Raw genomic sequence first — 53190 nt, 5'->3', positions numbered from 1 at the left:
ACTTTGCGTCATCAATCTTAATTGAACCGCCGTATACCGAACGGTACGTACGGTGGTGTGAGAGGTCGGGAGTTAATCACTCCCTCCTACTCGATTTGAAAATGATTAATTGACATGGTTAATGATACATTCCTTCCATATTTAGCGGGATAATTTATTGGAGAGAGCGGAAACTGGGGAAGTCTTATTTACTTATTTATCCCAATTTGTTGAACGAGCTGTTCAACAGTGGTATGACTTTACCTAAAAGAATATTTGATGCAAAGACATCTATGATAAAAATAGGTTACTCGGATGATTAAAATGATTGTGTATCCATCAAACTGTAATGTAAAGAAGGAATCTTTCAGAGAGAAATGGGACAAGTGTTATTAAAGCGTAACATTGTGCGTTAGAAGCCGAATTCATTTTTTTACATTCCAAAGTTAGGAGTTATATAAAATGACAATAACTAATTTGAAAAAGTTAGAGGAAATCAGACAGGCACTCAATTCAAAGTTTTTCGAACGAGAGAAAGAAGTTGAGGGGATTCTTGTCGCTCTGCTCTCTAGACAGCATATGCTTATGATTGGACCTGCCGGGACTGCGAAATCCGCATTGTCGTTTGAGTTAGCAAAAATCGTTAAAGGAACAGAATACTTCCAGTGGTTGCTGACGAGATTCAGTACACCGGAAGAATTGTTTGGTCCTTTGTCGTTAAAAGACCTTGAGCAAGGCGTTTACAAGAGGAATACAACAACTAAAATGCCAGAAGCCAATTTAGTTTTTCTTGACGAAATATTCAAAGCAAACTCGGCAATCTTGAATAGTTTGCTGACGCTTATCAACGAACGCCTCTTCTATAATAATGGAACGCCAGTAAAGGTTCCTTTAATGTCAGTTATTGGAGCTTCAAATGAATATCCTGAAGAGGGAGAGGGGCTGGAAGCTCTTTTCGACAGGTTTCTACTTCGATTCGAGCTAGATTACATTGCCAATGAAACGAATTTTGTTTCTATGATGAAGGGGAACGGTCAAAATCAGGTCATGCCCTCCTTGACGATGGAAGAATTGATTCAACTTCAGTTTCTTACGGATATGGTTACGATACCGGATGAAGTGTATGAAACACTTTCGGAAATTCGAAATAATTTGCGTGACGAGGGGATACGCCCTTCTGACAGGCGGTTTAAGCAATCGCTATCGGTTCTTCAAGCGAAGGCGTTGATAAAACAAAGGCAAATAGTAAGGATAGATGATATTGTGATTCTTGAAAATGCCCTTTGGGAAACGGTGGATCAAAAAGATACCGTGTCTACCATTATTCGCAACCATTCACAAGATATAGTTACTCAGGCCCTCCATTCCATACAAAATGAAGCAAATGAAGTATTCTACGCCATACTGCAGGATCATTCAGCGGAAGCTGGAATGGAAGCAACTCAAAAAATGAAAGCTTTAGTGGCTGATTTGAAGAACCTACAAAGTCACAATCAAAGTCGGAAAGCTGATATCGACCTCTTACTTGATAAAGTGACCTCGATGGAACATGAAATCCTAGATAGTGTTCTAGAGCCGTGGTATTTCGATCCTCAAAATGATAAGAGAGGGTCTACTGGCACCTTTTTTAATATGTGATAAGGAGTGTTCTCTGTGAAGGGGCGTAAAAGTCACAATGATAATCGTTCAGTCTTGAATACAGACGCATTCGATAAAAGACGCTTCAAAGAAATTTTTGACTTGTCTCTGGGTCTTCAAAAGGTAAGAAATGAAGGCGCGTTGCCAATGTTCGAACCGCTACTTGCTGATATTTGGGCTTCCTTATATAAGATGAAACCTGAAATTTTGGCAGGGGACGTAGATGGTGTTCTCAAGGTGAATAAAACAATCATGGAAAGAATTATGGTGGATGAATCCTTTGTACACTACCGAAGTTTCACCCGATTGAATGATTTGTTGTCAGCTATCGGTACGGTGAAATTCGGAGAGCAGACGAATCAGTGGCTGGCTGACCAAAAAGAGGAAGATGAGGATTTTCAAAAACTGATGCAGGAAGCTCACGTAATGCAGAGGCAACTTCAAAAGCAGAATTGTCAAGCAGATATAGAAAGTGGAAGTCGGGAATCAGAAGAGAGTTTTTCAGAAGTGATGACTAATCTAAATGAAAAACTTCAGCAGATGCTTCAAAAAAACAATCATAGCTTTTCACATGCATTGGCTCAAGCCATGCAAGAAACAAGACAAGTGAAAGACAGTCTGAAATCGTTGCTTGGCGGCTGCAGTGCAGGGAGTGGTGATGCAGAATTAAAAAAGGTTCCTTTACGCGACCAACTAGCATTAGCTGAAAAAATGACTTCTGATAAAAAGATGAAAGAAATAGCGCAGTGGGCAGGCAGATTCAAACAGATAGCTCGTAAAAAGCAGAAAACCATACATAGGGAGTCTGTGGGAAGAAGGGGAGTTACGTTAGGTAATGAAATCGAGAGGTTACTCCCGATGGAATTTTGCTTATACATGCATCGAATATCGAAGAACGATTTTCTTCGTCGCTTAGTGGAAGGTGAGACCATGCAATATGAACAGAACGGGCGTGAGGTATTGGAGAAGGGTCCAATCGTACTTTGTCTAGATCAGTCAGGCAGTATGTACAAACTCGATACACAATCTAAAGGATTTATATTAGCCCTCATGTCCATTGCGAGAAAGCAGCGAAGGGATTTTTGCTTGATATTATTCTCTACTCATACAGAAATCCATAAATATGAAAAAGGAAAAATTAAAGGGTCTGATTTGGTTGGTTTGGCTCGAATTTTTTTGGGTGGAGGAACGAATTTTGCACTTCCGCTTGATCTAGCAATGAATGTAATCAACGAAAGTCGGTTTAAACAAGCCGATATCGTTTTTGTTACGGATGGTGAAGACACTTTAAGTGATTCATTTCTACTAGCATTCAACAAAAAGAAAAAAGAAAAGAATTTCAACGTGCTTTCGCTAGTGCTAGGAAGCAGTATAAAAATAGTGGAACAATTTTCAGACAAGGTTGTTCGAGTTGATGATTTTGATGAAGCAGGTAGTTTTACTGCCTTTGAAATATGAAATATGAACTAGTAGAGTTCATGTATGTCGACATCTACCCGTCTAAACGAAGCAGAATATCTACAAATCGATGTAAATGCAGAAATTCATCAGTACATTGGTAAAGGGGTGCAAGGTAAATCGTAGAATATATTGGACAATCAAGGGTTCCGTCATAATGACGTGATCCTTTTTTGGCGTTTTAAACCGAATGTCCAGAATTAAATTCATGTTAAGAGATTGTAAATTATCTAGATTATACCTGGAATATACTATTTGGAATGCTATATTTATGTTGTTGAAAACCGTTATTTAATAACAGCTTGGAGGATAAATTATTACTCAACAACTGATAAAGGAAACTTGTCCTAATAGAAGCTAGAAAGAAAGCATATGACCTCTACATAGAAATAAAAGACTAACAATAAGGAGCTAACGATGAAAAAAACTAACCCAAACAGGGGATTCAAATCACTTTTGGAAATATTCTTAGTTTCAACACGACTTGGTTTGACCTCTTTCGGTGGACCAACCGCTCATTTAGGGTATTTTCATGAAGAATACGTACGAAGAAGAAAATGGATGGATGAAAAGAGTTATGCGGATTTAGTTGCTTTAGCTCAGTTCTTACCTGGTCCGGCTAGTAGCCAAGTAGGAATCGGGATAGGTGTGATGCGAGCAGGAATACTTGGTGGAATTATATCTTTTATTGGATTTACACTCCCTTCAGTTATAGTACTTATACTTTTTGCATTACTGCTCACTGGTTTTGATGTAGGAAATGCCGGATGGATTCATGGGTTAAAAATTGTGGCAGTAGCGGTAGTTGCACATGCCATTATAGGTATGGCGAAAAATTTGACGCCTGATTTAAAAAGAAAAGCCATTGCTCTATTTGCACTAATCGGTACACTTCTTTGGCAAACAGCTTTTACTCAAGTAGGTGTGATTTTACTAGCTGCACTCTTTGGATTCATTTTGTTTAAACAACATGATGAAATTGAAGAAGCTAGTTCGAAATTTCCAATCGCTAAAAGTATTTCGGTGATTTGTCTACTGTTGTTTTTCGGATTGTTATTTCTTTTACCAGTTATCAGAGAAGTAACTGGATCTTTCTGGGTGGCTATGTTCGATAGTTTTTATCGATCGGGTGCTTTAGTTTTCGGTGGCGGTCATGTCGTTTTGCCTTTATTGGAACAAGAACTTGTTCCAACTGGCTGGATAAGCGAAGAAGCATTTTTAGCAGGCTATGGTGCAACACAAGCGGTACCCGGTCCGCTATTTACATTTGCAGCTTATTTAGGAACCGTTATGAAAGGTTGGCAGGGTGGTTTGGTTGCGACGTTTGCAGTATTCCTACCTGCTTTCCTTCTGATTTTAGGTGCATTACCATTTTGGGATAGCTTAAGAAGTAATCTTAAAATTAAAGGCGCAATAATGGGCGTAAATGCTGCAGTTATCGGGATACTAATCTCTGCTTTTTATTTCCCGATATGGACAAGTTCAATCTTAGCACCGATTGATTTTGCTTTAGCTGCAATTTTGTTCAGTATGCTTGCCTTTTGGAAGCTTCCGCCTTGGGTCATTGTAGTTACTGGAGCAATCGGGGGTTCATTATTATCTTTAATATAATATGCGGGTTCATAAACAAAAAATAGCAAAATAAAGTTCCAGTTTCTATATTAAAAAATATCAATAAAGAAAATCGTCTGTTAACTAATTGCTTAGTTAAACGGACGATTTTTTGCTGTTTGATTATGTACATCTCCGATAGTGCTCCGAAATAGCAATCGATATAACTTGTCATATAGGACAAACGTCCATGCATATCTTAAAAGGATGTCTATGAAGGGGAGAGTGGTTGTACCCGTGGTGAAGTATAAAAATAATTGGATTCCAACAAAAACACTTGAGGAAATGTCAGGGACAAATTATGATGTCCTCATTGTGGGGAGTGGCCCCGGTGGTGGAGCAACCTTACAAAGGCTTTGTGAACTATGGAAAAAAAAAGGGGCAAAAAAAATTGGGATTCTTGAAATGGGAGATAAGTTATTTCATTCCCATTCTTTAAACATTCCCACGCAAAACGTTAATACTGCCAGAGATGTACTCCTTCCTGATAATTCAACAGTTATAGGTGAGCGTTTGCCTCAATTTCCGGGAGCGAGAATGGTATATGCACTTGGGGGAAGGTCATTATTTTGGAACGCGGCGACTCCTCGGCCAATTCAAGAAGAGCTCAATAAATGGCCGATTAACACTCTGGAATTGAATGCATATTTAGGGATGGCCGAGAAATTAATGCATGTTACAACCGATTATGCGAAAGGTTCATCGATGCAAAATACGCTTTTAAAGAGGCTTCATGCGGGTGGAATACTTGAAGCCAATGATATGCCAGTTGCTTTTGACATGACACCTTCCAGGCAAGGAGAAGTCCATTCAAACCCTTGGTTCAGCTCTATCAATGCATTAGCTTCAGCCCTTTTTGATCGACCCTATGATCTCGCTGTAAATGCCTTTGTCTCTCAAGTAATTGTTGAAAATGGTAAAACAAGTGGAGTAGAAGTGTTTTCCCAGGATAAGAAAGCTCATATTATTCGGGCAAAGAATGTTGTCGTATCTGCAAGTACTTTAGAGACTCCACGTTTATTGCTTAATTCTGGAATTCAGGGACCTGCTATTGGTCGATATTTAACAGGGCATGTGTCCATCATCGCGGTTGGAACAATAAGTCGGAGTAAGTTTTCTGATAAACTCGGAAATTTATCCATTTTGAAATTTGAAACAAGCGAGTCCCCATATCAAATTCAAATATTGGGTCCAGATCAATATTTTTCGTACCAGCAATTCGAAGACAAAGTGCTAAAAGATACTCTTGGGATCGCATACGCTGCCTTTGGAAAAGTTGAGCCTCGGGCTGAGAATAGAGTGTACATTGATCCGTCTGCAAAGGATGAATTTGGTGTACCATTACAACAAGTTCAATATTCATTAAGTAATAAGGACCGTCAAGTAGCTGAACAAGTCAAACAAGGAATTATCCGATCCGCTGCTGCGATGGGCGTTACTTTAGATACTTCAACTCTAACTCTTCGTCCGCCAGGGAGTGACATGCACGAGGCTTCCACTTGCAGAATGGGTGAGGATCCAAATACTTCAGCTACAAATCGCCACGGTCAAATACATGGTGTGAAAGGTTTATTTGTAGCTGACAACAGTGTTCTTCCTTCACTGACCGCAGCTGGCCCTGTCCTCCCTAATGTAGCTTTAGCTATAAGGCTAGCGGATCATATTGTTCGTCAATCAAGTTAAATAAGTTTTTAATCTTAAAAAGGGAGTATGTCTACAAGACAGCTCCCTTTAATTTTTGTTTCAAGATATTTGATTAAGTTTAATCACTGATGACGAAATTATTTATTGTTGTTATTTTTAATATTAGCTAGTCTAATGAAGTTTACATCACGTTCATTAATTCTTCTTTGAACTTCATCGTTACCTGAATAAGTGAATAAGCCATTACCTGCTTTAGTTCCGAGGTTCCCACTTTGAACTTTTTCTTCAACAAATAGTGGGACTTTCTCTTCTTTGGATAGAACTGGTGCCAGGTTCTCTACTACGCTCTTCCAAATATCTAGTCCACCAAAATCTGCAGTTTCTAATGGTCCAATGAATGCCCATCTGAATCCAGGCCCAGCGGTGATAGCTAAGTCAATATCTTCTGCGTCCGCAATACCGTTGTCTAAAAGAAAGAATGCTTCACGGACTAAAGCAGCTTGTAGGCGATTGGCAATTAGGCCGGGAATATCTTTTTTCAAGACAATCGGTTTCTTACCGATATTTTTCAAAACTTCTACTGTACGATCAATGATATCTTGTGAAGTTTTTGGACCTTTTACGACTTCTACAAGTGGAACTAAATGTGCTGGATTGAAAAAGTGAGTAATGATTAGACGGTCTGTCTTTTGAACGCCTTCTGATAGTTGCTGAATGGAAAACGTAGACGTATTGGATGCAATAATCGTATCGTCTTCTATGACTTCCTCTAACTGCTTAAATAAGTCGAATTTAATGGTTAGATTTTCAGATACTGCTTCAGTGACAAATCGCGTTCCGCTAACCGCCTCTTTTAAATCAGTAGATGTAGATATTCGTTTTAATGTATTTTCTTTCACAGATGCTGTAATCGAATTTTCTTGGATTAACATGTCCAAGTTATCAGAGATTCGTGTCATTGCAGTTTCCAAAAACTCGTCTTTAATATCATACATATATACATTATAGCCTGCTTGTGCGTATAACTGAGCAATTCCATGACCCATTGTACCTGCGCCTAATACAGTGACTTTCTCTGCCATAATAAAAACCTCCCTCAATTAATCATTCATTTCATTACTTCCGGAAGGCTCTTTGTAAAGTCAACAAAACCGCCTTAATTAAGGTGGAAAATGGCCATTGTAAAAGTTCATGCATCATTGAAGTTAGCAGACTAGCAATGAGAAGAAGTTTTATAATCGCACATCAAAAGAATATCATACAAAAACGTAAGTTTAAACAGCACTTGAATACGGAATGGTATTCGCATTGAGAAATCACTAGAAGCTTGGAGCATACTAATCAAGAATAAAGTCGGTTCACCTGGCGCTGTGGTTAGATATTAAAAGCAACTAAATGTTTGAAAAGACAAGCCTATGGTGTCCACTAAAACCCTTTCTAACTGGGATTATGATTGGTACTCAGTAAGCCATTGCAAGTAAACGGAAAATCTGCAGACGTAATAGTTTAAATGAAAACTGGAATTCGAATTAGTCGGCTGGCCTTTCACCAATGGTTTTTCCGGTGTTTTCTACTGTCATGATTGGTCGAACAGTAATATCTCCACTTACAAGAATTTGGCAAGATAAACGCAAACAATCATCAAATAAATGATCATCAATTCCTTTATTCGCAAAGGCCTTCTTTTCCTTTTTGGTTATCTCTAAGTAATCACCTTCCAAAATCTCTACTCTGCAAGTCGTACATACAGCTTTGCCTCCGCACCGATGTAAGATATTTATACCATTATCTTCTAGTGCTAATACTAACTTTCGCCCCATTTCGACTTCAAAAGTTCTATCACCAAAAACAGTTACATCAGGCATTTTATACCTCCTCAATTAGAAAGAAAATGATAAATTTAAAATGGTCTATACTATAGGTATTCTCTAACTACACCTTCTTAAGACATGAAATAAAAGATCTTATATCGAAACGATGAAACAAGTGTTAAAAGAGTTTAGGACATTGATTACAAGAAGTACTTTTATAACCCAAAAAGCTAAATCCTGATAGAGGTTTTGTATGGTTGACGCTATTCACAGGGGAATGTTATGTTGTATAGAATAAATATCTTTATGTGAATATATTTGTTTGTCCATATGAAGAGAAAAAGATATCGATTATACGCCTGCAAAAATGGAAAACAGAGATGACGAAATAATTGAACAAACTATGCGAGATATAGTAAGTGTTGTACAATAACAGGTATCATATGAATCGAATGGTTAATATAATGAGGTATGTTACTTACAGATCAATTCACACTAAAATCCAAATTTAAATAAAAGGAATGATTTTATGCTACATGCGAAACTGGAATCGAAAGTTATTGATGTCCTAAAAGAAAAAATTCAATTGATTGAAACAGATGAAGGTGCTATCTACTTAGTAGGACCTATTAAACTGCCTGTGAATATTTTTGGAGAAACGGTTGTTTTTCAATGGTATTGCTGGCTTAATCGATGCCAAGTTACGGAAAATTATCAAGAAATCATTGACCAACTGTCATCTGCCAATTTGGCGGAGTTTCAGCAGTCAAGTGTGCTTGTATACGGGGATTTTGAAGAAGCGGATGATGCGCTGATTAGGATGCATTCAATTTGTCATACGGGAGATATATTTGGTAGTAAAAGATGCGATTGCGGTTATCAGTTGAAGCAGTCAATGAAGAATATTGTGGATCATGGGACAGGTGCATTGTTTTATTTGGCGAACCATGAAGGCCGTGGAATTGGTTTATTCAGCAAAGCAATGGCATATGTACTTCAGGAGAATGGTTACGATACAGTGGAAGCAAACGAAAGCCTTGGATTTGTCGATGATTCTAGAAATTACGAGGATGCAATTCGCGTTCTAAAGAAACTCCGATCAAAACCTGTAAAGCTTATGACGAATAATCCAAAGAAAATGGAAGCACTGCAGAATGCCGGTCTTCCTATATCTGGACGAGAACCATTATGGGGCGATAAATCAGAGTTCAATGAGAAGTATTTGCAGACAAAGATTCGACGTTCTGGGCATATGGAGGAAGAAGGGACATCTACACATGACTAACCATGAAATATACATGAATTTGGCCCTGGAGAATGCACGTGCCATGAAAGGGCAGACTGATCCGAATCCACTTGTCGGTTCAGTTATTATCAATGAAAATCGAATAGTTGGTATCGGTACACATTTGAAGGCTGGTGAACCGCATGCTGAAATCCACGCTATCCGTATGGCTGGCGAGAAGGCAAAAGGTGGAACGATTTATGTCACCCTTGAGCCATGCTCGCATTACGGGCGGACGGGCCCTTGTGCAATAGCGATCGTTGAAGCGGGAATTAAGAAAGTAGTCATTGCCACACTAGATCCGAATCCAGTTGTTGCCGGCAACGGTGTAAAGATTTTGGAAGATGCAGGAATTGAAGTGGTTGTGGGTGTATTGGAAGAGAAGTCTCGAAAGATGAATGAAGTATTTAACAAATTCATCGTCGAGCAGAAGCCATTCCTAACGATGAAAGCTGGAAGCACACTAGATGGGAAAATTGCTACGCATATAGCCGACAGCAAATGGATTACATCACCTGAGGCGAGAAACGATGTACATGTATTGCGAAATGAAAATATGGCTATTTTAGTTGGTGTAAATACCGTAATCGAGGATGATCCCGAATTGACGACGAGGATTCCGAATGGACGGAATCCGATTCGAATCATTTTAGACTCCTCGCTACGAATTCCATTAGATTCAAAGGTTATTACAGATGGGCAGGCGGAAACGTGGATTTTCACTGCAAATAAGTATAATCAAGATGCTAAGAAAAGTCTGGAAGAACAAGGAGTTTCGATTTATCCCACTTCAGGAATCAAGCAGGTAGACCCGAATGATGTCGTTCGGATTCTCGGTGAAAAGCTTGTTTCTTCTGTACTAATCGAGGGGGGAGGTTCAATTCACGCTGCTTTCCTGGAAAACCAGCTCGTCGACAAAGTGGAGATATATATCGCACCCAAACTAGTTGGAGGTGCCAATGCACCTACATTCCTTGAAGGAACAGGAATTGAGCTAATGCGTGATGCTGTCGATTTGGAAGATCTTCACATTACTCAAATAGGTAAAGATTTCAAGTTCACTGGCTATCCGAAATATACTAATAGACAAGCTGAGGGAGTTTAATATGAAATTCGGTTTTGATATTGATGATACATTGATCAATCTTAGAGAACATGCTTTTCAAATATACAATAAAAAGTTAAATCGGAATGTGAATGTAGATCTCTTTCATGCACTGGAAAAGGTTGAAATTCACGAGCTTTTTGACATGACAGCCGAACAAGGCGGCGAGATGTGGAGCAGTTCGCTAGATGAAATCTATTATACATCGTGCCCGCCGTATCCTTATGCAGTGGAAACATTGCAAAGGCTGGCTAGTGAAGGACATGACATCTATTATATAACGGCGAGGCCGAAAGAACATGGCGAGCGTACAATGGAATGGATGATTGAAAATAAGTTTCCGGTTCAAAAAGATAGATTTTATTATGGAATGAATGATGTAGACAAGGTTCATATCATTAAAGATTTAGAACTTGACTATTATTTCGATGACAAGCCTGCAGTTCTAGAGACATTGAGCGATCGGCCTCTAAACGTATTCGCGAAGAGCCAACCCTACAATACGCATTTAGATATTCAGCGAATCGTGAACTGGTCTGAACTATTCGATTTACTAATTGAAGAATAACAGCGGGTACATGACACGAATGGCACATACACTACAATTCCGTAAAACGAAAGCACAATCATATCTAGAATAGATTGGGCTTTTTCGTATTTATAATGAAGTCGCGATAACCCTCACACACCTTTCATTATTAGGGATTAAATCTGCTGTTGTTTCACTTAAATTGTGCATACAATGGAAAGAGAAAAACTTAATAGTTTAGTAGCCACATTTTTTAGGACTATAATTAATGAGGGGGAATTAATATGCAGAATGGAAAAGTGCTTTTAATAACCGGTGCCGCACAGGGAATTGGCTTTGAGATTGCGAAGGAGTTTTCAAAAGCTGGTGCCACGGTCGTTCTTACGGATATAAATGAAGATAAAGTTAAAGACGCAGCTTTATCACTTGGAAATGGAGTAGTTGGGTTAAAGTGTGATGTGACGATAGAAGAAGATTTAAAGCTAGCAATTGATCGTACAATCACCCAGTTTGGGCGCATAGATATATTAATCAATAATGCAGGTATGCAACACGTCGCGATGTTAGAGGATTTCCCAACAGAGAAATTTGAACAACTGATTAAGATAATGCTGACTGCGCCGTTTATGGCTATCAAACTAGTATTGCCGCATATGCGAAAACAAAAATTCGGAAGAATCTTCAACATGGCTTCCATCAATGGATTGGTTGGATTTGCAGGGAAAGCTGCTTATAATTCCGCGAAGCATGGTGTTATTGGCTTGACTAAAGTGGCGGCATTGGAAACAGCGGAAGATGGAATTACTGTTAATGCAATTTGTCCAGGATACGCAGATACCCCTTTAGTGCGCAATCAGCTTCAAGACTTAGCGAGTATGAGAAATGTTCCCTTTGAGTCCGTACTTGAAGAAGTGATTTATCCTTTGGTTCCACAAAAACGTCTTCTAGATGTAAAAGAAATTGCAGAACTGGTTTTATTCTTATCAGGTGAAGGCGCGAAAGGAATAACTGGGCAAGCGGTAGTACTTGATGGAGGATATACGGTTCAATGAACCTCCCACGACTGAAGTCACGGGTTTCAGGGTTGGTGCTATCGCACATTGACCACTTGAGGCTGGGAACACACAGCCGTTATACCGTTAGCAAATGCTTTCGGCACTACTTTTCTTAAGATGTTTGCTGCACCATTAACATCTGCATTTATTAATGTTTTCCTTTTTGTACGGTAAATACCGCGTTTTAATCGTTTTCCACTGAAAATGTGATTTGAATTATTCCCCGATTTGTAGGTTGGAATAATGTCTTCATCTACAAAACTTGCCTGTGATGTGTAGCTTTCTTCAGTTACAATTACTGAAATACCCTCGGCATTCGCTTTATAAGTGATTAATTCTATTAGCAGTGAGTGTGGCACTTGGACAAAGTTTTGATTATTTTTTTTCCCTAATTCGATTTTTTGTTTCCAACCCACATTTTTACCGATGACAATCGTATCAATGTTATTTCCCACCGCTATTCGCACGATATTGAAACTAACTTTATGGAAAAAGTCTTTGATTTGTCTATGTCTTGCAGAATCTAAATTCACTAACTTCTTGGAATGGAAGTTCCCTTCTTTTGATTTTTTCCCGTTACGAAGAGCCGCGTAGTAGTAAGCGCGCATTTTGTTGTACCATTGATTGATGGACTTTACTTTACCGCCTTTAAATAGGACTGGGACGTGCTCTGTATTAAAAACTAGCGCTGCAATGTTATCAAGACCTAAATCGATACTCATGCATCGTTCCATTTTGGCGGATAATTGTTTTTTCGTCTCGATTAAAAACACTAATTCAACAGTAAAACAATTGTGCTTGGGTATGATTCTCACTTGTTGAAACTTACCATTGAAATTTGCTAACTTACCAATATTTATTTTTCTTTTAGTTTTTGGGAAGCTTAAATATTTACCGTCTTTAATTTTGCAAATCTGATTCGATAGAGTTGATTCTTTCCTGCTTCCTTTTGGTAGGTAACCAGGAATAGAAGGTCTTCCTTGGTATTTGCCGGGATTCTTTTTGAACTCTTTTAAGTTTGAGAAAAAACTAGCCCAGTTTTGCACGACATTTCTAAGAACCTGTTGATTTATCTGACCTGGCAATGAATAATAGTCTTTTTGTTTAATTGTTTTAAATAGACAATCAAGAAAATTGTAACCTAAGAAGGACTTTTCTTTTGAAGGCAGCTCAAATAGATTTACCTTTATTTCTTTTTGTTCGTCTCTTGGTTTCATTTGTTCTTTTTCTAATTTTTTCAGATAAGCTTTTTGTTGATTGACATTCATTTTATTGATGTTATCAAGAATTAATTTTATTACTTCTTGTTGTAAAGGTTGTAATGCACCTTCATTGTTTAAAGTAGTATAAACTTGCCTGATAAAAAAGTTTGTCGTGTTATATAGGTTATTACTATTTAGACAAAGTTCATCGAAATAAGTATACATTTTATGGCCATTTTTAATGTTGATTTGAAAAGTTCGATATTCCTTGTTCGGCTCCATAGTTTGTCACCTACCTTATTTAAGAATATTCTACCAAATAGAATGCGTGTTCGTCTAGTGATATCACTTTAGAACAAAAAAAGAAAGCCAATTCATCCCACGACTGAAGTCACGGGTGTTCTTGGCTTAATCATAAATGGGATGTAAACTAAAATAAGCGTGTTTATAACTATTCTATGAATAAAAGGAAGAACGGCTGCTTTCTAACTTGATAACGTAATCAATATTGACATTTAAGTAGTTTATATTTATAGTGATACTACAAATTAAACTAGTCAATTTCCGTTAAGGGGAGTAGCTAATACAGTAAAGTCGTCAACACAGGACTGAATCCTCGGCTTTATTGGCGACAATCGTTGTTTGCGAGACCTTACCATTTATTTGGTGAGGTCTTTTGTTTCTTAAGAGACGCTTTAACCAAGTAATGGTTATGGCGTTTCTTTTTATTTTTATGAGCCCTATGAGCCTCCCACGACTGAGGTCACGGGTGTTCTTGGCTTAATCATAAAGTATCAGGCTGAGGATATCCTACAAAGAGTGATATTTCACTTTTGAACTCTTGCGCTTAGCCCTGGTCATTCTATAAAATTATTGGAGGTTAATATTTGACTACTTATCAAGAGCTTGTAAATACGGTCATCATTAACGAGAAAAATCAACTGGTTCGATACGATAAATCTTTAGAACACATCGGAACAGGAAGAAGTGCATTTGTATTCAGGATCAAATCATCAAATATATCAATTAAAGTGTTCTTTCCAATATATATACACATCGCAAAAGAAGAAGCCGAAATTTATAAAGTACTTCAAGATACTCCTTATTTCCCTTCGATTTATGAGACTGGATTAAATTATCTTGTCATGGACTATATTGATGGTTATACACTTTTTGAATGTTTAACACATGGAAAAGTTATAACAACCGCGCATATCGATGAAATTGATCACGCACTATCCTTGGCTTCGAATTTGGGCTTAAATCCATCTGACATTCACTTGCGCAATATTTTCATCACTTCAAATAACGAGATAAAGCTCATTGATGTGGCACGTTATAGGCAAAAGAAAGATTGTCAGCAGTGGAATAACCTGAAAAAAGCTTACCCTCAATTTTATCGCAAATGTTTCATTAGCAAGAAAATTCCTAGCTCGATCTTGAATGTCATTGCTTTCCTATATAAGAAACGATTCATCCCGTTTTTTCAACAATGAAAATCAATTCTTACCTAGCACTGGGATGAGGTGTTTGGTAGGGGAAATCGCATTACTTCACAGAGGTGCATAACACTATTTTCGTCCTGATTATCCGTGAAACAAATAACGTTTTTACAAAACACTTCGGAAATTAATGTTAAATTATAAAACGCTATGATATAGTGAGAAATGATGAAAGAAGGTGAGCGTATTGAGAAAGAAATACGGAAGACTCAGGAAAAAAGAAAACCTAATCGTCTTCCCGGGAACTTTTGAAAAGCTTGTTGAAAAAGGGCATGTTGCCGTTGAGACAGAGGACTACGAACAAGCGGTTGAAGCATTTGATCAGGCAATTGTTTATGAACCTGATAATCCGGAATTTCTAGGACCTTACGCTGTTGCCCTTTACGAAACAAAAGAATTTCGGCGAGCTAAGGAAATTGCGGCAAGGCTACTTCATAGTGGAACTGCAGATTACGTCGATGCAATGGAACTGTATTTGACAATCAGTATTCAGCTAGAGGAATATGATGAAGTCGAAATGACCATTGATGCGCTGCTTGATGAAGGAATTGTTCCGCCAAATATGCTCAACAAATTCAATTACCTACGGGAATTGAATGCTCGTTTGTCAGAACGCTATGCACTTGATGAGCCGGGTTTTAAAATGGAATCTTTCGAATTCGACGAATTCATGAAGATGGATGCTATGACACAACAGTATGCACTTGCTTCACTTGAAGGTAGTGATTTATCAGAGCTTGCTCCTTTACTGAAGGAAATAGCTGTACAGGACGACGTTGCACCACTAGCCATTACCTTCGCTTTGACACTGTTGCATCAAACAGGGGACGATGAAGAACTTGTAATCAGTAAATTTGGTTGGAAAAAGCAAGTTGTTCCTGCTAATATGACTTTGCCTGGACAAGATGCAATGACGAAAGAAGTCCTTGAAAAGATAGAACTGCAACTCTTTCAAGATCCATCCAGATTGGAAATGGCGCAGGGGCTCATCGAGAAATTCGCAATTACTGCATTCCCTTTTGGATGGGGGAATAGTAATTCGGAAGAAGTTGCGACAGCTTATGTAAACTACATAGAAAGCCTCTTTTCGGGTGAGCAGTTGCCCGAGACAGAACTGAACTTACTTATCCAGCAGATTGACAACGATTCGGACCTTTAGCAAAGTACGAAATCTGTTGAAAGATGAAGAGACTATGATATACTGAAATGGTTGTCAATGGAGTATATACGTATCAAAACATATTGGCCAAAACGATTCGGAGGTAATTAATTATGTCAGTTAAATGGGAAAAACAAGAAGGAAACAAAGGGACTCTTACAGTAGAAGTACCTGCAGAGGTAGTAACAGCAGGTCTTGATAAAGCATTTAAAAAAGTTGTGAAAACAGTACAAGCACCAGGATTCCGTAAAGGGAAAATGCCACGTCAAATGTTTGAAAAAATGTATGGTGTAGAATCACTTTACAATGAAGCACTTGATTTCATTCTTCCAGAAGCATATTCTAATGCACTTGACGAAGCGGGCGTTGAACCAATCGACCGTCCTGAAATCGATATCGAACAAATGGAAAAAGGGAAAGAGCTTATTTTCAAAGCAGTTATTGCATTGAAGCCTGAAGTTAAACTTGGCGACTATAAGGGTCTTGAAGTAACACGTCAGGATACTGAAGTTACTGATGAGGAAATCGAAGAACAACTAAAAGAACGTCAACAAGCTTTCGCAGAACTAGCTTTGAAAGAAGATGGCACTGTTGAAAACGGTGATACAGTGAAAATCGACTTTGAAGGTTCGGTTGATGGAGAACTTTTCGATGGTGGTAAAGGCGAGCAATACGATCTTGAAATCGGTTCAGGTTCATTTATCCCTGGATTTGAAGAGCAATTGATTGGCATGAAAACAGACGAAGAAAAAGATGTTGAAGTAGATTTCCCTGAAGAATATCATGCGGCAGAACTTGCGGGTAAAGCAGCTATTTTCAAAGTGAAACTTCATGAAATCAAATCTAAAGAAATTCCTGCATTAGATGACGAACTTGCAAAAGAAATTGACGAAGAAGTTGAAAGTCTTGACGCATTGCGTGCGAAGTTGAAAGAAACAACTTTGGCAGAGAAAAAAACTGCTTCCGAAACAGCACTTCGTGATGATCTTGTAGAAGCAGCAGCACGAAATATGGAAGTTGACATCCCAGAAGTGATGGTTGAATCTGAAGTTGAACGTATGATGGAAGAATTTGGACAACGTCTACAATCACAAGGAATGAATCTTGAGCTTTACTTCCAGTTCTCTGGACAAGATGAAGAAGCGCTTCGTACTCAAATGCAAGAAGACGCACAAAATCGTGTCCGTGTTTCTTTAGTACTTGAAGCAATTGGTAAAGCTGAAAGCATTGAAGTTGCAGAAGAAGATATTAATGCTGAACTCGAAAAAATGTCTGAGCAGTTCGGCATGGATATCGAGCAAATTAAAACAACGCTTGGTGGAACTAAAGTTCTTGAAAACGATCTTCGTTTCAACAAAACAGTTGAATTCTTGGTAGAAAACGCAAAGATTACTGAATAATAAAGTGAATTAAGGACAAGGTACGGAAGACCGTACCTTGTTTTTCATAGAAAGACATAATAAAATGTGTAAAGCGATGAATTCTAATTAGTTGATAAAAACCTGGGAATCTTGTAAGATTGTCACTTAAATAGGGGTGAGATTAGTGTTCAAATTTAACGATGAAAAAGATAACTTAAACTGTTCTTTTTGCGGGAAATCCCAGGAGCAGGTTCGTAAGCTAGTCGCAGGTCAAGGCGTCTATATTTGTGATGAATGTGTTGAACTTTGTGCTGAAATTGTAGAAGAGGAAGTCGGTCTTGAAGAAGGATTTGAACTTAAAGACGTTCCGAAACCAAAAGAAATACAAAGTATCCTCGATGAATACCTGATTGGACAGGATCGCGCGAAAAAATCACTTTCGGTAGCTGTCTATAACCACTATAAACGTGTTAACTCGAACAGTAAGATTGATGATGTCGAGTTATCGAAATCTAATATTGTACTCATCGGACCAACGGGTAGTGGTAAAACATTACTCGCTCAAACCCTTGCAAGAATCCTTGACGTACCTTTTGCTATTGCAGATGCTACATCATTGACTGAAGCAGGATATGTCGGTGAAGATGTAGAAAATATTTTGCTGAAGTTAATTCAGGCAGCAGATTATGATGTTGATCGTGCGGAAAAAGGAATCATCTATATTGATGAAATCGATAAAGTCGCTCGTAAATCTGAAAATGCATCTATAACACGTGATGTTTCAGGTGAAGGTGTTCAACAAGCACTACTTAAAATTCTTGAAGGAACTGTAGCGAGTGTTCCGCCACAAGGTGGTCGCAAACATCCTCATCAAGAATTCATTCAAATCGATACAACGAATATCCTCTTTATTGTCGGTGGAGCATTCGATGGAATCGAAGAAATCATCAAACGTCGTATCGGTCAAAAAGTAATTGGATTCGGTGCTGAACCCAACACAATTATTGAAGAGGAATCGTATCTTGCTAAACTGATACCTGAAGATCTTCAGCGTTTCGGTCTAATTCCAGAATTTGTTGGTCGTTTGCCTGTTCTTGCAAGTCTTGAACAGTTGAGTGAAGATACTCTTTATCAGATATTGACTCTTCCAAAAAATGCAATCGTAAAACAATATCAAAAAATGTTCGAACTGGATGATGTTGCACTTCGTTTCGAGGATGATGCCTTGCTTGAAATTGCAAAAGAGGCCATTACACGAAAAACAGGTGCCCGTGGTCTGCGTTCAATCATTGAAAATATCATGCTCGATGTAATGTATGAACTGCCTTCACTTGAAGAAGTGAAAGAGTGCATCATTACTAAAGAATCCGTGTTGGGACAATCAAATCCGATTCTCTTAACGGAAGATGGTACCCGGGTTATTCTGGATAATGAGAAAGACTCGGCGTAACGCCTGAAGGATGCAGCTGACTCCGACGAAGCGCGTGAATATGCGCTTATCGGATGTCAGCTTTTTTTCAATGTTTTACTGAACATAAAGTAGGATATACATAATTATCGGAGGTGACTACCCTATGCTGACAGATAAATTAAATAACATACCGCTTTTACCGCTTCGAGGGTTGCTTGTTTACCCTACGATGATTTTACATATTGATGTTGGAAGAGAACGCTCCGTATTCGCAATTGAACATGCAATTGCCAAAGACAATCTAATCTTCCTTGCGACACAAAAAGATATTAGCATAGAAAATCCAGAGCCCGAAGATTTGTATAAGGTAGGTACATTGGCGTCGGTAAAATCGCTGACTCAGTTACCAAATGGAACATATCGCATACTGATTGAGGGTATTGAACGTGCAGAATGGTCTAACTATGAGGAAGCAGACCTTTATCCTGTTGTTGAAGTAATCGGGTTCCCGGATGATGAGACAATAGATGCGGAATCAGAAGCATTAATGAGAACCCTGCTTACATATTTTGAAAAGTATTCGAAAATTTCGAAAAAAGTCACGGAAGAAACATATGATTCTGTAGCATCAATTATTGAACCGGGAAGACTTGCAGATACGGTTGCCTCTCATTTGCCACTCAAGCTTGCGGCAAAACAGGAAGTTCTAGAAACGACAAATATCAATAAACGTCTAGAATGGCTTACGAGCAGGCTATATAACGAGCAGGAAGTGCTCAATCTTGAAAAGAAAATAAATGAACGTGTAAGGGAAGCAATGGAACGGACGCAAAAAGAATTCTATCTACGCGAACAGATGAAGGCTATCCAGACTGAACTTGGCGATAAAGATGGAAAAGGGCTGGAAGTTGCAGACTTAACAAGTCGTATTGAAAAAGCCGGTATGACAGAAGTGGTCAAAGAAGCGGCATTGCGTGAACTGGATAGATACGAAAAGATTCCTTCTGCTGCAGCTGAAAGTGGTATTATACGGAATTATATTGAGTGGCTTGTAACATTGCCTTGGACTGATGCTTCAAAAGATCAGCTTGATATTAACCGATCTGAAGAAATCCTCAATCGTGATCATGATGGTCTTGAAAATGTAAAAGAACGTATACTGGAATATTTGGCGGTACGTCAGTTGACCAATTCATTAAGAGGTCCAATTCTTTGTCTTGAAGGTCCACCAGGAGTTGGGAAAACATCTCTTGCCAGATCCATAGCTGAATCTCTTGGTAGAAAATTTGTTCGTATTTCACTTGGTGGAGTACGTGACGAATCAGAAATTAGAGGACATAGGCGGACATATGTAGGTGCTATGCCGGGACGGATTATCCAGGCAATGAAAAAGTCCGGAAAGATTAATCCGGTGTTCCTGCTAGATGAAATCGATAAAATGTCGAATGATTTCCGTGGTGATCCATCTTCTGCTATGTTGGAAGTACTTGATCCGGAACAGAATGACAAATTCAGTGATCATTATATTGAAGAACCTTATAACTTATCAAATGTATTATTCATTGCGACAGCGAACGATTTAAGTGCGATTCCAGGACCACTCCGAGACCGTATGGAAATTATCTCAATTGCAGGTTATACTGAAATTGAGAAACGTTCGATTGCTAAAAATCATCTAATTCCAAAACAGTTAAAAGAACACGGATTGACCAAATCCCAAGTTCGCATCAGTGATCCGGCAATCCAGGACATTGTGAGATACTATACGCGTGAAGCGGGTGTGCGTGGACTAGAGCGTCAAATTGCAGGCATTTGCCGTAAAGCAGCGAAATTGATAGTTACAGGTGAGAAAAAAAGCATCACGGTTAGCCCAAAAACGCTTGAATCACTCATAGGTAAAAAGAAACACAGGTATGGTCAGGCGGAAACGGTCAATCAAATCGGCGTTGCGACAGGGCTTGCTTATACCCAAGTTGGAGGAGATACTTTGCAGATTGAGGTTTCTTTATCCCCCGGAGCAGGGAAGTTAATTTTGACGGGTAAACTTGGGGACGTAATGAAAGAATCTGCACAAACTGCACTGTCTTATGTACGTTCAAAAACAGTGGAGTTCGGAATTGATACGGAATTTCACAAAAAATGTGATATTCATATCCATGTTCCTGAAGGGGCCATTCCAAAAGACGGTCCATCGGCTGGTGTGACCATTGCAACAGCGTTAGTTTCCGCATTGACAAAACGTCCAGTTCGCCGTGAAGTTGGCATGACTGGTGAAATAACATTACGAGGCAGAGTGTTGCCAATTGGTGGATTAAAAGAAAAAACATTAAGTGCCCATCGAGCTGGCTTGACAACAATTATCTTGCCAATTGAAAATGAGCGCGACATCGAAGATATTCCGGAAAGCGTCCGGAAGGAAATGACATTCAAGCTCGTTTCTGACGCAGAAGAGGTCCTCGAAATTGCATTGGAGGAGACTTCCAAATGAAAGTCCATAACGTAGAAATGATTATGAGTGCCGTACGACCAGATCAATACCCGTCAGAAGGATATCCAGAATTTGCGCTAGCAGGACGTTCCAATGTCGGGAAATCTTCTTTTATCAACAAGATGATTGGCAGAAAGAGTCTTGCTCGAACTTCTTCGAAACCGGGTAAGACACAAACATTAAACTTTTATAAAATTGAAGAGCAACTATTTTTTGTCGATGTCCCGGGATATGGCTATGCAAAAGTATCAAAGTCATCTCGTGAAACATGGGGGAAATTTATTCAACAATATATGACAGAACGGGAACCTCTCCGTGCTGTTGTCCTAATTGTTGATTTGCGTCACGCGCCAAGTGCCGAAGATTGTAATATGTATGATTTCCTCGTGGATAACAATATGCCAGCAATCATCATTGCGACGAAGGCGGACAAGATACCAAAGGGGAAATGGGAAAAGCATAAAAAAGTAGTTCGTGAAACACTTGCTATGCGTCCATATGATGCTTTGATTGTCTTTTCATCTGAAAAGGGAATTGGCATGGAAGAAGCATGGAAAGAAATTGAGAGTAGAATGTAATTATATAAATAGTAATCTGGAGACGAGTTGAAATCGTTTTCCGGATTATTTATTTTGTACGAATAGGTATGCTTCGGATTATGATTGGCATCGTACAAAGGATATGTATATTGCACATTGATTGCTTGTCATTTCAAAGGCTGTTAGTATTAGTTTGTAATCATTATAAATAGGTTCATTAAACCGCTGGTATTCATACGTTGTTCACAATTTTAAACAGAAAAACGGACAACCGTATGGTATAATAGAAAGCGTGAAATAGAACGTGAAAGGTGTGAACACCTGATGCATACAATCATAATTGGTGTCAATCACCGGACAGCACCTGTTGAAATAAGGGAAAAGCTATCTTTTATTGAAGCAGAACTGCCACAGGCGATGCAAACACTGCAACAGCAAAAGAGTATATTAGAAAATATAATTATATCCACATGTAACCGTACTGAAATATACGCAGTTGTCGATCAGTTACATACAGGTCGTTATTATGTGAAGAATTTCCTGGCTGAATGGTTCGATATTCCACTTGAAACATTCTCGTCGCACCTGGTCATCATGGAAAATGACGGGGCAGTTGAGCATTTAATGCGTGTTTCGGCAGGCATAGATTCCATGGTTCTTGGCGAGACACAAATATTAGGCCAAGTAAGGGATAGTTTCCTTATGGGCCAAACAACGGGAACGACGGGTACTGTTTTCAATGAACTATTTAAGCAAGCAGTTACACTTGCTAAAAAAGCGCATACTGACACCGCAATTGGTGATAATGCAGTGTCGGTATCCTATGCAGCTGTAGAACTTGGTAAGAAAATTTTTGGCACATTGGATCAGAAGCATGTAGCCATTCTTGGTGCAGGTGAGATGGGCGAACTCGCTTTAAAGAACTTGCATGGTAGTGGTGCAAGCAAAGTGACAGTTGTCAATAGAACACTTTCAAAAGCAGAACTGCTTGCCGATAAATTCGGTGGAGTTGCAAAATCGATGGCAGAGCTTCAATGCACCTTACTTGAAGCGGATGTACTGATTAGTTCAACTGGTGCAAGTGACTTCGTAATCGACTTGGAACTCATGCAATTAGTAGTACGGTTGCGTAAAGGAAGACCGATATTTATGGTTGATATTGCTGTTCCGCGCGATTTAGATCCGCGTATCGGTGATTTACCGAATGTCTTTCTTTATGATATCGATGATTTACAAGGTATTGTCGAGGCGAATCTTGCAGAAAGAAAGCATGCAGCTGAGGAAATCGGTTTAATGATTGAACAAGAAATTGTCGTTTTCAAAGAATGGGTTGCTACACTTGGAGTTGTCCCTGTCATTTCGGCACTTCGTCAAAAAGCACATATTATTCAAACAGAAACGATGGCGAGCATTGAAAACAAGATGCCCAATTTGACGGAACGCGAAAAGAAAGTGTTGAACAAACATACGAAATCGATTGTCAATCAGTTATTGAAAGATCCAATTTTACAGGTGAAAGAATTATCTATGGATCCGAAATCGAACGAAAAGTTAGAGCTATTCCAGCAAATTTTCGGTATCGGTGAGGATGTAGTGAAGGAGAAAGAAATGCTTGCAAGACAAGCAGTAGAACGGTTAAAAGTCAGAGCGGAAAGAAATGCGATGGCACAACCGAATTTGACATTTTGAGCATTTGTCAAAGGGGCGTTTCCGCATCAGTGTGATACACTATAGATGCGGAAACGCCCTTATTGGTTCGGAAAGGCAGAGAAGTGATCATGGCAGATATGATGATGACGAGGCTGCATGAAGTAATGGTTGTCCTTTACGCGGTTAGCCTCGTTTTTTATTTTATAGATTATTTAAATAAGGATACCTTTGCACATCGATGCGCTTTTTGGATTTTATCCGTTGTCTATTTTCTGCAAAGTTTTTTCCTAGTGATGTATATTATCGAAATGAAAAGATTTCCGGTACTGACTCTCTTTGAAGGCATCTTTTTTTACGCATGGCTTTTGATTACATTATCGATTGTCCTGCACCTATTTTACAAAGTGAGTCACGCTGTGTTTTTCTTGAATGTCATCGGTTTTATATTCATGACGATTCATACGTTTGCACCTGTACAAATTGAACAATCAGCGATAGGGGAAGCACTCATTTCTGAACTTCTTATTATCCATATAACCTTTGCAATTTTATCGTATGCCGCATTTGCAATGTCTTTTGTTTTTTCGATTCTCTATCTCCTTGTCTATAAGGTTTTAAAAGAAAAGAAATGGACGAAACAATTTGGCAGGCTACCGTCCCTTCATCAAGCAGAGATAGGAATGAAAGCCGCTCTTTACACGGGAATACCAATTCTTTTTGTTAGCCTAGTTCTAGGCATGCAGTGGGCGACTGTTGCCCTAGACACGTGGTCCGTATTCGATATAAAAATATTGGGTTCATTTTTCTTGCTTGCCATTTATGGTTCTGTATTATTCTTGAAGCGGAGTGGCAAGCTTACAGGAAATGACTTTGCGTGGGCAAATGTATTTGCGTTTCTCTTTGTTATTATTAATTTTTTCCTAGCGAGCAAATTATCTGAATTCCATTCCTGGATTTAAATATTGATCCCTTAATGGATTTTAATAGTGAATTATTTATTTGAAAGGTTGGTTTTATGAAAATGAGAAAAATAATTGTAGGTTCAAGAAGAAGTAAACTTGCTTTAACACAGACAAACTGGTTCATTGAACAAATGAAAGCAGCTGGTGCACCATTTGAGTTTGAAGTGAAAGAAATCGTTACGAAAGGCGATCAAATCCTTGACGTCATGTTGTCTAAAGTCGGTGGGAAAGGTCTTTTCGTCAAAGAAATTGAGCAAGCATTGTACGATAAAGAAATCGATTTTGCAGTACATAGTATGAAAGACATGCCGGCAGTTTTACCGGAAGGACTTGTTATCGGTTGTATCCCTCCGCGTGAAGATGCACGTGATGCCTTCATTTCAAAAGATCATGTGAAATTCATGGACTTGCCGGTAGGAGCGATTGTTGGAACATCTAGTTTACGTAGAAGTTCACAGTTGCTTTTACTACGTCCCGACCTGGATATTCAATGGATTCGTGGCAATATCGACACACGTTTGAAAAAAATGGTTGACGGCGAATACGACGCGATTCTTCTAGCAGCCGCTGGTATGAAACGGATGGGGTGGAGTGAAGATATCACCACGGAATATATGTCTGTTGAGGATTGTATTCCTGCAGTAGGGCAGGGAGCACTTGCAATTGAATGCCGTATTGATGATGAAGAACTACTAGCCGAACTAGCCAAACTAACTGATGAGAAAACGTGGAAAGAAGTAGAAGCAGAGCGTACTTTCCTTACTGAAATGGATGGCTCATGCCAAGTTCCGATTGCAGGTTTTGCGCAATACAATGGCAGTGAGGTTGAACTGACTGGTTATATTGCTTCTCCCGACGCTATACAAGTATTCAAAAGTACATTTACGAGTAAAGATCCTATTGAAGCTGGCAAGGAAGTTGCAAAAACTTTACGTGCTGAAGGAGCTTCTGAGGTGATTGAGAAAGTGAAGGCGGATATGGATGCGTAACGGTAAACCACTGTTAGCTGAAACAGTCGTCTTCACAGGAACGCCGAAATCAGAAGATGTATTCGAACTGGTGAAGCTCTATGGAGGTACGCCAGTTTCATTGCCGCTCATTCAAGTGGCAGAGTTGGTGGAACAGACAGATGAGCTCCGTTTGAACGCATGTCCGACTTACGACTGGTTGATATTCACCAGTCAAAGTGCGGTTACGGCTTTTGGAGCCAAGCTCATTCGACACAATTTTTCACCAGAAGCAATTCCAGCTAAAATAGCGGCGGTCGGTATTCGTACTGCGGATGCACTTAGGAAAATTGGCTTTACGGTCGATTTCATTCCAACGGTTTTCAGTGCGGATACATTCGTTAAGGAATTTAATCCTGTTGAAACAGATATTCGACGCATCTTATTTCTCCGTGGATCGATTGCTGGAGTGACCATCAAAGAAGAATTGCCTTTTGAAGTGGATGAGTGGACTGTTTATACAACAGAGCGTGCAAATGATTCCATTGATTCACTTGTTGCTTTGTTGCAGAAAAAACAGCAATTGAACGTGTTGTTCGCAAGTCCTTCGGCAGTGGCAGTTTTTGCGGAAGAAGTTGTGCCGCGTACAGGCTGGAATGGCTATACAATCGGTGCTATCGGTCATGTGACGGAGAGTGCGCTAGTAGAAGTTGGCGCACCTGTCCATGTTAGGCCAGATACATACACACTTAAAGATCTCGTTGAGAAATTGGCGGGGCGAAAGGAAGGGTAATTATGGATACATTACAATTCAGACGCAACAGACGTCTTCGTGCATCAAGCACATTACGATCTATGGTAAAGGAAACTGTTCTGAAAAAAGAGGATTTCATTTATCCGATTTTTGTTATCGACGGTGAGGATATCAATAATCCGATTGCTTCAATGCCGGGTGTTTTCCAGAAATCACTTGATCACTTTGCAATTGAACTCGATGAAGTCGTCTCACTAGGTATTCCTTCAATTATTTTGTTCGGTATCCCAGCAACGAAAGACGATGTGGGCTCAGAAGCTTATTCCGCTGAAGGAATTGTTCAAAAAGCAATCCGTCTTGCGAAAGAACGTTATCCTGACCTTGTCGTTATCGCAGATACGTGTCTTTGCGAGTTTACTGACCATGGTCACTGTGGTGTGGTTGAAGGAGAGAAAGTATTGAACGATCCTTCTCTAGATTTATTGGCGCGGACAGCTGTAAGCCAAGCAGAAGCCGGTGCTGATATTATCGCCCCCTCAAATATGATGGACGGTTTTGTTGTGGCTATACGCCGAGGACTTGATGCAGCCGGTTTTTCAGAAATACCGATCATGTCCTATGCGGTGAAATATTCTTCCGCTTATTACGGTCCGTTCCGTGATGCAGCAGATTCTACACCACAGTTTGGTGACCGTAAAACGTATCAAATGGATCCCGCAAACCGAATGGAAGCATTACGAGAAGCGGAATCAGATGTATTGGAAGGTGCCGATTTCCTCATTGTCAAACCGGCATTGTCTTATCTTGATATCGTACGCGACGTAAAAAACACCTTTTTATTGCCAATCGTGGCTTACAATGTAAGTGGCGAGTACGCAATGGTAAAGGCTGCTGCTCAAAACGGCTGGATTGACGAAAAACAGATTGTTTTAGAAACGTTAACGAGTATGAAGCGTGCAGGTGCGGATATTATTATGACGTACCATGCGAAAGATGCTGCGCGCTGGCTGGAGGAGAAATAAATGGGTAGAAATTACGGGAAGTCAAAACAAGCATTTGAAGAAGCAGTAAATCTAATGCCGGGCGGAGTTAACTCACCTGTCCGTGCTTTCAAATCCGTCAATATGGATCCTATTTTCATGGAAAGTGGAAAAGGCGCAATCATTACGGATATCGATGGCAATGACTACATTGACTATGTCTTGTCTTGGGGTCCTCTTATTCATGGTCACTCTGACAGTGACGTCGTCGATGGTATCAAGCGTGTAGCGGAAACTGGAGCTAGCTTCGGTGCTCCAACATTAGCTGAGAATGAACTTGCGAAACTAGTTATCGAGCGCGTTCCATCTATCGAGATGATTCGTATGGTTTCATCAGGTACAGAGGCCACAATGAGTGCATTGCGTTTAGCGCGTGGCTACACAGGACGTAATAAAATTTTGAAATTCGAAGGTTGCTACCATGGCCACGCCGATTCACTGCTCATTAAAGCGGGTTCAGGTGTTGCGACACTGGGTCTTCCAGATAGCCCAGGCGTTCCAGAGTCGGTTGCTAAAAACACGATTACTGTGCCATATAATGATCTTGAAAGCATTAAAGTCGCGATTGCAGAATTCGGCGACGATCTAGCTGCAATCATTGTGGAACCCGTCGCAGGTAATATGGGCGTTGTTCCTCCTGAACCAGGCTTCCTTGAAGGATTGCGTGAACTGACTGAACAAAACGGCACACTTCTTATATTCGATGAAGTCATGACAGGCTTCCGTGTCGGTTACAATTGTGCACAAGGGTATTTCGGTGTTACACCTGATATCACATGTCTTGGAAAAGTAATTGGCGGTGGGTTACCTGTAGGTGCGTATGGTGGAAAACGTGAAATTCTAGAAAATATGGCTCCCGCGGGGACGATTTACCAAGCAGGCACTTTATCAGGAAATCCGCTTGCAATGACTGCCGGTATTGAAACGTTGAAAAAACTGACACCCGAATCATATGATCATTTCATGAAACTAGGCGATCAGCTGGAGGCCGGTTTCCGTGCCGCAGCAGAAAAATACAATATTCCACACACAGTGAACCGTGCTGGATCGATGATTGGCTTTTTCTTCACAAATGAAAAAGTGTCTGACTACGAAAAAGCGAAAACATCCGATCTTGCATTATTCGCTGATTATTATCGCTTAATGGCGGAAGAAGGCATCTTCCTACCGCCATCCCAGTTTGAAGGCATGTTCCTATCGACTGCGCATACCGAAGAGCATATCGCGACAACGGTTGAAGCATTCCATACTGTATTTGCCAAATTGAAGCAATAAGAAGTATTTTACTTTACTACGTCTGATGATTAACTAAAATAACCAGTAAATAACTTGATCACACACTAGGTACTACTTGTATCTGTGCTTTTGGTTCGCTTTGAATTGAACAAGTTCTATACGCTTATCGAGATGTCTAAGTAAGTAGGGGATGCGACTTTGTCGCATCCCCTACATGCCCCTCGGTAAAAGTGTCGTGATTAATTCGCCGAAAGCGGGCCGGAAATAGTCCGGTGAAAATGGTGGTTTTCAAGCCCTTCTTTCCAGTGTTTTGTAAATTAAATAAAAATCCCCTGACTTGTTAAATGGTCAGGGGATTTTTCGTTCACTCAATATATTCTTCTATCAAGACGCTGTCGCGCATACAATTGTTTGTGAAGGAATAGAAGGAGGGAACGTATATGGAGATAAAACAGTGGCCAATGCAGGAAGACTTTTACTTCCCTGAACATGCGGGCATACCTACAGGGGGTCAATCAGTCACGGTAACTCCAAGATATACCGAAGAAAGAACGGAAGATGCAGTCCGATTGACAGGCATTTACCACATTGCGGCGAATGTTGAATTTGATGATGGGGTCCTGCGTTCAGCAGAACTCGATGATTCGTATATTCTCATTGATGATGTTGAGTTGGATGGCAAAGAGGGTTACTTTGAATACGCAGTCCCACTCAATATTGATCTACCTCCCGAAACAGAGAGCACGTTGAACGTAGTAACGACCCAAGCGACGGGAAAATCTGACGGACAAGGTACTTACGGTATTGTCTGGCATGTGGAGTGTTCGTACACAAAAGCGGTCGCGCAAGTGGAGGAGCCTGAAGTGGAAGTAAATGTAGTAGTGGCAACTCCAATCGCAACAATAGAAAGCACTTCATTCACAGAGGCGGACGAAGTGCTCTCATTCATTATGGAGCTAACAGATGGGGTATCGACAACTGTATTCCGTTCAAATGATGTTTTTGTAAAGAGCGAAAGCTAATCCACAGAGAAGACACAATAGTAGAAAATCACCGGTTGTTGGAACGAGTAATAATCGTATCAATTGAAAAACACAAAGTGGGATAATAATTCCTTTGCAGTAAAATCGGGTTTTCCGAAGCCAAGGCGGTAGAAGATAAGGGTTATATGATCTTCGCATAACACAATCCTTTCGTAATTTACTTGACGTTTCATGAGCAGTTCCGTTACAATTATGGTAATTGTATAGAGATGCGATGATTGGGATAGTACGTGAATTGATTGGACTAAAGAGAGGGTTCCGGTGGTGAAAGGGCCTGTCGATTATTTGCTGAATGTAACCCGTGAGCAGTTTCCGTGAATAAGCTGTTTTCAGCATGAAAACACCTAACAGTAGCGGAAGCCGGTTTGAAGCCGTTATCGAAGTTTGAGGTGCACTGTACTTTTGTGTGCACGAATAAAGGTGGTACCGCGAACAGCTCCTTCGTCCTTTAAGGCGATAGGAGTTTTTTTGTGTCCAGTTTTATGCACCAACTACTTTTCTTTTTAAAAATAAGGAGGAACCAACATGACAAATGAAAACACGTCGATGCCGACGAAATACGATCCGAAGACCATAGAAGCAGGTCGCCATGACTGGTGGCTAAAAGGTAAATATTTTGAAGCACAACCTAAGAGCGATAAAAAACCTTACACAATCGTTATTCCACCGCCGAATGTTACAGGTAAACTACACCTTGGCCACGCATGGGATACAACGCTACAAGATATATTGACACGCATGAAGCGGATGCAAGGCTATGATGCTCTATGGCTTCCGGGAATGGACCATGCTGGAATTGCAACACAAGCGCGCGTTGAAGCAAAACTTCGTGAAGAGGGAACGACACGCTATGATTTAGGGCGTGAGAAATTTCTTGAAGAAACATGGAAATGGAAAGACGAATATGCAGGACATATCCGTGAACAATGGGCAAAACTTGGTTTGGGGCTTGATTACACACGTGAACGATTTACTTTGGATGAAGGACTTTCGAAAGCGGTACAGGAAGTTTTCGTTAAACTCTACAACAAAGGGTTAATTTACCGCGGTGAATATATTATAAACTGGGATCCCGCTACGAAAACGGCTATATCTGATATCGAAGTCATCCACAAAGACATTCAGGGTGCTTTCTATCATATGCGTTACCCATTGGCAGACGGAACGGGCAGTATAGAAATTGCAACAACTCGACCTGAAACAATGCTTGGAGATACTGCGGTTGCAGTTCATCCTGAAGATGAGCGTTATAAACATTTAATCGGTAAAACGGTTAAACTGCCGATTGTCGGTCGCGAAATTCCAATTATTGCAGATGATTACGTGGATATGGAATTCGGAAGTGGCGCGGTTAAAATTACACCTGCACATGACCCGAATGACTTTGAAATCGGTAACCGTCACAATCTCCCACGTGTTCTCGTGATGAATGAAGATGGTTCGATGAATAAGCTTGCCGGCAAATACGAAGGAATGGATCGCTTCGAATGCCGTAAAGAAATCGTCAAAGACCTGCAGGAGATGGGTGTTCTATTTAACATTGAAGAACATAATCATTCTGTCGGTCATTCCGAGCGTAGTGGTGCAGTCGTTGAACCGTATTTATCGACACAATGGTTCGTAAAAATGCAGCCACTTTCTGATGAAGCGATCAAGCTACAAGATACGGAAGGCAAAGTAAACTTTGTACCGGACCGTTTCGAAAAAACGTATTTAACATGGATGGAAAATGTCCATGACTGGTGTATTTCCCGTCAATTATGGTGGGGTCACCGCATTCCAGCTTGGTACCACAACGAAACTGGCGAAATATATGTCGGTCAAGAAGCGCCGGCTGACAGTGAAAACTGGAGTCAGGACAATGATGTACTCGATACATGGTTCTCATCTGCGCTTTGGCCGTTCTCAACAATGGGCTGGCCGGATCTCGACAACGAAGAATTTAAACGTTATTACCCAACAGATGCACTTGTAACAGGCTACGACATCATTTTCTTCTGGGTATCACGGATGATTTTCCAAGGAATCGAGTTCACAGAACAGCGACCATTTAAAGATGTCTTAATTCACGGGCTCGTTCGGGCTGAAGATGGCCGTAAAATGTCTAAATCTCTTGGCAACGGCGTTGACCCGATGGATGTTATCGACAAATACGGTGCGGATGCACTGCGCTACTTCTTATCAACAGGTTCTTCACCAGGACAGGATCTACGCTACTCAACTGAAAAAGTTGAATCCGTCTGGAACTTTGCCAATAAAATTTGGAATGCATCCCGTTTCGCACTCATGAATATGGATGGCATGACATACGATGAAATTGATTTAACGGGTGAAAAATCTGTAGCGGACGCATGGATTTTAACACGGTTGAATGAAACAATCGACCAAGTGACGAAGTTAGCAGACCGCTATGAGTTCGGTGAAGTCGGCCGCGCACTCTATAACTTCATCTGGGATGATTTCTGTGACTGGTACATCGAAATGGCGAAACTGCCATTATACGGTGAAGACGAAACAGCGAAGAAAATGACGCGCTCGATTCTTGCCTATGTGCTCGATAACACGATGCGTCTATTACATCCGTTCATGCCTTTCATCACAGAAGAAATTTGGCAGAACCTACCCCATGAAGGTGAATCAATCACAGTCGCGGCGTGGCCGATTGCGGCTGAAGCTCTAACTGATAAAGCACGTGCAACGGATATGAAACTGTTGATGGACATTATCCGTGCTGTACGTAATATCCGTGCAGAAGTAAACACGCCACTCAGCAAAAAGGTTCCACTCTATATTTCAGCTAAAGACGATGCGACTGTAGCCGTGTTAGAAGCAAACCGCAGCTACATCGAACGTTTCTGTAACCCTGAGACATTGACACTCGGCAACGGCATTACAGCACCAGGTAAATCGATGTCAGCGGTAGTAACAGGAGCAGAACTGTTCTTGCCACTTGAAGGGCTGCTCAACATCGATGAAGAACTTGAGCGTCTAACAAAAGAGCTTGCGAAATGGCAAAGCGAAGTAAAACGCGTCCAAGGCAAACTCTCCAACGAACGCTTCATGTCAAAAGCGCCTGAAGCAGTTGTTGAAGAAGAGAGAGCTAAGGAAAGTGACTATCTAGAAAAGTACGCGGCAGTTGAACGTCGTATGCAGGAATTGAAGGAAATCTAATAAACATGAAATACCCCATCACAATTTTGATTGTGGTGGGGTGTTTTTTATAGGGTTAATTTTGATTGCTAATAACAGGATGTGGTAAAATAGATGTATATAAGAGAGTAGTATAGTTGTGTTTTTCTAATCATATAGGTTTTAGGGATTAGTAGAGTTCGTTTTATGCAAATATCAACTAACAGATTTACTAATAACAAATGAAGGGGGAGTGTCTGTGAAAAAGCAATTTCAAAATGATAATGGAATGACATTGGTTGAAATACTAGCGGCGCTCGTCATTCTTGGTATCGTATTTATAGGATTTATGACGGTATTCCCACAAATGACATTACTCAATGCTAAAACAAAAGATAAGTTAGAAACGATGAACTTAGCCAAGCAGGAGCTGGTTAAATTGCAGGGGTCGAACAATCAGTTATTTGATAAAGCAATTCCCGAAACAACAACTGTTTATGAACGTTATATATACGATGATAACGGCTATAGATTTGAAGTTGACTACTACATACAACCGGATTTAGAAGGGAGTAGTTATATAGCAGGTACTAAAAGCTTAAATAAAGTTCATATTAAAGTAAAAAAGCAAGGTGCCAGTAAACAAGATCGGATAATTAGTGAAACGTATGGGTATTTCACCCAGTAGGAAGTCATATAAAATAAGGGTGATAAGAATTGAAGGGGAATAATGGAAGAGGATTGACCCTTGTTGAAGTATTAGTAACGATGGTGCTCGTTTCAGCGGTGGTTATCCTGATTTGGACAGGTGTTCTTATAAGCATGAGGTACAATGTTGCGGAAACTAAGAAACTTCGTCTTCAACAAGAAGCGAATTATATCATAGCTGAGGTCCAACGAATTCACCGTTCTTGTGATAAATATGATTTAACAATCAGTAAGAATGAAATATCAATGAAAAATTGCATACTGGCATCCTCGATTTCAAAACCTGATATTACTATTGCAAATACATATCAATATGAATCGACAATTGAATTCAACGGGAAAACGATTGCAAGTAAAGGAAATGAATCAAACATTAATTTCACGCTCACCGTAAAGGACATCGAAAATGATAAATTATTTGTTAAAGTACCAACAACAATTTCCCGTTACAAGATAACGCAATGAGAGGATGGAGGGGAGTTATGAAATCGCTTAAAAATGAACAGGGCTATGCTTTACTAATCGTCTTATTCTTTGTCGTTTTCATAATGATTGTCAGTGCTTTATTTATGCGGGGATCGATTAGTAATGCGAAACAAGAAAGAATTGTCGATAATGTTAATCTTGCATATAACGCCGCGGAGATGGGTGTCGATTACTACGTCCACAAGATAGGGAATGTTGAAAAAACATTACAGAAAGAAATTAAAGACCTTGTCAAACTTGAATTAGATACATACTATTCATGCTTTGGGGATAAAAATACTAAGTCCCCTGGTTGTAATACCATTAAGACAATCGATGAAATTAAGTCAACTGCAAATGCCAAATACTTCAATGAACTGCCTTCCAGAATAGCATTGACAATTGGAAATCAGAAAAAAATGAATATCACTGACAACTCAAGAACATATGAATTGTTGAATCTGGATTCAACTCGTATTAATGATACTATACAAATTGAATTAAACATTAAAGGCACCTCATCCGCGGAGAATAGCAAGTCTTTGAAAGCGAATATCAATTATAAACTAAAAGGTTTTGTAGAGGCGAATGAACAATCCAGCCAAAATGGTCAAGTGACGAACCCGGCCGATATTTTCAGTTCCTTTTCTTTGGATAAATATTATAAAAAAGAAGCTGGATGTAGTGCTAAAAATGGTCATTGTCAATCCGGTAAATTTTATTCGGAAGGTAAAAAAACAGCGAATAATCCAAATAACCAAAGTGGATTAATCTGGGTTCATAACGGCTTATTACAAGCGGGTAATATGAACAGTATGGCATTCACTTTAATCGTGAAGTCTCTTAATGGAAAAAACATGAATAACATGAATGGCAATTTAGTACTCCTTGGAGGTAAGAATCGTTCCGGGGAAATCACATCAGGAATATCCATGAAATTCGACCCAAAAGGCAAAGTGTGCATTAATATTGATGGGTATCCGAAAGAACATATCGAAAAAATAAATTTTGATAAAGCGAATCAGGTTATATTTTACTCGAGCGTTTCTAATCCTATTTGGCCGAATAATGCCAGTGGCAGTCCCAAACGATCAGGGTCACTAAGTAATTTTGTGAAAGAGTGTACAGGAATAGAGATTACCGCTCCACCCTTCCAAAGTGGGATTCAATATCAGGTCAAGCTCGATTCGGTTGATGTCTTAGTAGATGTAAATTATTAGAATGAATTTTTCATTAAAGGGTTATGAAATGGATGTATATCCATTTCATAACCCTTCTTTAACATGTTTCATTATCACTTCTGCAATCGATCCATCATGCGTCACATACAACGACCTGGCCCCGACAGGATCCTCAATCTCATTCAACATCCACCTACCATCTGGCAATAACAAAAAATCTATCCCCACATAATCACTTTTTATTGCATTTGCAATTGTTACGGCATCTTTTACCTGCCAACTGGATAGTGTATACTTTTCAACTGACCCGCCAAGCGTGTAATTTGATTTAAATGATTCGTTTCCAGTCCGTTTTACAGCACCGACTACATCTTTGCCAATCATAAATACCCGTACATCTCGCGCTCCGGATTCGATAAACGGTTGTACAATTAGTTTGCGGTCAGGAAACTGACGGAAAAACGATGTAGCATCAGCTTCTGACGTACAAAGAAATACTTCACTACCTCCATGACCATCAACCGTTTTCAACACACAAGGATACGTACTGATTTCATCAATGGACCGAATCCTTAACGTTGGGACTGAAGGTATTCCGAGCAGGGTAGCTAGTTCAAATGTCTGTAGTTTATCGTTCGCAATTCGGTTCACTGCTGCACGGTTGAATAACCGAAAACCTCCTGCTTCGAATTTTTCAGCCAATTCGGTATTACGATCCCGAAAAAGGATGAATTCTGCATCGGCATCAGGTTGTCCGTCTTCAATTAGTAAGCGGAGTTCAATTCCGATTTTTTTCGATTCATTCATTAAATCATCAATGAACGCATGGTTCCTAACCGATTCGGCCTCTGTGTAAAACACATAGCCCTTCATGCAAGCTTCCTCAATATGTACGCAATCATCGCATCTGCAACATTAATGCCCGTGACGTTGTAGATATTACGTATGTGGGCGGCTGCATTCACTTCACAGACAAGCGGCTCTTCGTTGTCACCGAACAATAAGTCGACACCTGCAAACTCCGCTCCGACTGCGTGGGCAGCTTGTAACGCTAACGCTTTTTGTTGGTCTGTAAGTTCGATGACTGTTGCAACACCACCGTTTGTAATATTCGCCCGGAAATCAGTTTCGGAATGGCGGTACATGGCTGCGACAATCTCACCGCCAACAATATTCACGCGAATATCCCGTCCTCTGCTGTTTGCGATGAACTGCTGAAATATATAGTCGATGCCACGCAATTCATCTGTCTTGTCATAAAACTGCTCCTCCGTTTCAATCAAATACACCTTCATGCCAAATGAACCATGGCCTTCTTTAATAATCATCGGTAAGCCAAGCGTTTTCAACACTTGTTCATAGTAACCTGAATCTATGATTGTGAAATTTGGATATACTTTTGGTGCAATAATCGTCACTGGCATTGGAACACCTTGTTTCGATAGTTTAAGGTATTGTTTCGCTTTGTTATCACACGTTTCAATCACATCCGGATCGTTAAAAACAGGAATCCCGGCGTATTTGAGAAACGTTGCGAGCAGAATATCTTTATCCAAAAAAACAACAAAATCCGGCCGATTGGCCAGATTTGTATCTAAATTCATCATCACTTCATAATTCTTCTTAATTTCAGTACTTACACCCGCGCGTTCAGCCGCTTCTTTCAGCAGTTCAGCCTGATCTATAAATTTTTCACTTGTCAAACTACCATTATAAATTACCCAACAACTTAACATTATGTACCTCCGGAAATGATATACTTTTTCTATCTAGATTCTAACATACGGAGGGATAGTTTTGATTCCAAAGATGAATGTATATAAAAATCGATGGGCAATTGACAGCGAAGATTCTATTAAACCTGGATTAATGGCGATGCAAGATGCGCTTGCAAAAATGGGCAATCCAGAAAAACAATTACAAATCATTCATGTAGCGGGTACGAATGGCAAGGGTTCGACGATTGCTTTTATGGAAGCAATTTTAAGGGAACATGGTTTGTCGGTGGGTGTGTTTTCATCGCCTGCGATTATCGATCTACATGATCAAATACGAATGAATGGTAAATCGATTTCTGAAGAAGAACTGGATATATCATTTCGCGCAATGAAAAAAGCGGGATTAAGCGGACTTTTGACTGACTTTGAATTACTTACTGTCGCTGCATTTGTCACATTTAGTCGATTATCACCTGATTATATTCTGCTAGAAACGGGGATGGGGGGCTTACTAGACAGTACGAATGTTGTGACGCCACGTGTTTCTGTCATTACATCTATTGCGCTCGATCATACTGCATTTCTAGGGGCGACTCTTGCGGAAGTAGCAAGCCATAAAGGCGGCATTATTAAAGAAGGTGTTCCAGTTGTACTAGGGCCTTTGCCTGACGAGGCGCTAAGTGTAGTACAAGATATCTCGAAAAAGGTAGGAAGTCTTTCATTCTATTATGGAAAACAGTTTGCGATGGATCAAGATAAATTTAGTGGGATCAATAGATTTCAATTGGCTGGGCGGAAGATGAAAGGAGCACATCAAGGCGTCAATGCGGCAGTTGCGATTGAATCACTGTTAGTTGCGGGTATTTCACTTACGGAGAAATTGGTGGCTAAAGCGGTTGCAACAGCTCAACTTGCATACCGATTTCAAGAAGTCGTTCCTGGTGTATTCATGGATGGTGCGCATAACCCAGCTGCCGCAAAAGTTCTAACGGATACGATTCGCTCTGAATTTCCGGGAGAAAAAGTAGATTTTGTTATCGGAATGCTAAAAGGCAAAGATATCGAGAAGACGCTTGATGAGCTAATTCCTGTGGCGGCCTCTTTCACATTTCTGACTTTCCCCCATCCGCAGGCGGCAACCGGTGAAGAGTTAATGGAATATTGCCATCACAAAGTTAAAAAGGTGACAAATAGCGGTAGTGATACTATAATACCATTATCGAGAAACAGTGTGAAGCTAATAGTCACAGGGTCGCTTTATTTGATAACAAGCCTAATGAACTAGTTTTTGGATTTGACATTGCATTCAACTTGGACGGTAGTGACAAATATGAAAAAATGTTGAAATTTCAATTGATTCTTTCTTTTCTAACTAATTGACTGTAGGGGTGTGTACTGTAATGAAGGTTATTAATAGTTCCACCATACGTTATTTCGTTCTTTGGTTAGTTATCGTTCCACCGGGCTTGGTCTATATTTTATGGAATTACCCGCCAAACCAGGTAGAGTGGTCAATTGTAGCAACGTTCACTGTACTGGGATTTTTCACGGTGTATTATCCAATTTTGAGAAATGGCACCCCTGTATTTCTGGTTATGTGGGTGACGGTGCCTGCGTTCTTAATGTACGGACTCTTTGTTGAAATAATCCTTATGCAAATTTCAATCATAGCAATTATCCTAACATTACCTAGTAAATTGCCTGTGATCCAGCGTTTTTATTTTAATTCGGTACTCTTTTTTATTTTATCAATCATTGCGTCCTCGGTGTTTCACTTCTTTGGTGGGAAGATAGGTTCTGTTGAGTTTTGGCCAATTATTTTGGCTGTCTTCGTCTATCAATTAGTACATACAATCGTTAACGATATCTTGCTTAAAATATATGCGACATTCAAAAGAATTAAATCACCGTTCTATTCAAAAGATATATGGTTCAATTACGCTTTAATTCTGGTCATACTTCCATTGTCGCTTACGTTATATTATTTATTGCAGTTAGTCGGAATGGGTGCATTCGTCTTACTGGCGGTACCCTTTTTCTTTATAACGCTCGTGATACGTCTTTACAATAATTCCGAAAAAGTCAACAGTAATTTACAACAAGTGGGAGATATCGGTCATGGATTATCGGACTTAGTAACGGAAAAAGACGTCATTGACCAGTTCGTAAGGAAAGTTTCAGACATGTTCGATGCGGATCAGGTATATCTTTTTGATAATAAAGAAGGTTGGCTTGAACTGATCCGTTCCTACGAAAATAATAAGTTTGTAACGCTAGATTTTGCACTGTTATCCTCGGGACAAGGGATTGCTGGGTCGGTTCTCCAGCTTAACAAAGCTGTTATCTATTCGCAGCGGAAGGAATGGGAAACAATTTCGAAAGACTATGTTCCTGATGATATGCAAAGTGTTCTATGTGTCCCTATTTCGCGGAATCAGGTAATTGAAGCGGTATTACTATTATCTTCAGAGAAAAAATCTTCATTTAATGAATATCAACTAAACATTCTCGACTTACTCTGTTCTTATTTTACTGTTTCAGTGGAGAAAGTACGGTATTTGCAGGAAGCGCTCTCAAAGAGTGAACGCTGTGCGCTCACCAAACTTTATAACTATAAGTATTTAGAAGATAGGTTAGGCTATGAAATGGACAGGTTAAATGATAAGGAAATCGATGACCTTTCTGTAGTTATGCTCGATATCGATCACTTTAAAAAAGTGAATGATACGTATGGACATCAGAGCGGTAATGATATTCTAACGATGTTGGCCAGAAAACTAGAGGACTCGCTACCTACAGGTGGGACTGTAGGACGCTACGGGGGAGAGGAATTTGTTTTCATTTTACCTGGCATGAAGAAAGCAGAAGCGCTCGAATTCGCAGAAAATCTACGTACTGCAATTGGTGGTTATGGATTTATGATTATCCAGGACTTAGCCGAAGATAAGAACCCAATGAAAGTGAATATCACATCCAGTATCGGTGTTTCTTCTGCCCCAGTAGATACAGACGACGCAATGACGCTGTTGCGAAATGCTGACCGTGCACTATATTTGGGAGCGAAGCATGCAGGTCGTAATCGGGTTGCGGAATATGTCAAATGAGTAGATTGAGGAGGATTAAGTAGAATGACGATAACAAAAAAGCAATATTCTATAATATTTATTCTTTGGTTAATCGTTGTTCCATTAGGCTTTTTCCTGGCGCGCAATTTTTATAATTCAAATGAAGTCAACTGGTTGAATCTGTTGATATTATTCGCACTATTAGTAATAACGATGATGGTACCTTTGAAGTTGAATAAAATGTCAGTTTCATTGGAGCGGTGGATTACATTCACTGTTTTTTTCCAATACGGTGTATTTGCGGAATTATTATTTACACAAATCGCGATGTTTCTACTACTATTTACTAGAAAGTCAGATTTACCTCCTATTTATCGATTTCTCGTGAATTCGTTGATCTTTACACCTGTTTCATTACTAAGTGCAACGATTTTTCATTATGCGGGAGGCATAATTGGTTCGCTGGATTTCATGATTATTTGTTTCTTGGGGCTTTTATATGCTGTGAGTTATTCTGTTTTGAATAGCATAATTATGCAAGTGTATTTAGCTTTTGAAACCGGAACGTTTTCAATTATAGAAAAGTATATTGCATGGGATTTTGTTTCAACAATGCTGGTACTCCCTTTTAGTATTGGACTATACTTTTTAAGTGACCATTTTGGAAATAAAGCTGTTCTCCTGATTGGCGTCCCTTTTATTCTCGTTTTATTTATAGCAAAAAAGTACAATCAATCCGATAACTTGAATGATAAACTTTCTTCAGCAAGTATCATCGGTCACGAACTAGCCCAACAACTTGGTTTCGAAGATGTGATCAGGACGTTCATCAGCAAACTGAAAGATATTGTTCCGTATGAAAGTGCATATGTCATTGACTTAAGAGCAGGAAAACAGCTAATTACACTGATGGGTTCTGAAGACGGCCTCATTTCAAAAAACGTTTATGAACTTGAATTTACATCTGAAAAATCAAGTGATGATGGATTGGAAATGGATAATCCAAAAATATACTCCAATAAAAAAGAAGCAATGGTACTTAAAAACTTCAAGTTTTCCAAAGATGTGGAAAGTGTTATGACTGCTCCAATCAAACGGCAAATGAAGACGGAAGGATTTCTGATCTTAACGTCAAAAAAGAAGAATATGTTCCAAGCACTTGAAATGAAAATTATTGATGTGTTAACGGGTTATTTTGCAATCTCGTTAGTCAAAGCACGTTATTATGAGAAAACAATCGAGCAAAGCGAACGTTGCGGATTAACCAAATTGTATAACTACCGCTACCTGGAAGAAAAGTTGGACGAAGAGATGATACGTTTCCACATTGGGGAAAGTAGTACATTGTCCTTGATCATGTTGGATATCGATCATTTCAAATCTATCAATGATACATATGGTCATCAGTGTGGGAATGACCTGCTTATTGCGCTTGCGGATTTGCTTAAATCCTATGTAACTGAAGGGGTTACCCTAGCGCGTTTCGGCGGTGAAGAATTCGTTTTTGCACTTCCGAATTTCAACAAAAATGAGACAATTGAGCTTGCGGAAAGGATTCGAAATGAAGTGGAGCTGTCCGTGTTTCGGATCATTCCTGATTTGTTGGAAAAACGTGAACCAATTGATGTGCAAATGACAGTCAGCCTCGGCGTTGCCTCTGTACCGGAAGATTCGGGGGATGCAAAAGAGCTTCTGCGTCATGCGGATCGAGCACTTTATATTGGAGGCAAGCAGGCTGGTAGAAATAAGGTTGGGATTTACGATAGGGAACGAGTGAATAACTACTAAACCTATCCATATCAGATCAGCAAAAATCGAACAAACAAACATATATTGATTAAGAGTAGAGAAGCAGAGATGCTTCTTTTTTATTTTCACGGGCTTTAATCCTGTCTGGATGATTTTTCCGTGACAAATCTTGTCGTATCTATGATAATAGTAGTATATATATCCTTAACTATAAAAATAGTTCAATTTTTAAGTCAACTAAAACTGAATGCAATTAGACATGAATTAGTAATAGGTTAGGAGAGAAATAATGGTAAAGTATATCATTCTACTTGTGGGTGCACTAATTGTCTTTCCTGTATTAATTTATTTCGTACGGCGTAAAAGTCTTAGCAATTGGATTATCTCTAGCACTATTGCTGGGTTATTAATATCAATAGTAGGGCTCATCATGCAAGAGAAATTCAATCCGCTTTATGTGTTGCTTGCAATGTTTGGACTTGCGTTTGCACTATCCGTTTTGTTGGACAAGCGATTTAAAAAGGATAGAGCAGTCAAATTAAAACAACAACCAGAAAAAGATAATTTACCCGTAACTGTTAAATCGAACGGAGACGGTAGGAATAGTGAATCGGCTGCATCATTGGAAGATAAGGATATATTCTCCATACAACCAATTGAGGATGACTTGAGTAGATGGACGACAGCGGACCCGGGGGAAAGCGAGACTCGGAAAAATGAAATTCACGACAGAAAGGGGGGTTCAGGTGGGGAATAAAGGGTTTTTAAATACGTTTATCGTAGTCATAGCAGCGACGCTCATTTTTTATGGATTTTCTTCTATTGGTGCGCTCGCAATTACCAATACCTCTTCAAAAAACTTTGGTGATCAAACCTATATTGGACCTTTCGATGTTTCGAGCCAAAAAGAAAAGGCTGTCAGAGAAGAGCTGTTAGCCGATTATGCTGCACTTCAAGAAGAATTTGCGGTCAATTTGACTTATCAGGATGTCACTATAGAACTGCCAAAAGAAGTGGTTGTATTTGATATAGAAAAAACGATTCAACAATCGAGTTCTGGTAAAGAGAACCCGATTATTGCGACCGTATCGGTTGAAGGATTAGAGACGGTGCTTAGACAACAATTTACAGCTATTAACTTTACGGATGATAGTATACAGTCAATCGCAACTGGTATTGAACGAGAACTTGGGACAGGCATTATGCCGCTGACTGTTCATATTACGGATTACTCCGATTTTACGGAAACTGAAGTAGCAGTAGCTACTATGTCTGCTTTAGAGCAATCGACTTCTTTCAGAAATCTAATGGCTGCACTGAACGGCATAGAAATTGCACCTTTTTCTACCTTTTCTTTACTCGATTTTATTCAAACGAATGAAACAGGACCCGTTTCGGATGAGGAATTATCTGCACTAGCAACTGCACTTTATATGACGATTTTACAAACGAATTTTGTAGTAGATGAACGGAATATCAGTACAATATTTCCGTCATCTACAGACCCGGGTTTCGAAGCAGCCATTAACAAGCAACTTGGTTTGAATTTCATTTTCACGAATCCAAATAAAACAACTTTTACCCTTGTGATTACATCCGCTAGCGACACGATTCATTCATCCATTACAGGCATGCCTTTCAGTTATTCTTATCAGCCGTATATTGGAAATAGTGAATCGTATGAGCCGAAAACAGTTAAGCAGTACAGTGCTTTTGTACCGAGCGGGGCAATCCGAATAGTGGATGAAGGTCAAAAAGGGATGGAAGTGAACGTCCATCGAACCATTTCATATGAAGGAGTAGTACTCGTGGATGAGGAAATTACATCTGACTTTTATGCGCCGCTGCCTAAAATTGAAATCCATCCATTAATAAAAGAGACAACACAGTCTTCGGGAACTGGCAACCAAGATTCAGAGGATGGAACTACTAATGGTGGAACAGTTGATTCGCAAGGGAATCTTGTCCCATCTACTCCTTCTACTACGCAAGATTCCGAGGAACAATCAAAATCTCCGTCCCATCTAGAATCGAAGCAAGAACAGGACGAGAGTGATAGTCAAACGGATACTGACGTTCAGTATGATAAAGGTGGAAATATCATTAAATAAGCGTTCGTACGAATGGGGGGGACAGCATGACAACTGCGCGCAAAAGACTTGGTGACTTACTTGTCGAGTCCGGTCTAATTACAGTTCAACAACTGCAAACGACATTGGATGAAAAACCCGGCGATCAGAAACTGGGGGATGCTTTGCTGCAACATGGTTTTATTACCGAGCAGCAACTGATTGAAGTATTGGAGTTTCAGCTAGGAATACCGCACGTTAATCTATATAGGTATCCGTTTGATCCAAAACTATTTAATGTCGTTCCGAAAGATTTTGCGAAACGAAATTTAATTGTCCCATTGAAAGCTGAAGAAGATAAGCTATTCGTGGCGATGTCTGATCCAATGGATTACATAACGTTAGATGATTTGCGGTTGTCCACGGGTTTTTATATTGAAACGGCGATTGCTTCAAAAGATGATATTATGCGTACAATTTCCAAGTATTACGATGAAGAGTCTTTTGATGAACTTTTCTTGGAACAGACGTCTGAGCAAAGAGAACAGCAAGATGAGTTGACGGATTTGGATTCGCCGATTGTCAGGCTTGTTAATCAGCTAATGTCGGCAGCTATTACTCAAAAGGCAAGTGATATCCATTTCGACCCACAGGAACATCAGGTTGCAATCCGTTTCCGAGTAGATGGCATGTTGAAATCAGAACGTTTTTTACCGAAGCATATGCAGGCAATGGTTAGTGCGCGTATTAAAATCATGGCGAATCTCGATATAACGGAGCATCGGATACCACAAGATGGCCGCATTAAGACGAATGTGGATTTCCGTCCAATCGATCTTCGGGTTTCGACATTACCGACGATTTATGGTGAGAAAATCGTTATGCGCATCCTCGATCTCAGCAGTTCGTTAAACGATTTGACGAAACTTGGCTTCAACCGGCTGAATTTGGAACGCTTTCTGAAACAAATTGAAAAACCGAGTGGCATCGTTCTTATATCAGGACCAACTGGATCGGGTAAATCATCGACACTCTATGCGGCGCTCAATAAATTGAACACAGAAGAAGTGAATATCATTACGGTTGAAGATCCAGTCGAGTATCAGCTTGAAGGGGTAAACCAAATACAAGTAAACCCGAACGTCGGATTAACATTCGCTGCTGGACTTAGATCGATATTAAGGCAAGATCCTGATATCGTCATGGTTGGAGAAATTCGTGACCGGGAAACGGTTGAAATAGCAATTCGTGCTTCGTTAACCGGACACTTAGTGCTCAGTACCATTCATACGAATGATTCAATTGCTACAATTACAAGAATGCTAGATATGGGCGTTGAACCGTTTCTTGTGACTACATCGCTGAATGCGGTGATTGCCCAACGACTGATTCGCCGTGTGTGCCGAGACTGCGGAAAAGAAATGGAAGCGACAAGTCGTGAAGTAGAAATTTTTGCGAAGCGTGGACTTGGAATAGAAAAAGTGATGAGGGGTGCGGGCTGCGGAGTCTGTAATATGACTGGGTATCGTGGGCGAATTGCGATTCATGAAGTACTTGTATTGGACGATGAGATGCGGGATATAATCAATAATGGCGGTTCCTCGGCGAGACTGCGAGAAATTGCAACCCGGAATAAGACAGTGTTTTTATTGGATGATGGTTTGTTGAAGGTAAAACAAGGGATTACGACGACAGAAGAAGTGTTGCGCGTCGCTTTGATTGAATAGGGGGCACTGATATGAAGGAAAAGATAGATGAGTTGTTGAAGATAGCGTTTGAATTTAATGCATCTGACGTCCATCTTACAGTAGGCGTGCCACCGGTATTCAGGGTTCATGGTGATTTAAAGCGGTACGGCGATTTGATGATCGATAATCATTTTACTGAAACGGTTGCACAATTGACGATTCCACATAAGATGTATGCGGATTTTATGGAACAAGGTCAAATCGATTATTCGTATGAAGTACCGGAAGTTGCTCGGTTTCGTGTCAATGCATTTCAGCAGCGCGGTTCCGTATCGCTTGCTTTCCGAACAATTCCTACGAAAATACCTTCAATAGAAGACTTGCAATTGCCTGATACATTGAAGAAGTTGGCAGAGACTCATCAAGGACTAATCCTTGTGACAGGACCTACGGGATCAGGTAAATCAACGACGCTCGCGGCAATGATTAAATATATGAATGATACGATGCGAAAACACATCATTACACTGGAAGATCCAATTGAGTATATGCATTCGCATGGGTTGTCGATCATTGATCAGCGAGAGGTTGGCTTCGATACGCAATCATTTACTTCAGGCGTAAGAGCTGCATTGCGGCAAGATCCGGATGTCATTCTTGTCGGTGAGATGCGGGACCTGGAAACCATTTCAACAGCAATAACTGCTGCAGAAACGGGCCATTTAGTTCTTGCGACACTGCATACATGGAGCGCGGCATCTACAATCGACCGGATTATTGACGTATTTCCACATGAACAACAGTCTCAAATACGCGTGCAACTTGCAGGGGTGCTTACAGCTGTCATTTCACAGCGCTTACTCCAGACAGCTGACCGGAAAGGGAGAAGGGCGGCAACGGAAGTGATGATCAATAATCCGGCGATCGCCAACCTAATACGTACTGAGAAGGTCCATCAGATTCCATCCATCATTCAAACGAACCGCGCGGCGGGTATGCATATGATGGCATCTTCTGTTCGTACGTTTCTTGACAAAGAGATCATTTCCTATGATACCGCCGTGCCATACCTGGAAGGTGATGAGTAACAATGGCCCGTTTTAAGTATGAAGGCCGCGATGCCAAATCAATTCGTTCGGGTGTAATTGTTGCAGCCGATAAACGTGAAGCGGCAATAAAGCTGAAAAGCCAGGGGATTCGAGTAACGAACATGACTGTCCAGGCTGAAACAGCACTGACAAAAGACATTGTCATTGGGAAACCAGTTAAACGGGAGCAGTTGATCATGTTCCTCCGCCAATTTTCAACGCTTCTTCGGGCAGGCGTAACAATTATAGATGCAATAAGAATTCTAGCATTACAAGTAGATTCAAAACCATTCCAAAAGATTCTCGTTTCGGTGAATGATGATTTACGTGGAGGCGGTTCCTTATCCGGGGCGTTTCTAAAACATCCAAAAGCATTCGAGCCAATCGTCGTTAATATGGTGCGGGCTGGAGAGATGTCAGGGACAATCGATGATTCTCTTGACCGCCTTGCTGACCATTTTGAGAAATCACATCAGTTGAGGCAAAAAGTTGTCTCCGCCATGTCTTACCCTCTCATCGTAGCGGTGCTGGCAATAGGTGTTGTTATCTTCTTGCTGACAACAATTGTTCCTATGTTTGTGGACATGTTTGCTAGTTTCGGAGGTGAGTTGCCGTGGATAACACGTTTCGTTATGAATGCAAGCACATTTGTGACCTCGTTCTGGTACTTACTCGTTTTATTTGCGGTGATTGTTGTGGCTGGTATTTGGATGATGAAGAATAATAAAGAAGGAAAATTAATACTGGACACATTTCTATTAAGGCTACCGATTTTCGGTGACATCATGAAAAAATCCGTCCTTGCAACAATGACACGGACGTTGAGTTCGTTGTTTGCAAGCTCCGTTCCGATTTTACAGGCGATGTCTATGACAGAAAAGATTGTTGAAAATGAAGTCATTTCGAGAGTGATTGCGAAATCTCGGGAGTCCCTAGAGCGGGGCGGGTCGTTAACAGAACCGATGAACGGGCACTGGGCATTTCCACCTTTAATTCCTCATATGATTGCGATTGGGGAGCAAACGGGCTCGTTGGATGCGATGTTGTCGAAAGTTGCAGATTTCTATGAGAAAGAAGTGGAAGCTGCAACAGATCGGTTGAAAGCGTTGATTGAACCCTTGATGATCGTTTTATTAGCCGGATTAGTAGGGACTATAGTCCTTGCAATTATGATGCCGATGTTTGAGATGTTTAATAATGTAGATGGAATGTAGGGGTTAGTTTGGTGAATTGGTAAAAAAGACATAGTGTTATTGTGATTTACTAGTTTCATATTGTGTTAAATAAGGTATAATTAAGGCGAAGTGAACGAGATGATGCAAAGGGAGGAATTACACATGAAGAAGTTTTTGCAGAAACGATTGAATAATGAAAAAGGGTTGACGCTCGTCGAGTTATTGGCGGTTATTGTTATTTTGGGGATTATTGCGGCGATTGCGATACCGGCGATTGGCGGGTTAATTGACAATTCTAGAGTAAAAGCAATAAAAGCCGATGCTCAAAATATTCTTTCTGCAGGTAATCTGTATTTTGTCGAAAATTCAGATGAAACCAGCGTAACCCTAGAACAATTAGAAACTGGAAAATTCATTGATGATGCAGGTTCATTCAAGGGTGTATCAGGTGTTAAAGTTGATAAGGTAGCAGGAGGAAACACGTTTACGGGGACAGGTATAAACGGTAAAAAACAGTTAGTGATAACTGGTGCGACCATAACGGGCATTACTGCAATTGCTAATAGTGCAGCTACAGATGTTGTTGTACCTTAATTATTAATAATTATATTGCTTAGGAGCTGTTCCAATGCCCATGTCCATATTCAAACGCCGCAAGCGTATCGAATCCATGATAATTGAAGAAGATGCAGTCCGGTTTGTCCGGCTGAAATCGACCGAACCGCTCGTCATTGATATAGCGGAGGAAGTTTTGCTTCCTCCGAATGTCGTTGTCGAGGGGAAGATTGTTGATTCGGAAACGCTTGCGACGATTTTGGACGGGGCTGTCGGACAGTGGGGAATCTCCAAACGATCCGTCCAATTCCTCGCCCCGGATCAATATGTTATTATCCGCAAAGTTCCCTACCCCATGGATGTCATGATAGACGAACTGAAAGGCTATTTCTTCATTGAAATCGGTTCAACGCTTTATCTTCCTTTCGATGATCCTGTCTTTGATATAGTTCCATACATACCGAACACCGAAACGAACGAAGCGATACTCATTGCTTCAAAAGAAGCTGTTTTAGAACGTTATGAAGCCGTTTTAAAAGAAGTGAAACTCGATCCCGTGAAAGCCGATATTACACCTCTTGCCTTGTATCGGCTTGCCTACAAACAGCACTCGTTTACGGGAAAAGAGCATATTTTGATGGCTGATTTAAAAAACGGTAAATTGACTGTCTCTATTTTCCATGAACATTACCCGCTTTTCATGCGACCTGTCGATGTGGAAAACTCAACGGATTTATCTGTTGTAAGTGAACTTTCTGTTGATACGAGCATCGTCACACCGTCAACCATTGTGATGGAACTTGAAAAACTCAGCAATTTTTACCGCTATAATATGTGGAATGGTACAGCTTCCATCACACATCTTCTTGTAAACGGCGAGTACAGCCGGATGGAAGAATTGCTCACCACTATCAGGGGAAGTCTGGATATCAAAACGGATTTATTGGTAAAGCAGCCTTTACAGCTGGCGAACGGTGAGAAAATCCCAGCGCGTTTCAACCAAGTAATTGGGTTGGCATTGAAAGAGGTGTAGACATGTTAGTCGATATAAATCTGTTACCTGAAAAAGAGACGGAGCGGTCGCAGCTTCTAGTCGGAGCCCTGGCAATCCTTGGTGCAGCTGTTTTAGTGTGGCTTGTCATACTTATGCTGTCGAATAGTCTTGATAAGGAAAGCGCAATGCTTGAAAATCAGCTTGTTGCGCTTCAAGCGAGTCAAGAAGAAATTCGTGCTGAACTTCAACAATCCGAATCGGGCGATGCGAAAAAAGTACTTGCCACTACTGTAGGCTGGGCGGAAGAATACCAGTTTGATACCGTTCCACTGCTCCATGAACTTATCGATTTATTGCCGAAACGCGGTTTTTTTCAAACGTTTGACTTTACAGGTCCCAATTTGGCGGTGGTTACTGTCCAGTTTGACACAAAATCGGATAGTGCTTATTATTTCACCCGCTTGAAATCGTCACCGACTGTTTCAGAAATCCATCTAGATTCAGTGATCATTGATGAGGTATCTGATGAAGAAACTGATGACTCTACAGGAGTCCTACCACGTTACCTTGCGACGTATTCCATTCAGTTCGTTGATAATCGTGTTGTGGCTGAAGGGACAGCTGAAGAAACAACTGAAGGGCTTGATGAAGAGCTGATTTCGGATGAGGGGGATGAATCGAATGACTAGTTTGACCAAACGTCAAAAAGAGATGACATTGGTCGTCCTATCCGTAATCCTATTCCTTTCACTTTGTGCTTATTCCTATTTCTTAGTCTATGCACCTGCAAAAGAAACAAATGATCAAGTAAAGTTGACGACATCCAATGAACGGGATGTATTATTTGCGCTCCTTAAGCAGTCTGCTTCCGCAGGTCAGACGGATACCGCCAGTTCTCAGCCGTTGCAACGTAAAGTGCCTACGAAGCCATTGGAAGATGCTGTCGTCCTTCAAATCGGCAAAGCGGAAACAAAGTCAGGCACTTCAGTACAAGGGATAACGTTTACGCAAGGAGAATTCGTTATTGAGAATCCACCTGAACTGGTTGAAAACGTTAGCCAACTGTTAACTGAAGTTGTTCTCCAATCGGACTCATACATAGGAATAGAAAAATTTGTCGATGAGATAGAGAAAATGGATCGTATTTTCATCATAGATATTATTAACTTCAATGTACCAGAGGAGATTCGCAATGAAGAACTAGAAAAAGAGTTTATTGAAATGACGGTGTCGTTTTCCGCATTTTATCGTCCCGATTTGATAGATTTACAAATCGAGGCACCCAAAACGAATGCTCCGCCAGCAAGTGGGAAGATAGATCCAACACCTTATAATGATGGTGCGGAAGCAGGGGAACCTGAATGAGTATCCTATATTCAATCCTGTTCTTCGTTTATGGCATCGTCTTTGGCTCTTTCTTTAATGTGGTCGGGTTACGTGTACCTAAAAAAGAATCTATCGTATCACCGCCTTCCCATTGCAAGACCTGTGACCGCAACCTAGGGCCTCTAGACCTTGTCCCGGTCTTTTCTTACCTGTTCTTGAAAGGCAAGTGCAGGAAATGCGGTTCGAAAATAAGTCCGATTTATCCGTTTATGGAATTTGTGACGGGTTTTCTATTTGCGTTGTCATTTCACATGCTCGGTTTCAGGGCGGAACTTGTTATAGCGATTTTGCTCGTGTCACTTCTTGTCATCATTTCAGTGTCCGATATCGTGTACATGCTCATTCCTGATAAAGTGCTGTTGCCATTCGCTGTCGTGTTCTTCGTTACCCGGTTGTTCATCCCATTGACGCCGTGGTGGGATAGCTTGTTAGGAGCGCTAGTGGGCTTCGGAGTCCTCTATCTTATCGCGGTTGTGTCGAAAGGGGGTATGGGTGGTGGAGATATCAAGTTATTCTTCGTTCTTGGTCTCGTTCTCGGTACTGTAAATACACTTGTGACGCTATTTCTCGCTGCCCTTATTGGTTCTATCGTTGGAATTATACTTTTAAAGATAACTGGAAAAGGACGAAAGACACCTATTCCATTTGGACCTTCGATTGCGATCGCGGCAATCATCTCCTATTTCTGGGGAGCCGATTTTGTCAATTGGTATGGAAGTCTGTTTAGTTAAGTCGATAAGTTTATTGGAGCAAGGCGACAAGCGTCTTGTTCTTTTTCACGTCCATTCTGATACCGTTGTATTAAAAGGGTAAGCGCCAAGTCGTTTACGCTAGATGAAAACGGGGTGGTCAGCAATGAAATTCGGTAAACGCTATTCGAAAGTGACAATTTTTATGGCGATGATTCACGGCGTTCTCATAGGTGTTGTAGCTGTTGCAGTAATTGGTTTACTTCTAATGGGGACTAAAGGGAAGGATGTCAGCAACGCGCTAGAAAAAGAAGTACCTGCATCTGGACCTCCGCCTGTTGAAAATTCCGCGTCTCCTACGGAAAAGCCATTGCAATTATTCGCAAAGCAGCATGGCGCTTTCTCTTCAGCAGAGTCCGCGAACCTCTTTATGGCGGAAGACCCGGCACTCTCTAAAGCAGTGGTTATCAAAGGGAGCGATACTTTTTTCGTCTGGACGGCGGTCGGATTGACGGAAGATGAAATTGATTCAAATGCAGCTGAAGGCACATTCAAGAAAGCTTTTACGGCGGAGACATCAGCTTGCGGTGCCATTGGAGCGGGGAAATTACGCGAAGTTCTTACACAAACAGAAATGGCCAAAATTAAAAAATTGGAGGAAGGGCAAGGCGATGGAAATCAGGACACAAAAACAAAAGACTTTTATAAGAATATAACCACTATTACAACGTTTACGAATGATTTACGCATTATGAGACTCCACCTTCTTTCTGAATATACACAGGCAAACAAGTGTGTCAAAATTACGTTTTAATGGCCGAAATGAACCCGAATTTAAGTTGTTAGGATTATAAGAAAATTTTCAGATCTCTATAATTCCCGTATGATTGACAAAAGGGGGAAAAAAAGATGAGATTTGAATCTGTTAAGCCGGTCATTCTAGCTTCAGCATCACCGCGCAGGAAGGAAATCCTTGAATTACTTGGCTTTCCTTTCACAATAATACCTAGCAATGTTTCTGAAGATCTGGAACTGGAAAACAGTGACTTTCAGGAATATGCACAAAAGCTTGCGGCAAAGAAAGCATGGGCTGTTGCTGATCATGAACCCGATTCCATTGTTATCGGGGCGGATACAATCGTAGTACATGAAGGAAAGGTCTATCCAAAGCCTGAGAGTAAAGAGCAGGCGAAAGCATTTTTAAAAGCGTTTTCCGGTAATACGCATACAGTTATCACGGGTGTCGGTTTATGTATGGATGGTGCTATACGGACGTTCGCTGTTGAGACGAAAGTTACTTTTCGTGAACTCGATAATCCATTGATTGATGCTTATGTAGAATCAGGTGATCCAATGGACAAGGCTGGTGGATACGGCATCCAAACCGCGGGGGCTTTGCTCGTCGAAAAAATTGAAGGCGATTACTATAATGTGATGGGTTTACCTATTTCAAAATTGACGGAAACGATGCGGAAGTTTGCTTTCATCGCTTTAAAGGATGGTGACCTATCCAGTGACAATTGATCTGGAACCAAAAATGATGATTCGAGATGTACACATTGCGGACAGGCCACGTGAACGTCTAATCAGACAAGGTGCTGAAAGTTTATCCAACCAAGAGCTGATTGCAATTCTACTCCGTACGGGAACTAAGGAAGAATCTGTCTTGGTTCTTGCAAATAGAATCCTCTCCTCATTCGATAAAATCCAAGACTTGAAATACGCAACAATTGAAGAAATGATGCAAGTGAAAGGGGTCGGCCAAGCAAAGGCCGTCCAGCTTCTTGCTGCAGCGGAAATTGGTAAGCGTCTATACCGCAAGCATTCAGAGGGACGCTACACAATAACTTCACCAGAAGACGCAGCTGCTTATTTAATGACAGATATGTCTTCGCTCAACCAAGAGCATTTCGTAGTGCTTTTTTTAAATGTCAAAAATGAAGTCCTTCATAAGCAAACTATATTCATAGGAAGCTTGAATTCTTCGATAGTACATCCACGCGAAATATTTCGTGAAGCCGTAAAACGTTCTGCTGCCTCGATAATTGTGGCACATAATCATCCAAGTGGTAACCCTTCGCCCTCTCCAGAAGACATCGAAGTGACCAAGAGATTAATAGAG

General features: G+C 40.3%; 46 protein-coding genes and 1 other annotated feature (1 of these 47 cut by a window edge). Of the genes, 41 read left to right on the top strand and 5 right to left on the bottom strand.

The features are described 5' to 3' along the window. Positions 1 to 441 precede the first annotated feature (441 nt). From AC1TO4_RS11185 to AC1TO4_RS11170, 4 genes are all read left to right on the top strand, one after another. A complete protein-coding gene (locus tag AC1TO4_RS11185; RefSeq protein ID WP_482105365.1) occupies positions 442 to 1617 on the top strand; it encodes an AAA family ATPase in 1176 nt (391 codons plus the stop codon). Positions 1618 to 1632: 15 nt separating this feature from the next. Beyond that, complete coding sequence (locus AC1TO4_RS11180) at positions 1633 to 3075, top strand: vWA domain-containing protein (RefSeq protein WP_482105364.1); 1443 nt, start codon at positions 1633 to 1635, stop codon at positions 3073 to 3075. A gap of 417 nt (positions 3076 to 3492) precedes the next feature. Further along, positions 3493 to 4686, top strand: a complete 1194-nt coding sequence (locus AC1TO4_RS11175) for a chromate transporter (RefSeq protein WP_482105363.1) — start codon at positions 3493 to 3495, stop codon at positions 4684 to 4686. 237 nt (positions 4687 to 4923) lie between these two features. Next, positions 4924 to 6369: a GMC oxidoreductase gene (locus AC1TO4_RS11170; RefSeq protein ID WP_482105362.1), complete on the top strand. Its 1446-nt coding sequence runs from the start codon at positions 4924 to 4926 to the stop codon at positions 6367 to 6369. Between the two features lie 98 nt (positions 6370 to 6467). On the opposite strand, the gene AC1TO4_RS11165 is transcribed toward AC1TO4_RS11170, so the two are convergent. Together AC1TO4_RS11165 and AC1TO4_RS11160 are read right to left on the bottom strand one after the other, a co-directional pair. Beyond that, positions 6468 to 7412: a 3-hydroxyacyl-CoA dehydrogenase family protein gene (locus tag AC1TO4_RS11165; RefSeq protein ID WP_482105361.1), complete on the bottom strand. Its 945-nt coding sequence runs from the start codon at positions 7410 to 7412 to the stop codon at positions 6468 to 6470. Positions 7413 to 7859: 447 nt separating this feature from the next. Further along, positions 7860 to 8195, bottom strand: coding sequence for a 2Fe-2S iron-sulfur cluster-binding protein (locus AC1TO4_RS11160; RefSeq protein WP_482105360.1), 336 nt, complete (start codon positions 8193 to 8195; stop codon positions 7860 to 7862). 475 nt (positions 8196 to 8670) lie between these two features. On the opposite strand from AC1TO4_RS11160, the gene AC1TO4_RS11155 reads away from it, so the two are divergent. The 4 genes from AC1TO4_RS11155 to AC1TO4_RS11140 all read left to right on the top strand — a co-directional run bounded on the left by AC1TO4_RS11155 (position 8671) and on the right by AC1TO4_RS11140 (position 12112). Further along, positions 8671 to 9426 carry a GTP cyclohydrolase II gene (locus AC1TO4_RS11155; protein WP_482100898.1) on the top strand — a complete coding sequence of 252 codons (756 nt, stop codon included), beginning with the start codon at positions 8671 to 8673 and terminating at the stop codon, positions 9424 to 9426. Continuing rightward, positions 9419 to 10531 (top strand): bifunctional diaminohydroxyphosphoribosylaminopyrimidine deaminase/5-amino-6-(5-phosphoribosylamino)uracil reductase RibD, encoded by a 1113-nt coding sequence (gene ribD, locus AC1TO4_RS11150; protein ID WP_482105359.1) that lies wholly within the window; start codon positions 9419 to 9421, stop codon positions 10529 to 10531. Before AC1TO4_RS11155 ends, ribD begins: the two co-directional genes overlap by 8 nt. 1 nt (position 10532) lies before the next feature. Then, complete coding sequence (locus AC1TO4_RS11145; protein WP_482105358.1) at positions 10533 to 11099, top strand: 5' nucleotidase, NT5C type; 567 nt, start codon at positions 10533 to 10535, stop codon at positions 11097 to 11099. Between the two features lie 245 nt (positions 11100 to 11344). Then, positions 11345 to 12112 carry a 3-hydroxybutyrate dehydrogenase gene (locus AC1TO4_RS11140; protein WP_482100891.1) on the top strand — a complete coding sequence of 256 codons (768 nt, stop codon included), beginning with the start codon at positions 11345 to 11347 and terminating at the stop codon, positions 12110 to 12112. 38 nt (positions 12113 to 12150) lie between these two features. Here the strand turns inward: AC1TO4_RS11140 and AC1TO4_RS11135 are convergent, their stop codons facing one another. Next, a complete protein-coding gene (locus tag AC1TO4_RS11135; RefSeq protein WP_482105357.1) occupies positions 12151 to 13599 on the bottom strand; it encodes an RNA-guided endonuclease InsQ/TnpB family protein in 1449 nt (482 codons plus the stop codon). Positions 13600 to 14204: 605 nt separating this feature from the next. Here AC1TO4_RS11135 and AC1TO4_RS11130 point away from each other — a divergent pair. From AC1TO4_RS11130 to AC1TO4_RS11050, 17 genes are all read left to right on the top strand, one after another. Beyond that, positions 14205 to 14813 (top strand): protein kinase family protein, encoded by a 609-nt coding sequence (locus AC1TO4_RS11130; RefSeq protein WP_482105356.1) that lies wholly within the window; start codon positions 14205 to 14207, stop codon positions 14811 to 14813. Between the two features lie 193 nt (positions 14814 to 15006). Further along, positions 15007 to 15978: a tetratricopeptide repeat protein gene (locus AC1TO4_RS11125; RefSeq protein ID WP_482105355.1), complete on the top strand. Its 972-nt coding sequence runs from the start codon at positions 15007 to 15009 to the stop codon at positions 15976 to 15978. A 113-nt stretch (positions 15979 to 16091) separates the two neighbouring features. After that, entirely contained in the window at positions 16092 to 17378 is a 1287-nt protein-coding gene (gene tig, locus AC1TO4_RS11120; protein ID WP_482100888.1) for a trigger factor, read from the top strand. A gap of 145 nt (positions 17379 to 17523) precedes the next feature. Further along, positions 17524 to 18789, top strand: coding sequence for an ATP-dependent protease ATP-binding subunit ClpX (clpX, locus tag AC1TO4_RS11115; RefSeq protein ID WP_482100887.1), 1266 nt, complete (start codon positions 17524 to 17526; stop codon positions 18787 to 18789). Between the two features lie 124 nt (positions 18790 to 18913). Continuing rightward, positions 18914 to 21238, top strand: a complete 2325-nt coding sequence (lon, locus tag AC1TO4_RS11110) for an endopeptidase La (protein ID WP_482105354.1) — start codon at positions 18914 to 18916, stop codon at positions 21236 to 21238. After that, positions 21235 to 21816, top strand: coding sequence for a ribosome biogenesis GTP-binding protein YihA/YsxC (yihA, locus tag AC1TO4_RS11105; RefSeq protein WP_482100885.1), 582 nt, complete (start codon positions 21235 to 21237; stop codon positions 21814 to 21816). Before lon ends, yihA begins: the two co-directional genes overlap by 4 nt. Before the next feature lie 285 nt (positions 21817 to 22101). Next, positions 22102 to 23466: a glutamyl-tRNA reductase gene (gene hemA / locus AC1TO4_RS11100; RefSeq protein WP_482105353.1), complete on the top strand. Its 1365-nt coding sequence runs from the start codon at positions 22102 to 22104 to the stop codon at positions 23464 to 23466. Positions 23467 to 23555: 89 nt separating this feature from the next. Further along, a complete protein-coding gene (locus tag AC1TO4_RS11095; protein ID WP_482101011.1) occupies positions 23556 to 24386 on the top strand; it encodes a cytochrome c biogenesis protein in 831 nt (276 codons plus the stop codon). Positions 24387 to 24448: 62 nt separating this feature from the next. Continuing rightward, on the top strand, positions 24449 to 25378 hold the full coding sequence (gene hemC, locus AC1TO4_RS11090) for a hydroxymethylbilane synthase (RefSeq protein WP_482105369.1): 930 nt from the start codon (positions 24449 to 24451) through the stop codon (positions 25376 to 25378). After that, positions 25371 to 26129, top strand: coding sequence for a uroporphyrinogen-III synthase (locus AC1TO4_RS11085; RefSeq protein WP_482100882.1), 759 nt, complete (start codon positions 25371 to 25373; stop codon positions 26127 to 26129). Before hemC ends, AC1TO4_RS11085 begins: the two co-directional genes overlap by 8 nt. 2 nt (positions 26130 to 26131) lie before the next feature. Continuing rightward, a complete protein-coding gene (gene hemB, locus AC1TO4_RS11080; protein WP_482100881.1) occupies positions 26132 to 27112 on the top strand; it encodes a porphobilinogen synthase in 981 nt (326 codons plus the stop codon). Beyond that, a complete protein-coding gene (gene hemL / locus AC1TO4_RS11075) occupies positions 27113 to 28405 on the top strand; it encodes a glutamate-1-semialdehyde 2,1-aminomutase (RefSeq protein WP_482105352.1) in 1293 nt (430 codons plus the stop codon). Positions 28406 to 28806: 401 nt separating this feature from the next. Continuing rightward, complete coding sequence (locus tag AC1TO4_RS11070; RefSeq protein WP_482105351.1) at positions 28807 to 29388, top strand: hypothetical protein; 582 nt, start codon at positions 28807 to 28809, stop codon at positions 29386 to 29388. 226 nt (positions 29389 to 29614) lie between these two features. Then, positions 29615 to 29861 (top strand) — a binding site (T-box leader). 73 nt (positions 29862 to 29934) lie between these two features. Beyond that, positions 29935 to 32580 carry a valine--tRNA ligase gene (locus tag AC1TO4_RS11065; protein ID WP_482105350.1) on the top strand — a complete coding sequence of 882 codons (2646 nt, stop codon included), beginning with the start codon at positions 29935 to 29937 and terminating at the stop codon, positions 32578 to 32580. Positions 32581 to 32797: 217 nt separating this feature from the next. Continuing rightward, entirely contained in the window at positions 32798 to 33226 is a 429-nt protein-coding gene (locus AC1TO4_RS11060; RefSeq protein ID WP_482105349.1) for a PulJ/GspJ family protein, read from the top strand. Between the two features lie 29 nt (positions 33227 to 33255). Beyond that, the gene (locus AC1TO4_RS11055) at positions 33256 to 33711 is read left to right on the top strand and encodes a PulJ/GspJ family protein (protein ID WP_482105348.1); all 456 of its coding nucleotides are present in this window, start codon (positions 33256 to 33258) and stop codon (positions 33709 to 33711) included. 17 nt (positions 33712 to 33728) lie between these two features. Next, on the top strand, positions 33729 to 34931 hold the full coding sequence (locus AC1TO4_RS11050; RefSeq protein WP_482105347.1) for a hypothetical protein: 1203 nt from the start codon (positions 33729 to 33731) through the stop codon (positions 34929 to 34931). Between the two features lie 45 nt (positions 34932 to 34976). Here AC1TO4_RS11050 and AC1TO4_RS11045 read toward each other — a convergent pair whose 3' ends face one another. Both AC1TO4_RS11045 and AC1TO4_RS11040 read right to left on the bottom strand, forming a co-directional pair. Then, positions 34977 to 35765 (bottom strand): ATP-grasp domain-containing protein, encoded by a 789-nt coding sequence (locus AC1TO4_RS11045; RefSeq protein WP_482105346.1) that lies wholly within the window; start codon positions 35763 to 35765, stop codon positions 34977 to 34979. Next, positions 35762 to 36628: an ATP-grasp domain-containing protein gene (locus tag AC1TO4_RS11040; protein ID WP_482105345.1), complete on the bottom strand. Its 867-nt coding sequence runs from the start codon at positions 36626 to 36628 to the stop codon at positions 35762 to 35764. Before AC1TO4_RS11040 ends, AC1TO4_RS11045 begins: the two co-directional genes overlap by 4 nt. Before the next feature lie 61 nt (positions 36629 to 36689). Here AC1TO4_RS11040 and AC1TO4_RS11035 point away from each other — a divergent pair, with 61 nt between their 5' ends. The 16 genes from AC1TO4_RS11035 to radC all read left to right on the top strand — a co-directional run. Next, positions 36690 to 37895, top strand: coding sequence for a bifunctional folylpolyglutamate synthase/dihydrofolate synthase (locus AC1TO4_RS11035; protein WP_482105344.1), 1206 nt, complete (start codon positions 36690 to 36692; stop codon positions 37893 to 37895). Positions 37896 to 38010: 115 nt separating this feature from the next. Beyond that, positions 38011 to 39714: a sensor domain-containing diguanylate cyclase gene (locus AC1TO4_RS11030; RefSeq protein ID WP_482105343.1), complete on the top strand. Its 1704-nt coding sequence runs from the start codon at positions 38011 to 38013 to the stop codon at positions 39712 to 39714. Between the two features lie 24 nt (positions 39715 to 39738). After that, positions 39739 to 41463, top strand: coding sequence for a sensor domain-containing diguanylate cyclase (locus tag AC1TO4_RS11025; RefSeq protein ID WP_482105342.1), 1725 nt, complete (start codon positions 39739 to 39741; stop codon positions 41461 to 41463). A gap of 250 nt (positions 41464 to 41713) precedes the next feature. After that, positions 41714 to 42181: a hypothetical protein gene (locus tag AC1TO4_RS11020; protein WP_482105341.1), complete on the top strand. Its 468-nt coding sequence runs from the start codon at positions 41714 to 41716 to the stop codon at positions 42179 to 42181. Continuing rightward, complete coding sequence (locus AC1TO4_RS11015) at positions 42171 to 43535, top strand: VanW family protein (protein ID WP_482105340.1); 1365 nt, start codon at positions 42171 to 42173, stop codon at positions 43533 to 43535. Before AC1TO4_RS11020 ends, AC1TO4_RS11015 begins: the two co-directional genes overlap by 11 nt. 26 nt (positions 43536 to 43561) lie before the next feature. Beyond that, on the top strand, positions 43562 to 45220 hold the full coding sequence (locus AC1TO4_RS11010) for a GspE/PulE family protein (protein WP_482105339.1): 1659 nt from the start codon (positions 43562 to 43564) through the stop codon (positions 45218 to 45220). Positions 45221 to 45231: 11 nt separating this feature from the next. Beyond that, on the top strand, positions 45232 to 46269 hold the full coding sequence (locus AC1TO4_RS11005) for a type IV pilus twitching motility protein PilT (RefSeq protein WP_482105338.1): 1038 nt from the start codon (positions 45232 to 45234) through the stop codon (positions 46267 to 46269). Between the two features lie 2 nt (positions 46270 to 46271). Next, positions 46272 to 47483: a type II secretion system F family protein gene (locus AC1TO4_RS11000; RefSeq protein ID WP_482105337.1), complete on the top strand. Its 1212-nt coding sequence runs from the start codon at positions 46272 to 46274 to the stop codon at positions 47481 to 47483. 123 nt (positions 47484 to 47606) lie between these two features. Then, a complete protein-coding gene (locus tag AC1TO4_RS10995; RefSeq protein WP_482105336.1) occupies positions 47607 to 48038 on the top strand; it encodes a prepilin-type N-terminal cleavage/methylation domain-containing protein in 432 nt (143 codons plus the stop codon). Positions 48039 to 48072: 34 nt separating this feature from the next. Beyond that, complete coding sequence (pilM, locus tag AC1TO4_RS10990) at positions 48073 to 49032, top strand: type IV pilus biogenesis protein PilM (protein ID WP_482105335.1); 960 nt, start codon at positions 48073 to 48075, stop codon at positions 49030 to 49032. 2 nt (positions 49033 to 49034) lie between these two features. Then, positions 49035 to 49682 carry a PilN domain-containing protein gene (locus AC1TO4_RS10985; protein ID WP_482105334.1) on the top strand — a complete coding sequence of 216 codons (648 nt, stop codon included), beginning with the start codon at positions 49035 to 49037 and terminating at the stop codon, positions 49680 to 49682. Beyond that, positions 49675 to 50358 carry a hypothetical protein gene (locus AC1TO4_RS10980; RefSeq protein WP_482105333.1) on the top strand — a complete coding sequence of 228 codons (684 nt, stop codon included), beginning with the start codon at positions 49675 to 49677 and terminating at the stop codon, positions 50356 to 50358. Before AC1TO4_RS10985 ends, AC1TO4_RS10980 begins: the two co-directional genes overlap by 8 nt. After that, positions 50355 to 51110, top strand: a complete 756-nt coding sequence (locus AC1TO4_RS10975; RefSeq protein ID WP_482105332.1) for a prepilin peptidase — start codon at positions 50355 to 50357, stop codon at positions 51108 to 51110. The genes AC1TO4_RS10980 and AC1TO4_RS10975 overlap by 4 nt, the downstream gene beginning before the upstream one ends. A 124-nt stretch (positions 51111 to 51234) precedes the next feature. Then, positions 51235 to 51882, top strand: a complete 648-nt coding sequence (locus AC1TO4_RS10970; protein WP_482105331.1) for a hypothetical protein — start codon at positions 51235 to 51237, stop codon at positions 51880 to 51882. Positions 51883 to 51977: 95 nt separating this feature from the next. Next, positions 51978 to 52592: a Maf family protein gene (locus tag AC1TO4_RS10965; protein ID WP_482105330.1), complete on the top strand. Its 615-nt coding sequence runs from the start codon at positions 51978 to 51980 to the stop codon at positions 52590 to 52592. 16 nt (positions 52593 to 52608) lie between these two features. Continuing rightward, positions 52609 to 53190, top strand: partial view of a RadC family protein gene (radC, locus tag AC1TO4_RS10960; RefSeq protein ID WP_482101010.1) — the 5' portion only. It continues 90 nt past the right edge of the window; only the first 582 of its 672 coding nucleotides appear in the window; it begins with the start codon at positions 52609 to 52611; its stop codon lies beyond the right edge, outside the window.

Source organism: Sporosarcina sp. Y838, assembly GCF_056786515.1.
Note: the sequence above shows the minus strand (reverse complement) of the source record. Positions and strands in the feature narration are given on the sequence as shown.

What these genes read in the sequence shown, in the direction of transcription:
- AC1TO4_RS11185 (WP_482105365.1), top strand. Translation starts at nt 442, where the DNA reads ATGACAATAACTAATTTGAAAAAGTTAGAGGAAATCAGACAGGCACTC.
- AC1TO4_RS11175 (WP_482105363.1), top strand. Translation starts at nt 3,493, where the DNA reads ATGAAAAAAACTAACCCAAACAGGGGATTCAAATCACTTTTGGAAATA.
- AC1TO4_RS11165 (WP_482105361.1), bottom strand. Translation starts at nt 7,412, where the DNA reads ATGGCAGAGAAAGTCACTGTATTAGGCGCAGGTACAATGGGTCATGGA.
- AC1TO4_RS11160 (WP_482105360.1), bottom strand. Translation starts at nt 8,195, where the DNA reads ATGCCTGATGTAACTGTTTTTGGTGATAGAACTTTTGAAGTCGAAATG.
- AC1TO4_RS11155 (WP_482100898.1), top strand. Translation starts at nt 8,671, where the DNA reads ATGCTACATGCGAAACTGGAATCGAAAGTTATTGATGTCCTAAAAGAA.
- ribD (WP_482105359.1), top strand. Translation starts at nt 9,419, where the DNA reads ATGACTAACCATGAAATATACATGAATTTGGCCCTGGAGAATGCACGT.
- AC1TO4_RS11145 (WP_482105358.1), top strand. Translation starts at nt 10,533, where the DNA reads ATGAAATTCGGTTTTGATATTGATGATACATTGATCAATCTTAGAGAA.
- AC1TO4_RS11140 (WP_482100891.1), top strand. Translation starts at nt 11,345, where the DNA reads ATGCAGAATGGAAAAGTGCTTTTAATAACCGGTGCCGCACAGGGAATT.
- AC1TO4_RS11135 (WP_482105357.1), bottom strand. Translation starts at nt 13,599, where the DNA reads ATGGAGCCGAACAAGGAATATCGAACTTTTCAAATCAACATTAAAAAT.
- tig (WP_482100888.1), top strand. Translation starts at nt 16,092, where the DNA reads ATGTCAGTTAAATGGGAAAAACAAGAAGGAAACAAAGGGACTCTTACA.
- lon (WP_482105354.1), top strand. Translation starts at nt 18,914, where the DNA reads ATGCTGACAGATAAATTAAATAACATACCGCTTTTACCGCTTCGAGGG.
- yihA (WP_482100885.1), top strand. Translation starts at nt 21,235, where the DNA reads ATGAAAGTCCATAACGTAGAAATGATTATGAGTGCCGTACGACCAGAT.
- hemA (WP_482105353.1), top strand. Translation starts at nt 22,102, where the DNA reads ATGCATACAATCATAATTGGTGTCAATCACCGGACAGCACCTGTTGAA.
- AC1TO4_RS11095 (WP_482101011.1), top strand. Translation starts at nt 23,556, where the DNA reads ATGGCAGATATGATGATGACGAGGCTGCATGAAGTAATGGTTGTCCTT.
- hemC (WP_482105369.1), top strand. Translation starts at nt 24,449, where the DNA reads ATGAGAAAAATAATTGTAGGTTCAAGAAGAAGTAAACTTGCTTTAACA.
- AC1TO4_RS11085 (WP_482100882.1), top strand. Translation starts at nt 25,371, where the DNA reads ATGCGTAACGGTAAACCACTGTTAGCTGAAACAGTCGTCTTCACAGGA.
- hemB (WP_482100881.1), top strand. Translation starts at nt 26,132, where the DNA reads ATGGATACATTACAATTCAGACGCAACAGACGTCTTCGTGCATCAAGC.
- hemL (WP_482105352.1), top strand. Translation starts at nt 27,113, where the DNA reads ATGGGTAGAAATTACGGGAAGTCAAAACAAGCATTTGAAGAAGCAGTA.
- AC1TO4_RS11070 (WP_482105351.1), top strand. Translation starts at nt 28,807, where the DNA reads ATGGAGATAAAACAGTGGCCAATGCAGGAAGACTTTTACTTCCCTGAA.
- AC1TO4_RS11065 (WP_482105350.1), top strand. Translation starts at nt 29,935, where the DNA reads ATGACAAATGAAAACACGTCGATGCCGACGAAATACGATCCGAAGACC.
- AC1TO4_RS11050 (WP_482105347.1), top strand. Translation starts at nt 33,729, where the DNA reads ATGAAATCGCTTAAAAATGAACAGGGCTATGCTTTACTAATCGTCTTA.
- AC1TO4_RS11045 (WP_482105346.1), bottom strand. Translation starts at nt 35,765, where the DNA reads ATGAAGGGCTATGTGTTTTACACAGAGGCCGAATCGGTTAGGAACCAT.
- AC1TO4_RS11040 (WP_482105345.1), bottom strand. Translation starts at nt 36,628, where the DNA reads ATGTTAAGTTGTTGGGTAATTTATAATGGTAGTTTGACAAGTGAAAAA.
- AC1TO4_RS11030 (WP_482105343.1), top strand. Translation starts at nt 38,011, where the DNA reads ATGAAGGTTATTAATAGTTCCACCATACGTTATTTCGTTCTTTGGTTA.
- AC1TO4_RS11025 (WP_482105342.1), top strand. Translation starts at nt 39,739, where the DNA reads ATGACGATAACAAAAAAGCAATATTCTATAATATTTATTCTTTGGTTA.
- AC1TO4_RS11020 (WP_482105341.1), top strand. Translation starts at nt 41,714, where the DNA reads ATGGTAAAGTATATCATTCTACTTGTGGGTGCACTAATTGTCTTTCCT.
- AC1TO4_RS11010 (WP_482105339.1), top strand. Translation starts at nt 43,562, where the DNA reads ATGACAACTGCGCGCAAAAGACTTGGTGACTTACTTGTCGAGTCCGGT.
- AC1TO4_RS11005 (WP_482105338.1), top strand. Translation starts at nt 45,232, where the DNA reads ATGAAGGAAAAGATAGATGAGTTGTTGAAGATAGCGTTTGAATTTAAT.
- AC1TO4_RS11000 (WP_482105337.1), top strand. Translation starts at nt 46,272, where the DNA reads ATGGCCCGTTTTAAGTATGAAGGCCGCGATGCCAAATCAATTCGTTCG.
- AC1TO4_RS10995 (WP_482105336.1), top strand. Translation starts at nt 47,607, where the DNA reads ATGAAGAAGTTTTTGCAGAAACGATTGAATAATGAAAAAGGGTTGACG.
- pilM (WP_482105335.1), top strand. Translation starts at nt 48,073, where the DNA reads ATGCCCATGTCCATATTCAAACGCCGCAAGCGTATCGAATCCATGATA.
- AC1TO4_RS10985 (WP_482105334.1), top strand. Translation starts at nt 49,035, where the DNA reads ATGTTAGTCGATATAAATCTGTTACCTGAAAAAGAGACGGAGCGGTCG.
- AC1TO4_RS10980 (WP_482105333.1), top strand. Translation starts at nt 49,675, where the DNA reads ATGACTAGTTTGACCAAACGTCAAAAAGAGATGACATTGGTCGTCCTA.
- AC1TO4_RS10975 (WP_482105332.1), top strand. Translation starts at nt 50,355, where the DNA reads ATGAGTATCCTATATTCAATCCTGTTCTTCGTTTATGGCATCGTCTTT.
- AC1TO4_RS10970 (WP_482105331.1), top strand. Translation starts at nt 51,235, where the DNA reads ATGAAATTCGGTAAACGCTATTCGAAAGTGACAATTTTTATGGCGATG.
- AC1TO4_RS10965 (WP_482105330.1), top strand. Translation starts at nt 51,978, where the DNA reads ATGAGATTTGAATCTGTTAAGCCGGTCATTCTAGCTTCAGCATCACCG.